This window comes from Enterobacter cloacae complex sp. P17RS, assembly GCF_014895885.1.
Lineage (GTDB): Bacteria > Pseudomonadota > Gammaproteobacteria > Enterobacterales > Enterobacteriaceae > Enterobacter > Enterobacter bugandensis.
In genome coordinates, this window is record NZ_JADBQK010000003.1 from 172,496 (window position 1) to 228,970 (window position 56,475).

General features: G+C 53.7%; 59 protein-coding genes and 1 other annotated feature (1 of these 60 running past the window's edge). Of the genes, 31 read left to right on the forward strand and 28 right to left on the reverse strand.

Translation table 11 applies throughout. The features are described 5' to 3' along the window. Positions 1 to 177: 177 nt before the first annotated feature. Positions 178 to 1,020 (reverse strand): formyltetrahydrofolate deformylase, encoded by an 843-nt coding sequence (gene purU, locus IM265_RS01765; protein WP_028013439.1) that lies wholly within the window; start codon positions 1,018 to 1,020, stop codon positions 178 to 180. A 46-nt stretch (positions 1,021 to 1,066) separates the two neighbouring features. After that, positions 1,067 to 1,525 (reverse strand): YchJ family protein, encoded by a 459-nt coding sequence (locus IM265_RS01770; RefSeq protein WP_041909602.1) that lies wholly within the window; start codon positions 1,523 to 1,525, stop codon positions 1,067 to 1,069. A gap of 114 nt (positions 1,526 to 1,639) precedes the next feature. On the opposite strand from IM265_RS01770, the gene rssA reads away from it, so the two are divergent. The 3 genes from rssA (at position 1,640) to galU (ending at position 4,756) form a co-directional block, all read left to right on the forward strand. After that, entirely contained in the window at positions 1,640 to 2,542 is a 903-nt protein-coding gene (gene rssA, locus IM265_RS01775; protein WP_193030804.1) for a patatin-like phospholipase RssA, read from the forward strand. Positions 2,543 to 2,633: 91 nt separating this feature from the next. Next, entirely contained in the window at positions 2,634 to 3,647 is a 1,014-nt protein-coding gene (gene rssB / locus IM265_RS01780; RefSeq protein ID WP_028013436.1) for a two-component system response regulator RssB, read from the forward strand. 200 nt (positions 3,648 to 3,847) lie between these two features. Beyond that, on the forward strand, positions 3,848 to 4,756 hold the full coding sequence (galU, locus tag IM265_RS01785) for a UTP--glucose-1-phosphate uridylyltransferase GalU (protein WP_028013435.1): 909 nt from the start codon (positions 3,848 to 3,850) through the stop codon (positions 4,754 to 4,756). Between the two features lie 198 nt (positions 4,757 to 4,954). Here the strand turns inward: galU and hns are convergent, their stop codons facing one another. Continuing rightward, the gene (gene hns, locus IM265_RS01790; protein ID WP_028013434.1) at positions 4,955 to 5,368 is read right to left on the reverse strand and encodes a histone-like nucleoid-structuring protein H-NS; all 414 of its coding nucleotides are present in this window, start codon (positions 5,366 to 5,368) and stop codon (positions 4,955 to 4,957) included. A gap of 548 nt (positions 5,369 to 5,916) precedes the next feature. Between hns and tdk the strand changes: the two genes are divergently transcribed. Then, positions 5,917 to 6,531 (forward strand): thymidine kinase, encoded by a 615-nt coding sequence (tdk, locus tag IM265_RS01795; RefSeq protein ID WP_028013433.1) that lies wholly within the window; start codon positions 5,917 to 5,919, stop codon positions 6,529 to 6,531. 66 nt (positions 6,532 to 6,597) lie between these two features. On the opposite strand, the gene adhE is transcribed toward tdk, so the two are convergent. Then, on the reverse strand, positions 6,598 to 9,276 hold the full coding sequence (gene adhE / locus IM265_RS01800) for a bifunctional acetaldehyde-CoA/alcohol dehydrogenase (protein WP_028013432.1): 2,679 nt from the start codon (positions 9,274 to 9,276) through the stop codon (positions 6,598 to 6,600). A gap of 478 nt (positions 9,277 to 9,754) precedes the next feature. Here adhE and IM265_RS01805 point away from each other — a divergent pair, with 478 nt between their 5' ends. From IM265_RS01805 to IM265_RS01835, 7 genes are all read left to right on the forward strand, one after another. Next, the gene (locus IM265_RS01805) at positions 9,755 to 10,402 is read left to right on the forward strand and encodes a YchE family NAAT transporter (RefSeq protein WP_047368710.1); all 648 of its coding nucleotides are present in this window, start codon (positions 9,755 to 9,757) and stop codon (positions 10,400 to 10,402) included. A 771-nt stretch (positions 10,403 to 11,173) separates the two neighbouring features. Beyond that, positions 11,174 to 12,805 carry an oligopeptide ABC transporter substrate-binding protein OppA gene (gene oppA / locus IM265_RS01810; protein WP_028013430.1) on the forward strand — a complete coding sequence of 544 codons (1,632 nt, stop codon included), beginning with the start codon at positions 11,174 to 11,176 and terminating at the stop codon, positions 12,803 to 12,805. Between the two features lie 83 nt (positions 12,806 to 12,888). Then, positions 12,889 to 13,809: an oligopeptide ABC transporter permease OppB gene (gene oppB / locus IM265_RS01815; protein WP_028013429.1), complete on the forward strand. Its 921-nt coding sequence runs from the start codon at positions 12,889 to 12,891 to the stop codon at positions 13,807 to 13,809. A 14-nt stretch (positions 13,810 to 13,823) separates the two neighbouring features. Next, complete coding sequence (gene oppC, locus IM265_RS01820; RefSeq protein WP_028013428.1) at positions 13,824 to 14,732, forward strand: oligopeptide ABC transporter permease OppC; 909 nt, start codon at positions 13,824 to 13,826, stop codon at positions 14,730 to 14,732. Positions 14,733 to 14,743: 11 nt separating this feature from the next. Further along, positions 14,744 to 15,757, forward strand: coding sequence for an ABC transporter ATP-binding protein (locus IM265_RS01825; RefSeq protein ID WP_028013427.1), 1,014 nt, complete (start codon positions 14,744 to 14,746; stop codon positions 15,755 to 15,757). After that, positions 15,754 to 16,758 carry a murein tripeptide/oligopeptide ABC transporter ATP-binding protein OppF gene (oppF, locus tag IM265_RS01830; protein WP_041909608.1) on the forward strand — a complete coding sequence of 335 codons (1,005 nt, stop codon included), beginning with the start codon at positions 15,754 to 15,756 and terminating at the stop codon, positions 16,756 to 16,758. The genes IM265_RS01825 and oppF overlap by 4 nt, the downstream gene beginning before the upstream one ends. A gap of 48 nt (positions 16,759 to 16,806) precedes the next feature. Then, positions 16,807 to 17,643 (forward strand): ion transporter, encoded by an 837-nt coding sequence (locus tag IM265_RS01835; RefSeq protein ID WP_193030802.1) that lies wholly within the window; start codon positions 16,807 to 16,809, stop codon positions 17,641 to 17,643. 31 nt (positions 17,644 to 17,674) lie between these two features. Here IM265_RS01835 and IM265_RS01840 read toward each other — a convergent pair whose 3' ends face one another. Both IM265_RS01840 and cls read right to left on the reverse strand, forming a co-directional pair. Then, positions 17,675 to 18,004 carry an HI1450 family dsDNA-mimic protein gene (locus IM265_RS01840; RefSeq protein ID WP_006810881.1) on the reverse strand — a complete coding sequence of 110 codons (330 nt, stop codon included), beginning with the start codon at positions 18,002 to 18,004 and terminating at the stop codon, positions 17,675 to 17,677. A 33-nt stretch (positions 18,005 to 18,037) separates the two neighbouring features. After that, positions 18,038 to 19,498, reverse strand: a complete 1,461-nt coding sequence (cls, locus tag IM265_RS01845; RefSeq protein WP_028013424.1) for a cardiolipin synthase — start codon at positions 19,496 to 19,498, stop codon at positions 18,038 to 18,040. A 144-nt stretch (positions 19,499 to 19,642) separates the two neighbouring features. Between cls and IM265_RS01850 the strand changes: the two genes are divergently transcribed. Then, entirely contained in the window at positions 19,643 to 19,816 is a 174-nt protein-coding gene (locus IM265_RS01850) for a YciY family protein (protein WP_086379783.1), read from the forward strand. A gap of 106 nt (positions 19,817 to 19,922) precedes the next feature. Beyond that, positions 19,923 to 20,558 carry a leucine efflux protein LeuE gene (gene leuE, locus IM265_RS01855; protein ID WP_028013423.1) on the forward strand — a complete coding sequence of 212 codons (636 nt, stop codon included), beginning with the start codon at positions 19,923 to 19,925 and terminating at the stop codon, positions 20,556 to 20,558. A gap of 34 nt (positions 20,559 to 20,592) precedes the next feature. Here the strand turns inward: leuE and IM265_RS01860 are convergent, their stop codons facing one another. Then, positions 20,593 to 20,889, reverse strand: a complete 297-nt coding sequence (locus IM265_RS01860; RefSeq protein ID WP_045260670.1) for a YciI family protein — start codon at positions 20,887 to 20,889, stop codon at positions 20,593 to 20,595. Between the two features lie 222 nt (positions 20,890 to 21,111). Between IM265_RS01860 and tonB the strand changes: the two genes are divergently transcribed. Beyond that, positions 21,112 to 21,834, forward strand: coding sequence for a TonB system transport protein TonB (gene tonB, locus IM265_RS01865; protein ID WP_028013421.1), 723 nt, complete (start codon positions 21,112 to 21,114; stop codon positions 21,832 to 21,834). A 37-nt stretch (positions 21,835 to 21,871) separates the two neighbouring features. Here tonB and yciA read toward each other — a convergent pair whose 3' ends face one another. The 4 genes from yciA to IM265_RS01885 all read right to left on the reverse strand — a co-directional run bounded on the left by yciA (position 21,872) and on the right by IM265_RS01885 (position 24,141). Continuing rightward, on the reverse strand, positions 21,872 to 22,267 hold the full coding sequence (yciA, locus tag IM265_RS01870; protein WP_059357685.1) for an acyl-CoA thioester hydrolase YciA: 396 nt from the start codon (positions 22,265 to 22,267) through the stop codon (positions 21,872 to 21,874). 104 nt (positions 22,268 to 22,371) lie between these two features. Continuing rightward, on the reverse strand, positions 22,372 to 22,911 hold the full coding sequence (locus IM265_RS01875; RefSeq protein WP_028013419.1) for a septation protein A: 540 nt from the start codon (positions 22,909 to 22,911) through the stop codon (positions 22,372 to 22,374). A gap of 56 nt (positions 22,912 to 22,967) precedes the next feature. Next, positions 22,968 to 23,711: a YciC family protein gene (locus tag IM265_RS01880; protein WP_045630546.1), complete on the reverse strand. Its 744-nt coding sequence runs from the start codon at positions 23,709 to 23,711 to the stop codon at positions 22,968 to 22,970. 25 nt (positions 23,712 to 23,736) lie between these two features. Continuing rightward, entirely contained in the window at positions 23,737 to 24,141 is a 405-nt protein-coding gene (locus tag IM265_RS01885; RefSeq protein ID WP_193030800.1) for a YkgJ family cysteine cluster protein, read from the reverse strand. 281 nt (positions 24,142 to 24,422) lie between these two features. On the opposite strand from IM265_RS01885, the gene ompW reads away from it, so the two are divergent. Together ompW and IM265_RS01895 are read left to right on the forward strand one after the other, a co-directional pair. Continuing rightward, entirely contained in the window at positions 24,423 to 25,055 is a 633-nt protein-coding gene (ompW, locus tag IM265_RS01890) for an outer membrane protein OmpW (protein WP_193030797.1), read from the forward strand. Positions 25,056 to 25,199: 144 nt separating this feature from the next. Further along, complete coding sequence (locus IM265_RS01895) at positions 25,200 to 25,409, forward strand: hypothetical protein (RefSeq protein WP_028013416.1); 210 nt, start codon at positions 25,200 to 25,202, stop codon at positions 25,407 to 25,409. 156 nt (positions 25,410 to 25,565) lie between these two features. On the opposite strand, the gene yedF is transcribed toward IM265_RS01895, so the two are convergent. From yedF to trpL, 8 genes are all read right to left on the reverse strand, one after another. Beyond that, positions 25,566 to 25,799, reverse strand: a complete 234-nt coding sequence (gene yedF / locus IM265_RS01900) for a sulfurtransferase-like selenium metabolism protein YedF (protein WP_003856774.1) — start codon at positions 25,797 to 25,799, stop codon at positions 25,566 to 25,568. Further along, complete coding sequence (gene yedE / locus IM265_RS01905) at positions 25,796 to 27,007, reverse strand: selenium metabolism membrane protein YedE/FdhT (RefSeq protein ID WP_193030795.1); 1,212 nt, start codon at positions 27,005 to 27,007, stop codon at positions 25,796 to 25,798. Before yedE ends, yedF begins: the two co-directional genes overlap by 4 nt. Before the next feature lie 180 nt (positions 27,008 to 27,187). Further along, complete coding sequence (trpA, locus tag IM265_RS01910; RefSeq protein ID WP_028013414.1) at positions 27,188 to 27,997, reverse strand: tryptophan synthase subunit alpha; 810 nt, start codon at positions 27,995 to 27,997, stop codon at positions 27,188 to 27,190. Next, the gene (trpB, locus tag IM265_RS01915; protein ID WP_193030793.1) at positions 27,997 to 29,190 is read right to left on the reverse strand and encodes a tryptophan synthase subunit beta; all 1,194 of its coding nucleotides are present in this window, start codon (positions 29,188 to 29,190) and stop codon (positions 27,997 to 27,999) included. The genes trpA and trpB overlap by 1 nt, the downstream gene beginning before the upstream one ends. Positions 29,191 to 29,200: 10 nt before the next feature. Further along, the gene (gene trpCF, locus IM265_RS01920; protein ID WP_063154378.1) at positions 29,201 to 30,559 is read right to left on the reverse strand and encodes a bifunctional indole-3-glycerol-phosphate synthase TrpC/phosphoribosylanthranilate isomerase TrpF; all 1,359 of its coding nucleotides are present in this window, start codon (positions 30,557 to 30,559) and stop codon (positions 29,201 to 29,203) included. Positions 30,560 to 30,562: 3 nt separating this feature from the next. After that, a complete protein-coding gene (gene trpD, locus IM265_RS01925) occupies positions 30,563 to 32,158 on the reverse strand; it encodes a bifunctional anthranilate synthase glutamate amidotransferase component TrpG/anthranilate phosphoribosyltransferase TrpD (protein ID WP_028013411.1) in 1,596 nt (531 codons plus the stop codon). Continuing rightward, a complete protein-coding gene (locus IM265_RS01930) occupies positions 32,158 to 33,720 on the reverse strand; it encodes an anthranilate synthase component 1 (RefSeq protein WP_049138277.1) in 1,563 nt (520 codons plus the stop codon). Before IM265_RS01930 ends, trpD begins: the two co-directional genes overlap by 1 nt. 25 nt (positions 33,721 to 33,745) lie before the next feature. Further along, positions 33,746 to 33,839 (reverse strand) — a sequence feature (Trp leader region). Further along, the gene (gene trpL / locus IM265_RS22175) at positions 33,816 to 33,860 is read right to left on the reverse strand and encodes a trp operon leader peptide (protein WP_106993556.1); all 45 of its coding nucleotides are present in this window, start codon (positions 33,858 to 33,860) and stop codon (positions 33,816 to 33,818) included. Its footprint overlaps the feature before it by 24 nt. Before the next feature lie 139 nt (positions 33,861 to 33,999). Here trpL and rnm point away from each other — a divergent pair, with 139 nt between their 5' ends. The 3 genes from rnm to rluB all read left to right on the forward strand — a co-directional run bounded on the left by rnm (position 34,000) and on the right by rluB (position 36,471). Further along, complete coding sequence (gene rnm / locus IM265_RS01940; protein WP_193030791.1) at positions 34,000 to 34,881, forward strand: RNase AM; 882 nt, start codon at positions 34,000 to 34,002, stop codon at positions 34,879 to 34,881. Further along, positions 34,878 to 35,498 (forward strand): L-threonylcarbamoyladenylate synthase, encoded by a 621-nt coding sequence (locus tag IM265_RS01945; protein ID WP_003856793.1) that lies wholly within the window; start codon positions 34,878 to 34,880, stop codon positions 35,496 to 35,498. Before rnm ends, IM265_RS01945 begins: the two co-directional genes overlap by 4 nt. Positions 35,499 to 35,595: 97 nt before the next feature. Then, positions 35,596 to 36,471, forward strand: a complete 876-nt coding sequence (rluB, locus tag IM265_RS01950) for a 23S rRNA pseudouridine(2605) synthase RluB (RefSeq protein ID WP_193030789.1) — start codon at positions 35,596 to 35,598, stop codon at positions 36,469 to 36,471. Between the two features lie 35 nt (positions 36,472 to 36,506). Here rluB and cobO read toward each other — a convergent pair whose 3' ends face one another. Further along, a complete protein-coding gene (gene cobO, locus IM265_RS01955) occupies positions 36,507 to 37,097 on the reverse strand; it encodes a cob(I)yrinic acid a,c-diamide adenosyltransferase (RefSeq protein WP_193030787.1) in 591 nt (196 codons plus the stop codon). Further along, positions 37,094 to 37,855, reverse strand: a complete 762-nt coding sequence (locus IM265_RS01960; RefSeq protein ID WP_028013406.1) for a YciK family oxidoreductase — start codon at positions 37,853 to 37,855, stop codon at positions 37,094 to 37,096. Before IM265_RS01960 ends, cobO begins: the two co-directional genes overlap by 4 nt. A gap of 251 nt (positions 37,856 to 38,106) precedes the next feature. Between IM265_RS01960 and sohB the strand changes: the two genes are divergently transcribed. Then, entirely contained in the window at positions 38,107 to 39,153 is a 1,047-nt protein-coding gene (gene sohB, locus IM265_RS01965) for a protease SohB (RefSeq protein WP_028013405.1), read from the forward strand. Between the two features lie 34 nt (positions 39,154 to 39,187). Here the strand turns inward: sohB and IM265_RS01970 are convergent, their stop codons facing one another. After that, entirely contained in the window at positions 39,188 to 39,439 is a 252-nt protein-coding gene (locus IM265_RS01970) for a YciN family protein (RefSeq protein WP_003856804.1), read from the reverse strand. A 399-nt stretch (positions 39,440 to 39,838) separates the two neighbouring features. Between IM265_RS01970 and topA the strand changes: the two genes are divergently transcribed. From topA to acnA, 6 genes are all read left to right on the forward strand, one after another. After that, complete coding sequence (topA, locus tag IM265_RS01975; protein WP_041909639.1) at positions 39,839 to 42,436, forward strand: type I DNA topoisomerase; 2,598 nt, start codon at positions 39,839 to 39,841, stop codon at positions 42,434 to 42,436. A 187-nt stretch (positions 42,437 to 42,623) separates the two neighbouring features. After that, positions 42,624 to 43,598, forward strand: coding sequence for an HTH-type transcriptional regulator CysB (gene cysB / locus IM265_RS01980; RefSeq protein ID WP_028013403.1), 975 nt, complete (start codon positions 42,624 to 42,626; stop codon positions 43,596 to 43,598). 338 nt (positions 43,599 to 43,936) lie between these two features. Then, positions 43,937 to 44,077 carry a YmiA family putative membrane protein gene (locus tag IM265_RS01985; protein WP_213743510.1) on the forward strand — a complete coding sequence of 47 codons (141 nt, stop codon included), beginning with the start codon at positions 43,937 to 43,939 and terminating at the stop codon, positions 44,075 to 44,077. Positions 44,078 to 44,079: 2 nt separating this feature from the next. Continuing rightward, positions 44,080 to 44,250 carry a hypothetical protein gene (locus IM265_RS01990; RefSeq protein WP_032644881.1) on the forward strand — a complete coding sequence of 57 codons (171 nt, stop codon included), beginning with the start codon at positions 44,080 to 44,082 and terminating at the stop codon, positions 44,248 to 44,250. A gap of 137 nt (positions 44,251 to 44,387) precedes the next feature. Beyond that, a complete protein-coding gene (ymiC, locus tag IM265_RS21935) occupies positions 44,388 to 44,486 on the forward strand; it encodes a small membrane protein YmiC (protein WP_032644994.1) in 99 nt (32 codons plus the stop codon). A 163-nt stretch (positions 44,487 to 44,649) separates the two neighbouring features. Next, positions 44,650 to 47,325: an aconitate hydratase AcnA gene (gene acnA / locus IM265_RS01995; RefSeq protein WP_193030785.1), complete on the forward strand. Its 2,676-nt coding sequence runs from the start codon at positions 44,650 to 44,652 to the stop codon at positions 47,323 to 47,325. Between the two features lie 37 nt (positions 47,326 to 47,362). Here acnA and ribA read toward each other — a convergent pair whose 3' ends face one another. Further along, positions 47,363 to 47,953 carry a GTP cyclohydrolase II gene (gene ribA / locus IM265_RS02000; RefSeq protein ID WP_028013401.1) on the reverse strand — a complete coding sequence of 197 codons (591 nt, stop codon included), beginning with the start codon at positions 47,951 to 47,953 and terminating at the stop codon, positions 47,363 to 47,365. Between the two features lie 197 nt (positions 47,954 to 48,150). Here ribA and pgpB point away from each other — a divergent pair, with 197 nt between their 5' ends. The 5 genes from pgpB to yciH all read left to right on the forward strand — a co-directional run bounded on the left by pgpB (position 48,151) and on the right by yciH (position 51,801). After that, positions 48,151 to 48,918 (forward strand): phosphatidylglycerophosphatase B, encoded by a 768-nt coding sequence (gene pgpB / locus IM265_RS02005; protein WP_028013400.1) that lies wholly within the window; start codon positions 48,151 to 48,153, stop codon positions 48,916 to 48,918. 148 nt (positions 48,919 to 49,066) lie between these two features. Beyond that, on the forward strand, positions 49,067 to 49,375 hold the full coding sequence (locus IM265_RS02010; RefSeq protein WP_028013399.1) for a LapA family protein: 309 nt from the start codon (positions 49,067 to 49,069) through the stop codon (positions 49,373 to 49,375). A gap of 6 nt (positions 49,376 to 49,381) precedes the next feature. Then, positions 49,382 to 50,551 (forward strand): lipopolysaccharide assembly protein LapB, encoded by a 1,170-nt coding sequence (lapB, locus tag IM265_RS02015; protein WP_193030783.1) that lies wholly within the window; start codon positions 49,382 to 49,384, stop codon positions 50,549 to 50,551. A gap of 186 nt (positions 50,552 to 50,737) precedes the next feature. Beyond that, the gene (pyrF, locus tag IM265_RS02020; RefSeq protein WP_193030781.1) at positions 50,738 to 51,478 is read left to right on the forward strand and encodes an orotidine-5'-phosphate decarboxylase; all 741 of its coding nucleotides are present in this window, start codon (positions 50,738 to 50,740) and stop codon (positions 51,476 to 51,478) included. Further along, entirely contained in the window at positions 51,475 to 51,801 is a 327-nt protein-coding gene (gene yciH / locus IM265_RS02025) for a stress response translation initiation inhibitor YciH (RefSeq protein WP_045630534.1), read from the forward strand. The genes pyrF and yciH overlap by 4 nt, the downstream gene beginning before the upstream one ends. A 104-nt stretch (positions 51,802 to 51,905) precedes the next feature. Here the strand turns inward: yciH and osmB are convergent, their stop codons facing one another. The 5 genes from osmB to IM265_RS02050 form a co-directional block, all read right to left on the reverse strand. Next, the gene (osmB, locus tag IM265_RS02030) at positions 51,906 to 52,124 is read right to left on the reverse strand and encodes an osmotically-inducible lipoprotein OsmB (RefSeq protein ID WP_008501216.1); all 219 of its coding nucleotides are present in this window, start codon (positions 52,122 to 52,124) and stop codon (positions 51,906 to 51,908) included. 261 nt (positions 52,125 to 52,385) lie between these two features. Then, positions 52,386 to 53,138, reverse strand: a complete 753-nt coding sequence (locus tag IM265_RS02035; protein ID WP_041909650.1) for a DNA-binding transcriptional regulator YciT — start codon at positions 53,136 to 53,138, stop codon at positions 52,386 to 52,388. 43 nt (positions 53,139 to 53,181) lie between these two features. Then, on the reverse strand, positions 53,182 to 53,364 hold the full coding sequence (locus IM265_RS02040) for a hypothetical protein (protein ID WP_041909652.1): 183 nt from the start codon (positions 53,362 to 53,364) through the stop codon (positions 53,182 to 53,184). A 118-nt stretch (positions 53,365 to 53,482) separates the two neighbouring features. Beyond that, positions 53,483 to 55,474: a cyclic di-GMP phosphodiesterase gene (gene pdeR / locus IM265_RS02045; RefSeq protein WP_028013393.1), complete on the reverse strand. Its 1,992-nt coding sequence runs from the start codon at positions 55,472 to 55,474 to the stop codon at positions 53,483 to 53,485. Positions 55,475 to 55,794: 320 nt separating this feature from the next. Beyond that, positions 55,795 to 56,475: the 3' portion of an exoribonuclease II gene (locus IM265_RS02050; protein WP_045260657.1), read on the reverse strand. The gene runs 1,254 nt beyond the window's last position; 681 of the gene's 1,935 nt are visible here — the last part of the coding sequence; its start codon lies beyond the right edge, outside the window; the stop codon is at positions 55,795 to 55,797.

Consider the following 56,475-nt stretch of genomic DNA (forward strand, 5'->3'; position numbering starts at 1 on the left):
GCCGCTCGGGAACCCCACCACGGGGTAATGCGTTTTTACTGGCCTGCTTCCTGCTGGAAGCGGGGCGCATCATATCAAATGAGACGCCCCTGTAAAGCATTCCTTTAGGGAAAAGAAGCTGTTTGCCTGCTTTTTATCCGTAAAGGCGCAAAGCTAATCAATTCATTTTCCGAAAGATTAAAGAATGATGGTTCTGTTACCGTAGACAAAGACACGCTGCGCCAGCACCTGATACAGGGCACGACTCAACACGTTCTTCTCAACGTCACGTCCGGCGCGCATCATATCTTCTGCGGTGTAGGTGTGATCCACGTGAATCACGTCCTGCATGATGATTGGACCTTCGTCCAGATTGTCATTCACGTAGTGCGCGGTTGCGCCGATAATCTTCACGCCGCGCTCGTACGCCTGGTGATAAGGCCGCGCGCCAATAAAGGCTGGCAGGAACGAGTGGTGAATGTTGATAATCTTGTTCGGGAAGCGGGCGACGAAGGAAGGCGTCAGCACGCGCATATATTTCGCCAGCACCACGTAGTCCGGGTTATGCGCTTCAATGGCAGCAGCCATCAGGTTGTCGTGCTCTTCACGGGTATGGCCTTCATGGCTCACCAGCTCAAACGGAATATCAAAACGCTCAACCAGCGTGCGCAGGGTTTCGTGGTTGCCGATAACAGCGGCAATTTCTACGTCCAGGCCGCCGTAGTTGGCCTTCATCAACAGATCGCCCAGGCAGTGAGCTTCTTTCGTCACCAGAATCACAATGCGACGACGGCCCGCAGGATTCAGCTCACGCACGGAACCGTCCGGCAGCGCGCTGTCCAGATCGGCCAGCAGGGTGGTGTCGTTGAAAATGCCTTCCAGTTCGGTACGCATGAAGAAGCGACCGGTACGGTGGTCAACGAACTCGTTGTTCTGCACGATATTCAGTTCATGCTTGTAGCAAATATTGGTGATTCGTGCGATCAGCCCTTTTTGATCGGGACAGATAGTGCGCAGAACTTTACGTTGTAATGATTGCATCGCCGGGAAATCCTGTTTGTATTTGCGAAGTCTGGGTTGTCAGGCGTTACTGCCCGCAACACTTTTTGAATTTTTTTCCTGAACCACAAGGGCAGGTATCGTTACGACCAAACTGTGGGCGCGTACCGTCAATATAATACCACTGCCCGCTTTCCTTTAAGAACCGGGAACGCTCGATAATGGCGCCAGGCCTGGCGTTCTCGGTAAAACGGGCAACAAAGCTGACAAAGCCTTCGTCGTGGTGGCTACCGGGTGAAGATTCAAACACGGTAAGCCCAAGCCAGTGGGTGTTGGCGAACCCGGCTTCGATCTCCTGTCGGAAATCGGCGGCGTGGCAGGACGGGTGCCATGTTTTTATCAGGTAGTCTGCGTCTTTGATCACAAAAGCAGTATACCGTGAACGCATGAGGTGTGACGGATCCGGTGCAACCTGATTGCCAGAAAGATATCGCTGGCAACATAGGCTATACTCCAGAGCGCTACCACAGGGGCAGAGTTGAGACACGATTCTCTTCCTGGAACAAAAAATAAGGGCGTAAAACGCCTCGGGTAGCACTATGTTAACTGAGCAGTTGCGTTGACGCTATGTCAGGAATCCAGGGGAAGTAAAACAGGGCTAATGAGAAAGGTTAAAATTGGACTGGCGCTGGGATCAGGTGCAGCCCGGGGATGGTCTCATATCGGCGTGATTAATGCCTTAAACAAGATGGGCGTTGACGTCGATATCGTAGCAGGATGTTCAATCGGATCGCTTGTCGGCTCCGCCTACGCGTGCGGCAGGCTTCCGGCTCTCGAAACCTGGGTGCGCTCCTTCAGCTATTGGGACGTGCTGCGTCTGATGGATCTCTCCTGGCAGCGCGGTGGGCTGTTGCGCGGTGAACGCGTCTTTAACCAGTTCCGCCGGGTGATGCCTCTCGAAGACTTTACTGACTGCCGGATGCCTTTCGGTGCCGTCGCAACCAATCTCAGCACAGGCCGTGAACTCTGGCTGACCGAAGGGGATATTCACCTTGCGGTGCGTGCTTCATGCAGTATTCCTGGGCTTATGGCGCCCGTGCCCCATAACGGTTACTGGCTTGTCGATGGTGGTGTCGTGAACCCGGTTCCCATCTCTCTGACGCGCGCCATGGGGGCGGACATCGTCATCGCCGTTGATTTGCAGCACGACGCTCATCTGATGCAGCAAGATCTTATGCCGGTCAATCTGCAGAGCGAAGATGCCGACGTCGAAAAGCTTGCCTGGCATGAACGCCTGCGCGGAAGAATTGGTCGCCTGGCCGCACGACGCTCGGTTGCCGCACCGACGGCCATGGAGATCATGACCACCTCAATTCAGGTTCTTGAGAATCGCCTTAAACGTAACCGTATGGCTGGCGATCCTCCGGATATTCTTATTCAGCCTTACTGTCCGCAAATCTCTACCCTTGATTTCCATCGGGCTGAGGCCGCCATCGCAGCGGGCTCGCTAGCCGTCGAAAAGAAAATAGACGAGTTGCTGCCGTTTGTGCGAACAGCACGTTAAGCACCTTTTTTTGACTACTTCAGCAAAATCTGACAGGCGATAGTGCCGATAGCATGCCACTATTTAGTAACTGTCAGCCAGGGGAGGAACCATGACGCAGCCATTGGCCGGAAAACACATTTTGATTGTTGAAGACGAGCCCGTTTTCCGATCGCTACTGGATTCGTGGTTATCCTCGCTGGGAGCAAACACTTTACTGGCTGAAGATGGTGTCGACGCGCTGGAAAAAATGACCGGTATTACGCCCGATCTGATGATTTGCGACATCGCGATGCCGCGAATGAATGGGCTGAAACTGGTTGAACATCTGCGCAACGAGGGGGACCAGATGCCCATTCTGGTGATCTCCGCGACAGAAAATATGGCGGATATTGCCAAAGCATTACGTCTTGGCGTTCAGGATATTTTGCTGAAACCCGTCAAAGATCTGAACCGGTTACGTGAGACGGTATTAGCGTGCCTTTATCCAAATATGTTTAATTCCCGCGTTGAGGAAGAGGAACGCCTTTTTCAGGACTGGGACGCGCTGGTGAGTAATCCGCCAGCGGCGGCGAAATTGTTGCAAGAACTTCAGCCTCCCGTTCAGCAAACTATTTCCCACTGCCGCGTAAACTATCGCCAGCTGGTGGCGGCCGATCAGCCTGGGCTGGTGCTGGATATTGCACCTCTGTCTGATTCCGACCTCGCATTTTATTCTCTGGACGTAACCCGTGCAGGGGATAATGGCGTATTAGCTGCATTGTTACTTCGCGCGCTCTTTAATGGATTATTGCAGGAACAGTTATCACATCAGGGACAACGGCTCCCTGAGTTAGGCAGTTTACTCAAACAGGTAAACCAGCTTTTTCGTCAGGCCAATTTACCCGGACAGTTCCCGCTGCTGGTTGGTTATTACCATAGCGGTTTAAAGAATCTTATCCTCGTTTCTGCAGGTCTCAACGCGTCACTGAATACCGGGGAACACCATATTCAGGTGAGTAACGGGGTGCCGCTTGGAACACTGGGAACGGCGTATCTAAATCAAATTAGCCATCGCTGTTCTTCCTGGCAGTGCCAAATTTGGGGTGCCGGGGGAAGGCTTCGCTTAATGTTGTCCACGGAATAAGCAATTGGATCTTAATTTTAAGATTGCTTTACCTGTGTTTTCTCGGGAGTGCTACTATCGCTGCCCAGATTCATGCGTATTTGTCCTAATTCATCGGCAACGCGTTCTTTTCAGACCCGGACTGCGGGGCGAGGCTGATATACTCAACGCGTTATTTATTGCATAAAAGTTCAAAACTTGAACAGCTCAGGAGAATTTGAATGGCTGCCCTAAATTCGAAAGTCAGAAAGGCCGTCATCCCGGTAGCGGGATTGGGGACCAGGATGTTACCAGCAACTAAGGCGATTCCTAAAGAGATGCTGCCTCTGGTTGATAAGCCATTAATCCAGTATGTCGTTAATGAGTGTATCGCGGCCGGCATTACTGAAATTGTGCTGGTTACGCATTCATCTAAAAACTCTATCGAAAACCACTTCGATACAAGTTTTGAACTCGAAGCCATGCTGGAAAAACGCGTTAAGCGTCAGCTGTTAGAAGAAGTTCAGTCTATTTGCCCTCCGCACGTCACCATTATGCAGGTTCGTCAGGGGCTGGCTAAAGGTCTGGGCCACGCGGTTATGTGTGCACACCCGGTTGTGGGTGATGAGCCCGTCGCGGTTATTCTGCCTGACGTGATTCTGGATGAATACGAATCCGATCTTTCCCAGGACAACCTGGCTGAGATGATCCACCGCTTTGACGAAACGGGCTGCAGCCAGATTATGGTTGAGCCAGTTGAAGACGTGACCGCTTACGGTGTGGTTGACTGCAAGGGCGTGAACCTCGAGCCAGGCGAAAGTGTGCCAATGGTTGGTGTCGTAGAGAAGCCTAAAGCCGACGTAGCGCCTTCTAATCTGGCAGTGGTGGGTCGCTATGTCCTGAGTGCTGAAATCTGGCCACTGCTGGCGAAAACGCCTCCAGGAGCAGGGGATGAAATCCAGCTGACGGATGCCATTGATATGCTGATCGAGAAAGAGACCGTTGAGGCTTACCACATGAAAGGTAAGAGCCATGACTGCGGTAATAAGCTCGGTTATATGCAGGCGTTCGTTGAATACGGCATTCGCCATAATACGCTGGGTGAAGAATTTAAAGGCTGGCTCAAAGAGAGCATGGGTATTAAGAAATAATCCAGGCGTAAATCTATGAAACCGGTGTGGCGCTGCCCACCGGTTTTTTTATGCCCATAAAACGCCATGATCAGCCTGTTTGTAAGCGAAACTAAATAGCCGAATAACGCTTTATGACGGAGTGTAAGAGGATGTTAGTGATAAATTGCGGGCAAAAAAAATCCCACCAGAGGCGGGATTTTTCTGAATTCGGCTTGATTAATCCTTGATCAGGAAGTCATCCAGCTGTTTACCTTGCTCATCCATAGCTTTCTTGATTACAGCAGGAGTACGGCCCTGGCCGGTCCAGGTTTTAGTTTCGCCGTTTTCATCTACATAGCTATATTTAGCAGGACGGGCAGCGCGTTTTGCTTTGGTACCGGTTTTTGCAGCAGCAATGCTGTTCAGCAATTCATTTGGATCGATACCATCAGCAATCAGCATTTCACGATATTGCTGCAGTTTACGCGTACGCTCTTCGATTTCAGCTGCAGCAGCGCTTTCTTCTTCGCGACGTTCATTAACTACAACTTCTAATTTTTCCAGCATTTCTTCGAGCGTTTCAAGGGTACATTCTCTTGCCTGCGCACGAAGAGTACGGATGTTGTTCAGAATTTTAAGTGCTTCGCTCATTGTAGTAATCTCAAACTTATAATGGGGGGTGGTTTGTTGACCTAATAATAGAGCCATAAATTCAGATGTGCAATAGCCAGGAATGTAAGGAATTCAAAAAATACTAAATAAAGCCGCTATTATTAATTACGCTAACTTAAATTTCCTCTTTGGCAGTCTCGCTTGTTATCACGATAACCTGCTTAACACCGCCGCTTGCATCTTTTTTTTGTGACATTTGCCGCAGGAATTATAGTTTCGGCGGATAAATATCAGCCTTTTGTATTAGTTCCAGGCGACGGTGTTAAGGCAGGAATAGTTAATAAATAGTGAATTTTAATGAACGCAGATTCCACTATAAAAAGAAGTGTTATGTTTGGTTAACCATATAACCTATTCACCAGCATGACCGTCATTACTCTCTGTTTTAGCGGATTATTTTTGCGAAAAGAGGGCGTTTTACACCTTTCAGCACGGCATCGTTTGTGCGGCGTGTCGCTGATGACCAGACAAAATATGGTACAATGAATCATCGGGAATATTACACATTGATTAGGGTTTTACGGCCAATGGCACAACTTTATTTCTACTATTCGGCAATGAATGCCGGGAAATCCACCGCACTGCTGCAATCCTCATACAATTACCAGGAACGAGGAATGCGTACCGTTGTTTATACCGCTGAAATCGACGATCGCTTCGGTGCAGGGAAGGTGAGTTCCAGAATAGGCCTCTCTTCGCCTGCCAGGCTGTTTAACCCGCAAACTGACCTGCTGGAGGATATCCGCGCTGCGCATGCGTCAGAGCCCATTCACTGCGTGCTGGTTGATGAGAGCCAGTTCCTGACACGTGAACAGGTGCACGCGCTCTCTGAAGTGGTTGATGAGCTCGATATCCCCGTTCTGTGCTACGGGCTGCGTACGGACTTCCGCGGGGAGCTGTTTGCCGGAAGCCAGTATTTGCTTGCCTGGTCAGATAAGCTGGTTGAACTGAAAACTATTTGTTTCTGCGGACGCAAGGCAAGCATGGTGCTTCGTCTCGACCAGGCTGGAAAACCTTATGCGGACGGTGAGCAGGTGGTGATTGGTGGCAATGAACGCTATGTGTCGGTCTGTCGTAAGCATTATAAGGAAGCGTTGTCCGTAGGCTCGCTGACGGCGATCCAGCACGACAACAGAAAATAATATCCGCTGTTATTCAGACATAAAAAAACCCGCCATACAGGCGGGTTTTTTTCATCAGACTGTCAGTTAAGCGCTTTTCTTCGCTTTCTTGTCAGCTTTAATGACCGGAGCTTCTGTTTTCACAGCAGCAACGTCACCTTCTTTGAACTCACGACCGTAGTAGGTATCCAGCAGAATCTGTTTCAGCTCGGAGATCAGTGGGTAGCGCGGGTTAGCACCAGTACACTGGTCATCGAAGGCATCTTCAGACAGCTTGTCTACGTGAGCGAGGAAGTCAGCTTCCTGAACGCCTGCTTCACGGATAGATTTAGGAATACCCAGTTCAGCTTTCAGGCTTTCCAGCCATGCCAGCAGTTTCTCAATCTTCGCAGCAGTACGGTCGCCCGGTGCGCTCAGACCAAGGTGGTCAGCGATTTCAGCATAACGACGGCGCGCTTGCGGACGGTCATACTGGCTGAACGCAGTCTGCTTGGTTGGGTTGTCGTTGGCGTTATAGCGGATAACGTTGCTGATCAACAGGGCGTTCGCCAGACCGTGAGGAATGTGGAACTGTGAACCCAGCTTGTGCGCCATAGAGTGGCAAACACCCAGGAAGGCGTTCGCAAACGCGATACCGGCGATGGTTGCTGCACTGTGGACACGTTCACGTGCTACAGGGTTTTTAGAACCTTCGTTGTAGGACGCTGGCAGGTTTTCTTTCAGCAGTTTCAGAGCCTGCAGAGCCTGACCGTCAGAGAACTCAGACGCCAGTACAGAAACGTAGGCTTCCAGCGCGTGAGTCACGGCATCCAGACCACCGAACGCACACAGAGACTTCGGCATTTCCATTACCAGGTTGGCATCAACGATAGCCATATCTGGCGTCAGCGCGTAGTCAGCCAGCGGGTATTTCTGACCTGTTGCGTCATCTGTTACTACCGCGAATGGCGTCACTTCTGAGCCGGTACCGGAAGTAGTGGTGACGGCGATCATTTTCGCTTTCACGCCCATTTTCGGGAACTTGTAGATACGTTTACGGATGTCCATAAAGCGCAGCGCCAGTTCTTCGAAGTGGGTTTCCGGATGTTCGTACATAACCCACATGATTTTCGCGGCGTCCATTGGGGAACCACCACCCAGTGCGATAATCACATCTGGTTTGAAGGAGTTCGCCAGTTCAGCACCCTTGCGTACAACGCTCAGGGTTGGGTCAGCTTCAACTTCGAAGAACACTTCAGTTTCGACGCCAGCTGCTTTCAGCACAGAGGTGATCTGGTCAGCGTAGCCGTTGTTGAACAGGAAACGGTCAGTCACGATGAGCGCACGTTTGTGGCCATCAGTAATCACTTCATCCAGCGCGATTGGCAGAGAGCCACGGCGGAAGTAGATAGATTTCGGAAGTTTGTGCCACAACATGTTTTCAGCTCGCTTAGCAACGGTTTTCTTGTTGATCAGGTGTTTTGGACCAACGTTTTCAGAGATGGAGTTACCACCCCAGGAACCACAACCCAGAGTCAGGGAAGGTGCGAGTTTGAAGTTATACAGGTCACCGATACCACCCTGAGAAGCAGGGGTGTTAATCAGGATACGGGCAGTTTTCATCATCTGACCGAAGTGGGCAACACGCTCTGGCTGGTTATCCTGGTCGGTGTACAGACATGAGGTATGACCGATACCGCCCATAGCAACCAGCTTCTCGGCTTTTTCTACCGCGTCTTCGAAATCTTTCGCACGGTACATAGCAAGCGTAGGAGACAGTTTTTCGTGAGCAAACGGCTCGCTTTCGTCGACAACTTTAACTTCACCGATCAGGATCTTGGTGGTCGCCGGAACGGTAAAGCCTGCGAGTTCAGCGATTTTATAGGCTGGCTGACCTACAATAGCAGCGTTCAGCGCGCCATTTTTCAGGATAATGTCCTGAACCGCTTTCAGCTCTTTGCCCTGCAGCAGGTAGCCGCCGTGGCTGGCGAAACGCTCGCGTACTGCGTCGTACACGGAATCAACAACAACTACAGACTGTTCAGATGCACAGATAACGCCGTTATCGAAGGTTTTAGACATCAGCACAGACGCAACAGCACGTTTGATGTCAGCGGTTTCATCGATAACAACGGGGGTGTTACCTGCGCCTACACCGATTGCTGGTTTACCGGAGCTGTATGCTGCTTTAACCATACCAGGACCACCGGTCGCCAGAATCAGGTTAATGTCCGGGTGATGCATCAGCGCGTTAGACAGTTCAACAGAAGGTTGGTCGATCCAGCCAATCAGATCTTTTGGTGCGCCCGCAGCAATTGCTGCCTGCAGAACGATGTCTGCTGCTTTATTTGTTGCGTCTTTCGCACGTGGATGTGGAGAGAAGATGATTGCGTTACGGGTCTTCAGGCTGATCAGCGATTTGAAGATAGCCGTTGAAGTAGGGTTAGTCGTTGGAACAATACCGCAAATGATGCCGATAGGTTCGGCGATGGTGATCGTCCCGAAGGTGTCGTCTTCAGACAGAACGCCACAGGTTTTCTCATCTTTATAGGCGTTGTAGATATACTCAGAAGCAAAGTGGTTTTTGATCACTTTATCTTCAACGATACCCATGCCAGATTCGGCAACGGCCATTTTAGCGAGAGGGATTCGAGCATCTGCAGCAGCCAGAGCGGCCGCGCGGAAGATTTTATCAACCTGTTCTTGGGTGAAATTGGCATATTCACGCTGGGCTTTTTTAACGCGCTCGACGAGGGCGTTCAGTTCAGCGATATTAGTAACAGCCATAATGCTCTCCTGATAATGTTTAAACTCTTTTAGTAAACCAGCGCTCGATACGTCAGACAGTATAGACAGTGCCAATACGACTTGCGTTACATAAAGTAAAACAAAGGGTTACTTTATGCTCCAGTACACTAATTTACTAAAAGAGCCTTACCTTAGCATCATCCCTTTTTGTCAGGTGACCTCCCTGGGGGCGTAATCAAGATTACTCACTTCTGAGTACGGAAATCATGATCTGCGTCAATTTTCCACCAAGCTGATACCTTTCAGCAGGGTTATTTAATGGATATATTTCCACTGTTAATTAATTAAGTAACTATTGGAAGTGACGCTATCATTGTCTCAACATATGTTTAACATTCTGAAATGCTAACGTTTTGGCACAGATTTCTGGTGAAGTATGCTAATAAAAAGCGTATCTTCAGCGCGATTTTTCCTAACAATGTAACTGTCCCGGGCATGCGCAAAAGCGGAGCAAAACGTGATCCAAACGCTCTTTGATTTTCCAACGTATTTCAAATTTTTTATTGGTCTGTTTGCCCTGGTCAACCCGGTGGGGATCATTCCTGTCTTCATTAGTATGACCAGTTACCAGACGGCGGCGGCCCGGAACAAAACCAATCTTACCGCTAACCTGTCTGTGGCAATCATTTTGCTCACCTCGCTTTTCCTGGGTGATGCCATTCTCCAGCTCTTTGGCATCTCGATTGACTCCTTCCGCATTGCGGGCGGGATCCTGGTGGTGACCATTGCCATGTCCATGATCAGCGGTAAGCTGGGTGAGGATAAGCAGAACAAGCAGGAAAAGTCAGAAACCGCCATCCGCGAAAGTATCGGCGTGGTTCCGTTGGCATTGCCCCTCATGGCCGGGCCGGGTGCCATCAGTTCAACCATTGTCTGGGGCACGCGTTACCATAGCCTCATGCATTTGATCGGTTTTTCTGTCGCGATTGCCGTTTTCGCACTCTGTTGCTGGGGCGTCTTCCGCATGGCGCCGTGGCTGGTACGCCTGCTGGGGCAGACCGGCATCAACGTTATTACGCGTATCATGGGGCTGCTGTTAATGGCGCTCGGGATCGAATTCATTGTCACGGGTATTAAAAGCATTTTCCCCGGCTTGTTACATTGATATTTCATACGAAAGAACGGCGCTTCGGCGCCGTTTTTTTTGTATCAATATCAGCAAATCATATAAATAAAGTTGAAAAGCTTACCTGTCATAATAAATTCTACTAATAATGTTCATCTCATATATTTCATAGAGTTATGAATTCATCTCAAGCCTGCCTGCACAGAAAATCTTCGAACGCACTGTTATTTTACTCACACGATAGTCTTGGGCTTGCTGCGGGATAACAGAAATGATATTAGTAATTTCAACATTTCGTTAGATGAATGTGCTAAATAATAATCAATTGTTAAATTTTCGTACAAAACTACGCGATGATAATGCAGCGACGCGCCAGAAGGGAAAATCTTCCATATTGTTTTGAATTTTAAGTATTTTTTAGGGTGCTCAACGTATGGGAGGGCTGGGCAGGACGATACGACCTGGGCCGTAAAAGAGAATTGCTTAACAAATTTGCAAAATGTATTGGCGCGTGTTTACGCCATTTGATACTTTCCGGCCTACTATTTTGCAGCATAAAACAAGTAGATGAGAATTATTTTCATATAATCCTCTTCTCAGATATCCAGCACAGGTCTCAAACAGGGGAGGCCTGGCAAGAATCGACGCAAGACGGCCATACGAGCGGTCAGTAATAAAAAAGTCGGTGATAGCAAGCAGTAAAAAAAGAACCTGACAGCAGCAAAAAAAACTCCTGCGCTGTACAGGCCCCAACAGGGGATTAGACAGCTGGCGAAAGCCAGTAATTATAATGAGTGGAGTACCAACACAATGTCCATCATCACAAAAAAAAATCTGGTAGCGGCGGGGATTTTAACTGCGCTAATCGCGGGAAACGCTGCAATGGCTGCGGACGTTCCTGCAGGTGTTCAACTGGCGGAAAAACAGACGCTGGTACGTAACAACGGTGCGGAAGTGCAGTCTCTCGATCCGCATAAAATTGAAGGCGTTCCTGAGTCAAACGTTAACCGCGACCTGTTCGAAGGTCTGCTGGTGACTGACGTAGACGGCCACCCGGCACCGGGTGTGGCAGAAAAGTGGGAAAATAAAGATTTCAAAGTCTGGACCTTCCATCTGCGTAAAGATGCCAAATGGTCCGACGGTACACCGGTTACCGCCGAAGATTTCGTGTACAGCTGGCAGCGCCTGGCGAATCCAAATACCGCCTCTCCGTATGCGAGCTATCTGCAGTATGGCCACATCGCCAATATCGATGACATCATCGCCGGTAAAAAGCCGGTCACCGACCTGGGCGTGAAGGCGATCGATGCTAATACCTTTGAAGTGACGTTGAGCGAACCTGTTCCGTACTTCTATAAGCTGCTGGTTCACCCATCCGTCTCGCCGGTTCCAAAATCCGCCGTGGAAAAATTTGGTGAAAAATGGACGCAGCCTGCCAATATCGTGACCAACGGCGCCTATAAGCTGAAAGACTGGGTGGTCAACGAACGTATGGTGCTGGAGCGTAACCCGCAGTACTGGGATAACGCGAAGACCGTGATTAATCAGGTCACCTACCTCCCAATCTCTTCCGAAGTGACCGACGTTAACCGCTACCGCAGCGGTGAAATCGACATGACCTATAACAACATGCCGATTGAACTGTTCCAGAAGCTGAAGAAAGAGATCCCGAAAGAAGTTCACGTCGATCCATATCTGTGCACCTATTATTACGAAATCAACAACCAGAAAGCACCGTTCACCGACGTGCGCGTTCGTACCGCGCTGAAGCTGGCACTGGATCGCGATATCATCGTGAACAAAGTGAAAAACCAGGGCGATCTGCCGGCGTACAGCTACACGCCTCCGTATACCGATGGGATGAAACTGGTTGAGCCTGAGTGGTTCAAATGGTCGCAGGAAAAACGTAACGAAGAAGCGAAAAAACTGCTGGCTGAAGCAGGATACACCGCAGACAAGCCGCTGACGTTCAACCTGCTGTATAACACATCAGATCTGCATAAAAAACTGGCGATTGCCGTCGCGTCTATCTGGAAGAAAAACCTGGGCGTGAACGTTAAGCTGGAAAACCAGGAGTGGAAAACCTTCCTCGATACGCGTCATCAGGGGACCTTCGACGTGGCGCGTGCGGGCTGGTGTGCGGACTATAACGAACCGACATCATTCCTGAACACCATGCTCAGCGACAGTTCAAACAACACGGCGCACTATAAGAGCCCGGCGTTTGACAAGATCATCGCTGAAACCCTGAAAGTGTCTGACGATGCGCAGCGCGCAGAGCTGTACGCGAAATCAGAAGAACAGCTCGATAAAGACTCTGCAATTGTACCGGTTTACTACTACGTTAACGCCCGTCTGGTGAAACCGTGGGTAGGGGGTTATACCGGTAAAGACCCGTTGGATAATATTTCCGTTAAGAATCTTTATATTATCAAGCATTAATGGCAATACGTGGGGCGAGCCTGGCTTGCCCCACTGTGTCTACTTTGTAACATTCATCAGGCACACGCCAGAAGGTACGGGCAATGTTGAAATTTATCCTGCGTCGCTGTCTAGAAGCGATACCAACGTTATTTATTCTAATTACGATTTCCTTCTTTATGATGCGTCTCGCGCCGGGAAGTCCATTTACCGGTGAACGTACGTTGCCGCCAGAAGTCATGGCCAACATCGAGGCGAAGTATCACTTAAACGATCCCATCACCACCCAATACTTCAACTATCTGAAGCAGCTGGCGCACGGTGATTTTGGACCGTCATTTAAATATAAAGACTATTCCGTTAACGATCTGGTGGCCTCCAGCTTCCCGGTCTCGGCAAAACTGGGTGCTGCAGCATTCATTCTGGCCGTCGTTCTCGGGGTCACCGCAGGCGTTATCGCCGCGCTCAGACAAAATACCAAATGGGATTATGCCGTAATGGGGGTGGCAATGACCGGGGTAGTCATACCCAGCTTCGTTGTCGCGCCATTGCTGGTGATGATATTTGCCATCACGCTGAAATGGCTGCCCGGGGGCGGCTGGAACGGCGGGGCATTGAAGTTCATGATTTTGCCGATGGTGGCATTATCGCTGGCCTACATCGCCAGTATCGCGCGTATTACCCGTGGTTCAATGATCGAAGTGCTGCACTCAAACTTCATCCGCACCGCGCGCGCGAAAGGGCTGCCGATGCGCCGGATCATCTTCCGCCACGCGCTCAAGCCGGCGCTGCTGCCTGTGCTCTCCTATATGGGACCGGCATTCGTCGGCATCATTACGGGTTCAATGGTTATCGAAACAATTTACGGCCTGCCGGGTATTGGTCAACTGTTCGTAAACGGAGCGCTTAACCGTGACTACTCGCTCGTTCTGAGCCTCACGATCCTCGTGGGCGCACTGACCATTCTCTTTAACGCCGTTGTCGATGTGCTGTATGCCGTTATCGACCCGAAAATTCGTTACTAACGCTGGAGCACGCCATGATGTTGAGTAAGAAAAACAGCGAGGCGCTGGAAAACTTCAGTGAAAAACTGGAAGTAGAAGGTCGTAGCCTCTGGCAGGACGCGCGCCGTCGCTTTATGCATAACCGTGCGGCGGTCGCCAGCCTGGTTGTGCTGGTGATCATCGCGCTGTTTGTCACCCTGGCGCCGATGCTGTCGCAATTTACCTATTTCGATACGGACTGGGGCATGATGTCCAGCGCGCCTGATATGGAGTCCGGCCACTATTTCGGTACCGATTCATCCGGCCGTGATTTGCTGGTGCGCGTGGCAATTGGTGGCCGTATTTCTCTGATGGTCGGTATCGCCGCCGCGCTGGTGGCGGTGATCGTGGGGACGCTTTACGGCGCGCTTTCCGGCTACCTGGGCGGCAAAGTAGACTCGGTGATGATGCGTCTCCTGGAAATCCTGAACTCCTTCCCGTTTATGTTCTTCGTGATTTTGCTGGTGACCTTCTTCGGCCAGAACATCCTGTTGATCTTCGTGGCCATCGGGATGGTTTCCTGGCTGGATATGGCGCGTATCGTGCGCGGCCAGACGCTGAGCCTCAAACGCAAAGAGTTTATCGAAGCGGCGCAGGTAGGGGGGGTATCAACCAGTAATATCGTGGTTCGTCATATCGTGCCTAACGTGCTGGGCGTGGTGGTGGTCTATGCCTCACTGCTGGTGCCAAGCATGATTCTGTTTGAATCCTTCCTCAGCTTCCTGGGGCTGGGCACGCAGGAGCCACTGAGCAGCTGGGGTGCGCTGCTGAGCGACGGCGCAAACTCGATGGAAGTTTCACCGTGGCTGCTGCTTTATCCGGCGGGTTTCCTGGTCGTTACCCTGTTTTGTTTTAACTTTATCGGCGATGGCCTGCGTGATGCCCTCGACCCGAAAGACCGTTAAGGAGCGCCGTCATGACAATTATTGAAACGGCCACCGCGCCACAGGCGCAGCAGCAGAGCAATCTTCTGCTGGATGTTAAAGACCTCCGCGTGACCTTTAAAACCCCGGACGGCGATGTTACTGCGGTCAACGATCTCAACTTTAACCTGAGCAAAGGGGAAACGCTGGGGATCGTGGGTGAATCCGGCTCCGGAAAATCCCAGACGGCATTTGCGTTAATGGGCCTGCTGGCCGCTAACGGCGTGATTGGCGGTTCGGCGAAATTCAACGGTCGCGAAATTCTTAACCTGCCGGAGCTCGAGCTGAACAAGCTTCGCGCCGAACAGATCTCAATGATTTTCCAGGATCCGATGACCTCCCTGAACCCGTATATGCGCGTCGGTGAGCAGCTGATGGAAGTCCTGATGCTGCACAAAGGTCTGGGCAAAGCGGAAGCTTTTGAGGAATCCGTTAAAATGCTGGATGCGGTAAAAATGCCGGAAGCGCGCAAGCGCATGCGCATGTTCCCGCACGAGTTCTCTGGCGGTATGCGTCAGCGCGTGATGATTGCCATGGCGCTGCTGTGCCGGCCAAAACTGCTGATTGCCGATGAACCGACTACCGCGCTGGACGTCACCGTGCAGGCGCAAATCATGACCCTGCTGAACGAGCTTAAGCGTGAGTTCAACACGGCGATTATCATGATCACCCACGATCTGGGCGTGGTTGCCGGTATCTGTGACAAAGTGCTGGTGATGTACGCCGGGCGCACCATGGAATACGGCAAAGCGCGCGACGTGTTCTATCAGCCAGCCCATCCGTACTCGATTGGCCTGCTGAACGCGGTGCCGCGTCTTGATGCGGAAGGGGAATCCCTGCTCACCATTCCGGGCAATCCACCAAACCTGCTGCGACTGCCGAAAGGCTGTCCGTTCCAGCCGCGCTGCCCGCACGCGATGGAAATCTGTAACAGCGCGCCGCCGCTGGAAGAATTTGCCCCAGGCCGTCTGCGCGCCTGCTTTAAGCCGCAGGAGGAGCTGGTATGAACGCAGTAGATGAAAAACGCAACGTGCTGCTCGAAATCGCCGACCTCAAGGTGCATTTCGACATCAAAGACGGTAAGCAGTGGTTCTGGCAGCCGCCGAAGACCCTGAAAGCGGTAGATGGCGTCACCTTGCGTCTGTATGAGGGGGAAACCCTGGGCGTGGTGGGCGAATCCGGCTGCGGTAAATCCACCTTTGCGCGTGCGATTATCGGTCTGGTGAAAGCTACCGGCGGCAAAGTAGCCTGGCTGGGTAAAGATCTGCTGGGCATGAAGCCTGACGAGTGGCGCGACGTGCGCAGCGATATCCAGATGATTTTCCAGGATCCGCTGGCGTCATTAAACCCGCGTATGACCATCGGTGAGATTATCGCCGAACCGCTGCGCACCTATCATCCAAAGATGCCGCGTCAGGAAGTCCGCGATCGCGTGAAGGCGATGATGCTGAAAGTCGGGCTGTTGCCTAACCTCATTAACCGTTACCCGCATGAATTTTCAGGCGGCCAGTGTCAGCGTATTGGCATTGCGCGTGCGCTTATCCTTGAGCCGAAACTGATTATTTGTGATGAACCGGTCTCCGCGCTGGACGTGTCGATTCAGGCGCAGGTGGTTAACCTGCTTCAGAAATTGCAGCGCGAAATGGGGCTGTCGCTGATCTTCATTGCGCACGACCTGGCGGTGGTAAAACACATCTCCGACCGCGTGCTGGTGATGTATCTGGGCCATGCCGTGGAACTGGGAACCTATGACGAGGTGTACCATAACCCGCTGCACCCTTATACCAAAGCGCTGATGTCGGCTGTGCCGATCCCCGATCCGGATCTGGAAAAGAATAAAACGATTCAGCTTCTGGAAGGGGAATTGCCGTCGCCGATCAATCCGCCGTCGGGCTGCGTGTTCCGCACGCGATGCCCAATGGCCGGGCCGGAATGCGCGAAAACGCGACCGGTGCTGGAGGGCAGTTTCCGACATGCGGTTTCCTGCCTGAAAGTAGACCCGCTATAATCGCAAGGGCTGACATGATGTCAGCCCTTATTTTTTTGCGAGGTTACCGTGTCGCGTTTATTCACTTCAGTCCGTCGGCGGCTCTATCATCTTTTATTCGATCCTGAAACGGTATCGGGACGCCGTTTTGAAGGTCTGTGTGCGCTGTTTGCGCTACTGAGCGTAGTGGTCATCTTTATTGAATCGGGTGTGGGGACGCAATATCACCTGACATTTGAGGAATGGCATGCGTTTGTCTGGCTGGAACTTATTATTACCCTGGTCTTTACCGCAGAGTATATTCTGCGTGTTGTTTGCTGGCCCAACCCGGCAAAGTACGTCTTTAGCTTCTGGGGCTTTATTGATTTAGCGACGATCCTGCCGCTCTATGTGATGTGGCTGTGGCCGGAGATCAGCCTCAACTATGTTTTCGCCTGGCGAGCGATGCGCGTTATTCGGGTCTTGCGTATTCTGAAGTTACTGCGCTTTATGCCGTCGCTGCGCGTATTCTGGAGCGCGATCGTCAGCGCACGCCATCAGCTTATTCTGTTCTATTCGTTCATTGCCATTGTGATGATTGTTTTTGGCGCGCTGATGTATTTGATTGAAGGGCCGAAATATGGCTTCACGACGCTCAACGCGTCCGTCTACTGGGCGATAGTGACCGTTACGACCGTGGGCTATGGTGATATCACGCCCCATACGCCGCTGGGGCGGATTGTGGCATCCGTGCTGATTCTGATTGGGTATTCGGTAATTGCCATTCCGACGGGGCTTATTACCACGCACATGAGCAGCGCGTTTCAGAACCATAAACAGCGGCGCAAATGTCCGAACTGCCACCAGGTCGATCATGAACACAGCGCGCGGTTTTGCAACCGCTGCGGAAGCGCGTTGCCGGATTAAATAAAAAAGGCTGCTATCGCAGCCTTTTTTATTATTCGCGCCAGAGTATGTGGCACAGCTTGTGGTCTTTCTCACGACACAGCAGGACGCGCGCAAAAATGTCGTTAATTTCACCGCCGTCTTCATCAGCCAGCCCAATAACCACTTCGGCAAAGAAGTCAGGGTTCAGGTCGAAATCTACATGTTCGGCCCAGTCCTCTGAAGGGTCGAACAATTCGGCACCGCCGCGCTCTTCGAACTGCAGATTAAAGAGGATCACGTCTGCGGGATCGAGGTTATCAACCGCCAGTTCGAGAAAAATGTCATAGGCCTGCTCGAGCGTTTCGTCTTCGGTCAGGCGATTGTTCAGATCCATTTCCATGATGACTACCTGTTTAACATCGTTGGGCACGTTTTACAGCAACGGACTAAAGAAGTAAAACAGTCGTTCAGCTATTCGCTGCCATAACGGACGTTTTACCCACAGCCTGGCATCCAGCAGCCGCGAGCGGGAGATATAGTCATCCTGAACCGCCGCCAGGTCACCGCCAAAGCCGGCGTCATCAATCACCAGGGTGATTTCAAAGTTTAGCCACAGGCTGCGCATATCAAGGTTAACCGTGCCCACCAGGCTTAATTCGCCGTCGACCAGCACGCTCTTAGTGTGCAGGAGCCCGCCTTCAAACTGGTAAATTTTCACCCCGGCGGCAAGCAGTTCGCTAAAGAAGGCACGGCTGGCCCAGCCCACCAGAAGGGAGTCATTTTTACGTGGCAGAATGATACTGACATCGACGCCGCGCTGCGCTGCGGTACAAATCGCGTGCAGCAGATCATCGCTGGGGACAAAGTAGGGCGTCGTCATGATCAGATATTCACGCGCGGAGTAGGTTGCCGTCAGCAGCGCCTGGTGAATCAAGTCCTCCGGGAAGCCTGGTCCGGAGGCGATAGTATGAATTGTATGACCGCTGGCCTCTTCAAACGGCATAATATTGCCATCCGGCGGTGGCGGCAGGATACGCTTGCCGGTCTCTATCTCCCAGTCGCAGGAGTAAACGATGCCCATCGAGGTGGCAATCGGCCCCTCCATTCGCGCCATCAGATCCACCCATTGCCCGACGCCGGAGTCCTGTTTAAAGAAGCGCGGGTCAACCATGTTCATACTGCCGGTGTAGGCAATATAGTTATCGATCATGACCATTTTACGGTGCTGGCGAAGGTCCATCCGGCGCAGAAACACGCGCAGGAGATTCACCTTCAGTGCCTCAACCACCTCGATACCGGCGTTACGCATCATGCCCGCCCAGGGGCTACGGAAAAATGCCACGCTGCCCGCGGAGTCCAGCATCAGACGGCAGTGGATCCCCCTGCGTGCGGCCGCCATCAAGGATTCAGCGACCTGGTCAGCCATGCCGCCGGGCTGCCAGATATAAAACACCATCTCAATATTATGGCGAGCCAGCTGAATATCGCGGATTAACGCCTGCATGACATCATCGGACGACGTCAGAAGCTGGAGCTGATTGCCCTTAACGCCGCCAATCCCCTGGCGGCGCTCGCAGAGCTTAAACAGCGAGGAGGCGACGCTGCTGTTCTCCTCGGCAAAGATATGCTTACAGGCTTTGAGATCGTTAAGCCACTTCGCGGTGGAAGGCCACATTGCGCGCGCCCGCTCGGCACGGCGCTTACCCAGATGAAGCTCACCGAAAGAGAGATAGGCAATAATTCCCACCAGTGGGAGGATATAAATGATCAGAAGCCAGGCCATGGCAGAGGGTACGGCTCTGCGCTTCATCAGGATGCGTAACGTCACACCCGCGATTAACAGCCAGTATCCCAGAATGACCAGCCAACTCACCACGGTGTAGAAGGTTGTCATAGATAAAAAAATCCTTTTGAAAGCGTATTGTTATGAGTGTACGCATCAGGATTCATCTGGCAAATAAAAACGCCAGGTAAAAGCGCTGGTTTGCTGCCGGGTTGGGTTTATAATGTCGGCTCTGTTTGAGAAAGAGTTGTAGACATGAAGCGCAGTAGAACAGAAGTAGGGCGCTGGCGTATGTTGCGACAGGTGAGTCGTCGCAAGGCTCGTTGGCTGGAAGCACAATCCCGCCGCAATATGCGTATCCACGCCATCAGAAAATGTGGATTGACCCGGCACCGCAATGCGTTGCTGTTCGCAGTCCAGGATATCTGAAACCCATGAGGGCACCGCAAGGTGCCCGCTGATTATATTGTGTCTTATTTTGCGAATATCGTTATTGCGGCGATATTCCGGTTATTTTTAGCAAAAGGAGGGAGAGGTGTTTGCGGAGTTTGGTGTACTGAATTTCTGGACGTATGTTGTTGGCGCATTTTTTATCGTGCTGGTTCCCGGGCCAAACACCCTGTTTGTGCTGAAAACGGGGATCGGTCACGGTGTGAAAAAAGGGTATCTTGCCGCGACCGGCGTGTTTATCGGTGATGCGGTATTGATGTTCCTGGCCTGGGCGGGTGTTGCGGCATTGATCCAGACGACCCCCGTGCTCTTTAATATCGTGCGCTATCTCGGGGCTTTCTATCTGCTGTGGTTGGGCGGAAAAATGCTCTGGTCGGTGATCACACGTCAGAATAATGCTCAAGAGAGCGGAACCGAGCCTGCCAGCACGATCATGAAACGCTCCCTCGTCCTGAGCCTGACCAATCCAAAAGCGATTCTGTTCTACGTTTCGTTCTTTGTGCAGTTTATCGACGTGAATGCGCAAAATACCGGGACCTCTTTCCTGATCCTCGCTACCACGCTTGAGCTGATTAGCTTTATGTACATGAGCTTCCTGATCTTCTCTGGGGCGTTTGTTACGCGTTATCTGAAAACCAAAAAGAAACTGGCAAAGCTGGGGAACGGGCTGATAGGGCTGCTGTTTGTCGGGTTTGCGGCGCGGTTAGCGTCACTGCATTAATGTGAAGAAAGGCTCCTGCGGGAGCCTTTTTACCTCAGAACACTTTCTTATATGGTCGCACCGTCACTTTTGCATACACACCCGCCGCAACGTATGGGTCTGCGTCAGCCCAGGCCTGCGCCGCTTCAAGAGACTCAAACTCAGCAATAACCGTGGAGCCAGAAAAACCGGCGGCTCCCGGGTCATTGCTGTCAACAGCAGGCATTGGACCCGCGGTCAGCAAACGGCCTTCGTCCTGGAGCAGCTGCAGGCGAGCCAGATGGGCAGGGCGAACAGAGAGACGTTTTTCGAGGGAATCAGCGACATCTTCAGAGTAAATCACGTAAAGCACGGTGAAGCTCCTTAAGCGTTATAAAGTGTCAGTTACGTTATGTGAAAGGGCAATTGACTGCAATGTAAAGATAAAAACAACGTTAATACCCCGATCTGGATGTCCTTTTTTTGACCACTCCTGTTCTTTAATTGCGCCAGAACAAAGTGTCTTATTGAATATGATTGCTATTTGCATTTAAAATCAGGGTCCGGTTTTTTAACGTTGATGATTATGACTTCGATGACCCTTGATTTACCTCGCCGCTTTCCCTGGCCGACGCTGTTGTCCGTCGTGATTCACGGTGCCGTCGTGGCGGGTTTGCTCTACACCTCGGTTCATCAGGTTATTGAAATGCCCGCACCCGCCCAGCCGATCTCGGTAACCATGGTCTCGCCAGCGGATCTCGAACCGCCGCAGGTTGCGCCACCACCGCCACAGCCGGTTGCTGAGCCTGAACCGGAACCCGAGCCTGTACCGGAGCCACCGAAGGAGGCACCGGTGGTGATCCACAAACCTGAACCGAAGCCAAAACCTAAGCCGAAGCCAAAGCCGGTGAAGAAGGTCGAGGAGCGTCCGAAACGTGAAGAACGCCCGGTTGAACCGCGCGCGACCCAGCCGGTCGAGAATGCAGCGCCTTCGCGTCCGGTCATGAATAACAGCGCACCGGCGGCGAAGCCGACGGTTGCCGCACCAGCGGGCCCACGTGCGTTGAGCCGTAATCAGCCTCAGTATCCGGCGCGGGCTCAGGCTTTACGCATTGAAGGCCGCGTACGGGTGAAATTTGACGTCACTGCGGATGGCCGAGTTGATAACGTGGAAATCCTGTCTGCTCAACCTTCTAATATGTTTGAGCGCGAAGTGAAGTCGGCGATGCGCAGATGGCGCTACGAACCCGGTAAACCGGGAAGCGGACTGATCGTGAATATTGTTTTCCGCCTGAACGGCGGGGCGCAGATGGAATAAGAAAAGCCTCCGAAAGGAGGCTTTTTTTGCCTGCCATTCAGGCTGGTGGAAGCTGACGAGGTTTACCGTCGCTATCGACAGCGACATAAATAAACAGCGCTTCAGTTGCTTTATAGCGCTGTCCAATCGGTTCAGAAGAGACTTTCTTCACCCAGACTTCAATGTTGATGGAGATGGATGTATTGCCGCGCTTTACGCAGCGGGCGTAACAGCAAACCACATCACCTACCGCAACCGGGCGCAGGAAGGTCATTCCATCCACCCGCACGGTTACCACGCGTCCGTGAGCAATCTCTTTTGCCAGAATTGCGCCGCCCATATCCATCTGCGACATCAGCCAGCCGCCAAAAATATCGCCATTGGCATTGGTGTCAGCGGGCATTGCCAGTGTGCGTAAAACCAGTTCGCCCTGAGGGGCGTTAGTTGTTGTCATTGTTTTAACTCATAACGGAAGACTTCAGGCGGGATGCTACTATGATTTCACAGCGGAGAGAATAGACCAGAACGCCTGTCGAACACGTTCTGGTCAGTCAGCAATCAGTGCTTGTCGTCCTGCGGCATGTGGCGATAGATATAAATGCCGCTTAGCAGGGTGAATATCAGCGTCAGGGCCGTCAGGCCGAAGACCTTAAAGTTGACCCAGATATTCTGTGGCAGCCAGAAAGCGATATAGATATTGGCAAGACCGCAAAGGATAAAGAACACGGCCCAGGCGATATTCAGGCGCGACCAGACCTCCTGAGGCAGCGTCAGCTCTTTGCCGAGCATGCGCTGGATCAGCGGCTTTTTCATCACCCACTGGCTGATGAGCAGCGCACCCGCAAACAGCGCGTAGATCACCGTCACTTTCCACTTGATAAATTCATCATTGTGGAAGAAGAGGGTTAGCCCACCGAATACGGCGACCAGGACGAACGTTACCAGCGCCATTTTCTCAACTTTACGGTAGCGCACCCAGCTGTAGATCAGCACAACCGCTGTCGCAATAATCAGCGCTGTGGTGGCAGCATAAATGTCATACAGTTTGTAAAACGCGAAAAAGACCACCAGCGGTAAAAAATCAAGAAACTGCTTCATTCTGTGATTCCATCTTCTTTGTTGAGCCGGGCCCTGTCATGCACCCGGCATCAGGGTTACTGACGAATTAACATATACAGGCGGAACAGATAGACAAGCAGCACCGCTGAAATCAGGTTGCTCAGTGTATTCGCGACCACCGCGCCAACGTTCGGGGTTAATACCGCAAAATTCGGAGCAAACAGAAGCAGGAGCGTTTTTGCCAGCAGCCAGGCAATGACTGCGGGAGCCACCAGACGCATATTAGCCCATGCGAGTCGGATGCTGCTGCGCATCGCGGTAAAAATTCCCATTTTATCCTGCACGACCATTACTGGGGCAAAAGCGAGCACAATAGCCAGTAACACGCCCGGCACCACAACCAGCATAATTCCCATCTGCACCAGCATGGTGGTTAAAAAGATCAGGATAAACAGCTTAGGTAAGACCGGCGCGCTGGCGCCAATCGCCCGCAAGGCGCTGACCCGGTGGCCCGCCGACACCAGTTGGATCATCAGCAAAACGCCGCCCGCCAGAATGGCGTTACCAATCAGGCCAGAAAACGTGGATGCGGCAGACGCCCGGAGCAGAATTTGTTGCTGCTCTGGCGTCATGTTTTGCACCAGTTCAAATAGCCCAACGCTTCCTGCAAGATGGTCGCCCTGGCTCAGGCTGGCAATCTGTTCTTCACTCGGTGAGAACGCATGACCGAGCACCACAGTGATGAAGGCGCAAAGCAACGCGATCAGTAAAAAGGTAATGAACTGATTGCGGAAAAAATTTCCCGTGTCACGGTAGACAGACTTCGCCGTGATAGACATGCACTCTCCTTGCGTATTGCAGGTGTTAATTAGCCGGCAATTGTACACCGGATGAACCTGCTGTGGCAGCATCAAGGCTTGTATGGAAAAGCATATCTTTGTAAAGCGGCGGTAATCCAAAGCGCGCGCGGGCGCGATTACAGGCTTCGTTGACCTGCCCATCTTCCCCCGACATGGCAAATTCCCGGCACGGGCTGGGGCGATCCTCATAGATTGCGCACCGGGTCGAAACCCCGGGCTCCCCTTGTAAGGCCGCGCAGCGGGCCTGCTTTTGATTGGTGCCGCGCATGCAGCGCAGAAAGGGGGTTAACGGCTCCGTAAGATGAACCGGAACGGTACCGCCGCCATCGCTGGCTTCAGCCCAGTAGAAAGAGACTCGAAAATACGCACAACAGGCTCCGCACGTCATGCACGGGTTAACTTCACTCATGGCACACCTGCAAAAAAGAACGCATCAAATCAACTTGTGAGAGCGATAAATTATCCAGCCGAGAGAGGAAGAGCAAGAGGGGGAAAAGAGAAAATTTTGTAACTGTGAAATGCCAAAAATTGACATAGAAACAACTTATTGCTTTTCAAAGCGCCACAAAAAATTAACCCAGATCAATGAATGTTAACTTACTGGTTTTAATGTGATCTGTGGCAGATCACTTATTACTCTTTTGTGAGTATATTCTCATCCGCGATTAAAACCACAACGATGGAGCGGATATGAAAAAATTAGCGGTGGCAGCCCTTGTATTAAGCAGTCTCTCTGGCGGCGCGTATGCGCATGAAGCAGGCGAATTCTTTATTCGTGCCGGTTCGGCTACGGTTCGCCCAACTGAAGGATCGGATAACGTGCTGGGTATGGGCGGTTTTAACGTCAGTAACAACACCCAGTTAGGTTTAACATTCACCTGGATGGCGATGGATAACGTTGGGGTTGAGCTTCTGGCGGCAACGCCGTTCCGTCACCGTGTCGGTCTTGGTGCGACCGGTGATATCGCCACGGTTCACCATTTACCGCCAACGCTGATGGCGCAATGGTACTTTGGCGATGCCAGTAGCAAGGTGCGTCCATATATTGGCGCGGGTGTGAACTACACCACCTTCTTCGATGAGAAATTCAACGATACCGGCAAAGAAGCAGGACTCTCCGATCTCAGCCTGAAAGACTCGTGGGGTATGGCTGGGCAGGTTGGTCTGGACTATCTGATTAACCGCGACTGGCTGATCAACGCCTCGGTCTGGTATATGGATATTGATACGGACGTACGCTTCAAGGCGGGCGGCGAGCAGCAAAGCATCAATACGCGTCTGGATCCGTGGGTGTTCATGTTCTCTGCGGGTTATCGTTTCTGATCCCCGTCAAACTGGCCACAGGGTGGCCAGTTTGCTTTGCTCGCTTCAAAACGACGGATAAACCGGCCGCTCGTCAAGCTTTACGCAGTGCCTCAGGATCTTTTCCCCATCATATAAATAGCTGAAAGCGTCGCTGGACAGGGAATGGAAGAGAATATCACCGTTGGCAAACGGGATAATTTCGGTATCACCCACACGTTTATGACCCGCGCCGGTTTCAAAATGACCGCGCCATCGTTCCTGAGTATGGTCATAGACGTGCAGAATAACGTCGACAAGTCCTCTTTCCGGGCAATTAAGGCGCAGGAAGGTCGAAGAAAAATTCAGGGACAGCGCGTGGAAGGGAATCAATAAGGCGAAAACCAGTAAAGCTCGTAAATACATCAAACCGCGAAAACCTCCTTCAAAAGGGAAATGAGATTTTACTTAAGTCAAAAATCGCGTTTTTGCCGTGGATCAACATGGCTTATAATTCAATACGATAAAGGCCCCTTGCGAGGCCCTTAGCGATCATTTTTGAATCAGATAGCGAATGGTTGGGCCATCCTGCTGGATATCCAGCACCGTATAACCGTGGTTTTTAGCATCCAGCGGTATGTTGTTGATGGACTGCGGGCAGTCGCTGACCACTTCCAGTATTTCCCCTTTTTTAAGCTGCGGCAGGGCTTCAAGCGTAGCAACCGCCGGATAAGGACAGGGCTCACCAACCATATCCAGACGATAATCAGGCACGATCTCCTTCATGCTGTATTCTCCTGCGTTTCTGTTTTAACGCTCGCACGGCGGAAGAAACGTTTCTCCTGTGCGACGACCAGTAAAAAAGCAACCAACAGCAGGGCGTAGGTAACGAGCAGGCCGCCGAGAGGCCCGAAGGTGTTGAGCAGGTTGACCTTGTCCCAGTTGGTGGCCAGGAAGGGAGACACGTCATCCCAGCAGTACGCCAGGATCGTCGAGCCAATCACATTTCCCAGACCCACCCACCAGTAGTGCACCTGTCCCTCAACCGCGCGGTACATCCAGCCGGTTTCACACCCGCCAGCCAGCACAATCCCGAAGCCAAACAGCAGACCGCCAATCACCGCGTTCGGGCCAGCCCACATGATCTTCGGTTCAACACCGAGCTGAACATAGCTGAAAATGCCGATAGCGCTCACCGCCATACCGGCAATGATTGCCTTCGCCATCATCGTCCTTCCGGTGATCCACATATCGCGAAACGCAGAGGTAAAGCAGATCTGCGCGCGTTCGATCAGCAGGCCAAAGCCGACGCCGAACAACATCGCCAGGCCAAGCTTCGGCTGATTCATCGCCGTGCAAATGGCCCATGCGATCATAGCAAAAAAGACCAGCATACCCAGGCGGAAACGGCGCTTTGCCTGCTCCGGTTTTTGGGTGAGCGGGGACGCCGCGCTGACTTTTGTCATTTTCACCGGAATGCGGAACAGCGGCAAAAGGGTGAATTTTGCTCCGAAGTAAGAGCCAATCGCCGTGGCTACGGCAAAAAACCAGGCATGAAGGGAGAACTGCGGAATCCCCGTAAAGAACGCGGCCAGATTACAGCCCATCGCCAGGCGGGCACCAAACCCGGCAATCATACCCCCGACTACCGCCTGCATGATGCGAACGCGGCTTTTGGGCATGCGCAGCTTAACGTTGTTTGCCCACAGCGCCGCAGCGAAACAGCCGCCGAACATGCCGATAATCATCATTCCGTCGATGCGGGTAAGCGGGGTGCCGTCCAGGTGAATAAGTTTGAAGTATCCCCACTCTTCGGTGTGCACGCCTGCGAGCTGCAGCAGTTGCCCACCCCAGCGGGTGAATTCACCGGTGACTGCCCAGAAGGTGCCGGTAATGCCGAAATAATAAGTAGAGAGAATGCCTGTCGCGATGACGGCCGGAACAGGTGACCAGAACTTAACCAGGTAAGTCTGTTTGAAGGATTGCCATGACATGAATAAGCCTCTGAACTCAGAAGGATTAGTGCTAAAAAGAGTTCAGATCATACGCTTACGCGAAAGTTTGAAAAGCTATTCACACCGAAAATATCGACGGGATCAATTTTGATGTAATCCTTTGGAGAGGATGGAGAAGGAGGAGTAACCGTCTGGCAGGGTTGCCAGACGGTGGAGGGATTATGCTTTACGCGTCGCTGCTTTCATTGCGGTCACGAACGCTTTCAATTCGCTCAGCATCTGCTCGGGCTTGTCCACGTTCTTCTCGATGATCTTCACAATCGCGGAGCCGGAGATGGCACCCGCCGCCTTCGCCTCAATTGCCGCGGTGACCTGATCCGGAGAGGAGATCCCGAAGCCCTGCAGCGGCGGCGCGGCATGGTACTCGGCCAGCTTTTCCACCAGATGATGCAGCGGCAGTGCAGCTTTATTTTCGGCGCCGGTCACGCCCGCGCGCGAAAGCAGATAGGTATATCCGCGTCCGTAAGAGGCTATCTGGCGCAGCAGTTCATCGTCCGCGTTAGGCGGGCAGATGAAAATAGGGGCGACATTGTGACGCATCGCAGCCTGGCGGAACGGCGCGGACTCTTCCACGGGCACGTCTGCTACCAGGACCGAGTCGACACCCACGCGCGCGCATTCTGCATAGAACTCGTCAACACCACGGTTGAACACCAGGTTGGCGTACATCAGCAGACCAATCGGAATGGTCGGGTGCTTCTGGCGGATCGCCGCCAGCATTTCAAAGCATTGGGTTGGGGTCACGCCTGCCGCAAAGGCGCGCAGGGTGGCGTTCTGGATGGTCGGGCCATCCGCCAGCGGATCGGAGAACGGAATACCCAGCTCCAGCGCGTCGGCGCCGGCTTCAATCAGGGCGTCGATAATCTTCAGAGACTGCTCAGGGCCGGGGTCGCCCAGCGTAACGAAGGGGACGAACGCGCCTTCCTGGCGGGATTTCAGTTCAGCAAATACGTTATCGTAGCGTTCCATCAGATTTCCCCTCGTGCTTTCAAAATATCGTGAACGGTGAAGATATCTTTGTCACCGCGACCGGAAAGGTTCACCACCAGCAGTTGCTCTTTTTCCGGGTTCTCTTTCATCATTTTCAGCGCGTGCGCCAGCGCGTGAGAAGACTCCAGCGCCGGGATGATCCCTTCGCTGCGGCACAGCGTTTTGAAGGCTTCCAGCGCTTCGTCATCGGTAATGGAGACATAGTCCGCGCGCCCCGTGCTGTTCAGGAACGCGTGCTGTGGCCCAACGGACGGGAAGTCCAGTCCGGCAGAAATTGAGTAAGACTCTTCAATCTGCCCTTCATCGGTCTGCATCATCGGGGCTTTCATGCCGAAGTAGATCCCCACGCGGCCATGCTTCAGCGGCGCGCCGTGCTCGCCGGTTTCAATCCCATGACCGGCAGGCTCGACGCCAATCAGCCCTACGCGGATTTCGTCGATAAAATCGGCAAACATGCCGATGGCGTTAGACCCGCCGCCGACGCAGGCAATGACTGCATCCGGCAGGCGACCCTCTTTTTCAAGGATCTGCGCTTTGGTCTCTTCACCAATCATGCGCTGGAATTCGCGCACGATGGTCGGGAACGGGTGAGGACCTGCCGCGGTGCCGAGCATATAGTGCGCGGTTTCATAGCTGCCGGACCAGTCGCGCAGCGCTTCGTTACAGGCATCTTTCAGCGTCGCAGAACCGCTGTGCACCGGGATCACTTCCGCACCCATCAGGCGCATACGGAACACGTTCGGCGACTGACGCTCAACGTCTTTAGCACCCATATAGATGCGGCACTTCAGGCCGAGCAGGGCGCTGGCGAGCGCAGAAGCCACGCCGTGCTGGCCCGCGCCGGTTTCGGCGATGATTTCGGTTTTACCCATACGCTTCGCGAGCAGCGCCTGGCCCAGCACCTGGTTAGTTTTATGCGCGCCGCCGTGCAGCAGATCTTCACGCTTAAGATACAGCGTGGTTTTGGTGCCTTCGGTCAGGTTGCGGCATTTGGTCAGCGCGGTTGGACGCCCGGCGTAGTTTTTCAGCAGGTCGGTAAACTCCGCCTGAAACGCAGGATCTTTCTGCGCGCTCACGAACGCTTCTTCCAGCTGGCGCAGCGCGGGCATCAGGATTTGCGGAACGTACATCCCGCCGAATTCACCAAAATACGGGTTAAGTAATGTCGTCATCTTCTCTTCCTTAATATGCACGCAGAGTTTTAAACACCGAGGCCAGCTTGCTGGCATCTTTGATACCCGGTTGCGACTCTACGCCTGAATTGAAATCGAGGCCTGCGCAGCCGGTTTTCGCGGCTTCCACACAGTTATCTGGGCTTAGTCCGCCCGCCAGCAGGACGTTGTCCAGCTTTTCGCCGTTCAGCAGCGACCAGTCAAAACGTTGTCCGGTGCCGCCCTGGCCGTTGTCGAGCACGTATTTGTCAACGTGGTGAAGATTACGTGCGGGCAGGGTGGCGCCCACGCTTTGTGCTTTCCAGATTTGAACCTGCGGTGCCAGCGCGTCGCGCAGGGCATTGATATACGCCTGATCTTCATCGCCATGAAGCTGAACGGCACTCAGGGATAACGCGTCGGCTTTTGCCACAACGTCCGCGACATCCGCATTGCGGAACACGCCAACATAGCTCAGCGGGGCCGCCGCGATTACCTTGCGGGCCTGTTCCTCATTGACTGCACGAGGAGAGGTGTCGACGAAGATTAAACCGCCATAGATTGCTCCAGCCTCATACGCGGCCAGCGCATCCTGTTCGCGGGTTAGGCCGCAGACTTTGTTTTCACCCAGCAGCACGCGACGCACCGCCGCATTGAGGTCGTCATGTTCCATCATGGCGGAGCCAATCAGGAAACCGTTGGCGAAGTGGCTCAGCTCGCGCACCTGGGCGTAGCTGTTAATGCCGGACTCGCTGATCACCGTGACGCCCGCACCCAGACGTGGCGCCAGCTGGCGGGTGCGGTTCAGGTCAATCGACAAGTCGCGAAGATCGCGGTTGTTGATGCCGACCACTTTGGCTTCCAGCGCGATGGCGCGCTCGAGCTCTTCTTCGTTACTCACTTCGGTCAGCACGCCCATGTTCAGGCTGTGCGCCACGGCAGCAAGCTGGCGATACTGTTCGTCATCCAGTACCGAGAGCATCAGCAGGCAGGCATCGGCCTGGTAGAAACGCGCCAGCCAGATCTGATACGGGTCGATAATAAAGTCTTTGCACAGGATCGGCTGCGGTGCGATGCCGCTGACGATCGGCAGAAAATCGAAGCTGCCCTGGAAATATTTCTCATCCGTCAGCACGGAGATTGCCGACGCATGATGCTTATAAATACCGGCGATACGCGCCGGGTCGAAATCGTCACGAATAACGCCTTTTGAGGGAGAGGCCTTTTTGCACTCCAGAATAAAGGCGGTACGTGCACCCTGCAGGGCGTCATAGAAACGACGGCTGCTTGGGACGACGTCATTCTGGAAACTGGCAAGCGGCTGCTCTGCTTTGCGTGCTTCCACCCAGATGGCCTTATCGGCAACGATTTTCGCTAAAACGGTCTGCATTCTTTACCCTCTTGCCGCAAGTGCGGTAACGCGATCGTAAGCTGCACCGGAGCGCAGTACATCCAGAACTTTTTGAGCATTGGCCTTCAGGTCTTCCTCACCGTGCAAACGCATCAGCATGGCGACGTTGGCAGCCACGGCGGCCTCATGAGCGGCCTCACCTTTACCTTGTAGTAAGCGCGTCAGAATGTCACGGTTTTCTTCCGGCGTACCGCCTGCCAGCGCTTCCTGATGGTACGGCGTTAAGCCGAAATCAGACGCCTCAAGCTGATAGCTGAGTACTTCACCATCGTTAAGCTCGGCCACCAGCGTCGGCGCATGCAGCGAAACTTCATCCATTCCGCCGCTGTGCACCACGGCGGCGCGTTTGTAACCCAGCACGCGCAGCGTCTCGGCAATCGGCAGGACCAGCTCAGGGCTGTAAACGCCAATTAATGCCAGCGGCGGATGGGCCGGGTTGATCAGCGGGCCGAGCACGTTAAACAGCGTCCGGGTTTTAAGCTGCTGGCGAACCGGCATCGCGTGGCGGAAACCGGTGTGATATTTCGGCGCAAACAGGAAGCAAACGCCCAAATCGTCCAGCGCTTCACGCGAACGCTCGGCATTCATCTCCAGATTGATGCCAAACGCGGCCAGCAGATCGGACGAGCCTGAACGGCTGGAGACGCTGCGGTTACCGTGCTTGGCCACCTTCAGGCCGCAGGCCGCCGCCACAAAGGCGCTGGCGGTCGAAATATTGATGCTGTTGCTGCCGTCGCCACCGGTCCCGACGATATCCGCAAACTGATAGTCCGGACGCGGGAACGGGGCGGCATTTTCCAGCAGCGCGGTGGCCGCACCGGCGATCTCCTGCGGGCTTTCGCCGCGCACTTTCATGCTCACCAGCGCAGCGGCCAGCTGCTCAGGCTTCAGCTCGCCGCGCACCACGGCAGAAAAAAGCTGGTGGCTCTCCTGCTGGCTCAGGGTCTGGGCCTGATACAGTTTTTCCAGAATCGGCTGCAGGGTGTTGGTCTGCTCCAGCTTCTGTAACGCCCAGTCAAGGGTCTGCTCCAGCAGGCGGGCGCCATTGGAGGTCAAAATAGATTCCGGGTGGAACTGCATCCCGCAGACGCGATCCGCATCGTGGCGTACCGCCATCACCATCCCTTCAAACGAAGCGTTGATGGTCAGCCCGGCCGGAATGTTGCTGCCGACCAGCGAATGATAGCGCGCGACCGGGAGCGGATTCGGCAGCCCGGCAAACATTGCCTGGCCGTCATGTTCAATGCTGGAGGCTTTACCGTGCAGGATCTCGCCCGCCTGGCCGACGTAACCGCCGTAGGCTTCCACGATTGCCTGGTGACCAAGGCAGATACCGATAATCGGCAGCTTGCCGCGCATGCGGGTCAGCAGTTCGGGCATACAGCCCGCTTCGCTCGGCGCGCCCGGCCCCGGGGAGAGCATCAGCACCGGGTTTTGCATGGTCGCCAGACGGTCAATCAGGGTCTGAGCCGGAACGTGGTTGCGGTAGATAACGACGTTGTGACCATTCGCACGCAGCTGATCTGCCAGGTTATAGGTAAAGGAGTCGATGTTATCGAGCAGCAGAATGTCAGCCATCAGAAAATCTCCTGTGCGTGGTGTGCGGTAGCGATGGCGCGCAATACCGCGCGTGCTTTACTGCGGGTTTCGTCAGCTTCAGACTGCGGAACAGAGTCAAGAACAATCCCGGCGCCGGCTTGAACGGTGGCAATACCGTCTTCGACGTAGGCGGAGCGGATCACGATGCAGGTATCAAGGTCGCCGTGGGCGGTGAAGTAACCTACCGCGCCGCCGTAACTCCCGCGACGACGCCCTTCCGCTTCGGCGATAAGCTGCATGGCGCGCACCTTCGGTGCGCCGCTCAGGGTGCCCATATTCATGCAGGCACGGTAGGCGTGCAGCACGTCGAGGTCGCTGCGCAGTTCACCCACCACGCGGGAGACCAGGTGCATCACGAAGGAGTAACGGTCAACTTTGGTCAGGTCTGCCACGTAGCGGCTGCCCGGGGTGCAAATGCGCGCCAGGTCGTTACGCGCCAGGTCAACCAGCATCAGGTGTTCGGAGAGCTCCTTGTGGTCGGTTCGCATTTCCAGTTCGATGCGGCTGTCCAGATCGCGGTCCAGCGAGCCATCGGCACGACGGCCACGCGGACGGGTGCCTGCAATCGGGTAGATCTCAATCTGGCGGCTGGTGGCGTCGTACTTCAGCGAGCTTTCCGGCGAGGCGCCGAACAGCGTGAAATCATTGTCCTGCATAAAGAACATATATGGGCTCGGGTTGCTCTTCTTCAGCACGTCGTAAGCCGCCAGCGGTGACGGGCAGGGCAGCGAGAAACGGCGGGACGGCACAACCTGGAAAATCTCCCCGGCGCGAATAGCCTTTTGCATCTGGCGAACCACGGCCCCGTATTGATCGTCGGTCTGGTTAACGTCGCATGTCATTTTTTCCACGTGCTGTACCGGCAGTGCAGGCGGCGCTTCCGTCATCTGCTGCTGGAGCTGAGCGATGCGATGCTCAAGGCGGTTTTTCTCAGACGCAGACGGCGTGAACAGGCTTGCCTGGATGCGGGTATATTTTTTCTGATGGTCGATCACCAGCAGGGTTTCGGCCAGGTAGAAACAGTAGTCCGGACAGCGGTTGCCCTGCTCGGTTTCCGGCAAATCTTCAAAACCGGCGACCAGGTCGTAAGCAAACAGCCCGCCGAAGAACATTGCTTCGCGCTCATCTTCCGGCACGGTGACAAGATTTTGCAGCAGGCGGAAGGCATCGAACACGGACAGCGAGCAGAGGCGCGCGTCTTCGTCCAGCAGCTGGCTTACCGGCGGGAAATGCAGAATTCGCAGGTCCGGGTGACGTTCATTGTCGATGCCCGCGGGCAGAGCCGCATCCAGCAGCGGCAGCAGCGATGCGCCATTATCAGAGAGCGCCTTAATGGTGACGGTGTCACCTAACGCGGTAATGCGCAGCGCGCTGTCGACCAGCAGCAGGCTTTTCAGATCGTCCTTGCTGTCGATATCCGCAGACTCCAGCAGCAGCGTCGCCGGACGCGCGCCGCACACCTGATGAAACAGCGCGGTCGGGTTGTGGCGATAGACCGCCTCGCAGGTCAACAGTTCGAGATGAGGTTTGGCTGTTTGCATGTTGTGATTCTCATTTATTCTGTTCAAAAAAAAGCCCGCTGGGTAGCGGGCGGGTATCTGTTTGCATTTCGCAGATGCGTGACACTGCCCGAAGATCAGGAAGTGCGCCACCAACCGTGCAGAGTGAAATGTGCTGTCATTTTCAGATACCTTTCTCGTGTGAACTTGCGTACTAGTTAACTAGTTCGATGACGTATTGTCAACCCTTGATTTCAGAATTTCACGTTAAGTCGGTATCATGGCGTTTTCGGATGTCTCCAACCTGTTATGGGAAGTGCTTTGAGCGATACCACCTACGCGATTATTTATGATTTACACAGCCATACTCAGGCCTCTGATGGCCTGCTGACACCCGAAGCCCTGGTTCATCGCGCGGTTGAAATGCGTGTCGGCACGCTGGCGATAACCGATCACGATACCACCGACGCCATTCCGGCAGCGCACGCCGAGATTGCCCGCAGCGGGCTGGCGCTGAATCTGGTGCCCGGCGTCGAGATCTCGACCGTCTGGGAAAACCATGAGATTCATATCGTTGGCCTCAACATTGATATAGAACATCCGGCACTTCTTGCCTTTTTGCAAGAACAAAAAACGCGCCGCAACCATCGCGCGGAGATGATCGGCGAGCGTCTGGAGAAGGCGCATATTCCGGGCGCGCTGGAAGGTGCGCAAAAGCTGGCGAACGGCGGGGCGGTCACCCGCGGTCATTTCGCCCGCTTTCTGGTTGAAGCGGGCAAAGCGACGACCATGGCGGATGTCTTTAAAAAGTATCTGGCGCGCGGGAAAACCGGATACGTTCCGCCACAGTGGTGTACAATAAAACAAGCTATTGATGTCATTCATCATTCTGGCGGTAAGGCCGTGCTGGCCCATCCGGGACGGTATAATCTTTCTGCTAAATGGCTGAAACGGCTGCTGGCGCACTTTGCCGAATGCGGTGGCGAGGCGATGGAAGTCGCCCAGTGTCAGCAGGCGCCCAACGAGCGCGCGCAGCTCGCGGCTTACGCCCGCCAGTTTGGCCTGCTAGGGTCACAGGGCTCTGATTTCCACCAGCCCTGCGCGTGGATCGAGCTGGGACGCAAGCTCTGGCTACCCGCTGGCGTTGAGCCAGTCTGGCAGCTCTGGGAGCAGCCGCAGCAAATTGAAGAGAGGGAAGTATGAGTCAGTTTTTCTATATCCATCCGGACAATCCGCAGCCACGTCTGATTAACCAGGCCGTGGAGATCGTCCGCAAAGGCGGCGTGATAGTCTACCCGACCGATTCCGGCTACGCGCTGGGCTGTAAAATTGAAGATAAAGGAGCGATGGAACGCATTTGCCGTATTCGTCAGCTGCCGGACGGCCATAACTTTACCCTGATGTGCCGCGATCTCTCTGAGCTGTCGACCTATGCGTATGTCGACAACGTGGCGTTTCGCCTGATTAAGAACAATACGCCGGGCAACTACACGTTCATCCTGAAAGGGACGAAGGAGGTGCCGCGTCGCCTGCTGCAGGAAAAGCGTAAGACTATCGGCATGCGCGTGCCGTCGAACCCGATTGCCCAGGCGCTGCTGGAAACCCTCGGCGAGCCGATGCTCTCCACCTCGCTGATGCTGCCGGGCAGCGAGTTTACCGAGTCCGATCCGGAGGAGATAAAAGATCGTCTGGAGAAGGTGGTGGAGCTGATTATTCACGGCGGTTATCTCGGCCAGCAGCCGACCACCGTGGTGGATCTCACCGAAGATGCGCCAGAAGTCATTCGTGAAGGCGTGGGCGATGTTAAGCCTTTCTTGTAAGGGTGTAAGCAGATATACTACGCGGCCATCAAAGCAGGGCGTTGCCCTGTTTTTGACCTGATTCGACGCCTGTGAAGGCGACACCTGAGGAAGCTCAATGAGCGAGAAGTTACAGAAAGTGCTGGCGCGCGCCGGCCACGGTTCGCGCCGTGAAATCGAAGCCATTATTGAAGCGGGCCGCGTGAGTGTGGACGGTAAAATCGCCACGCTGGGTGACCGCGTAGAAATCGTACCGGGGCTCAAGATCCGCATTGACGGTCATCTTATCTCCGTGAAAGAGTCCGCGGAACAGATCTGCCGCGTGCTGCCGTATTACAAGCCGGAAGGCGAGCTGTGTACGCGCAACGACCCGGAAGGTCGTCCAACGGTGTTTGACCGTCTGCCAAAACTGCGCGGCGCCCGCTGGATTGCGGTGGGTCGTCTGGACGTGAACACCTGCGGTCTGCTGCTGTTCACCACTGATGGTGAACTGGCAAACCGTCTGATGCACCCAAGCCGTGAAGTTGAGCGTGAATACGCCGTTCGCGTCTTCGGCCAGGTCGATGAAAATAAACTGCGCGATCTGTCGCGTGGCGTACAGCTGGAAGACGGCCCTGCGGCGTTCAAAACCATCAAATTTACCGGTGGTGAAGGGATTAACCAGTGGTACAACGTGACCCTGACCGAAGGCCGTAACCGCGAGGTGCGTCGTCTGTGGGAAGCGGTAGGCGTGCAGGTTAGCCGCCTGATCCGCGTTCGCTACGGCGACATTCTGCTGCCGAAAGGTCTGCCACGCGGTGGTTATACCGAGCTGGATCTTACCCAGACTAACTACCTGCGCGAGCTGGTTGGCCTGACGCCGGAAACCAATTCTAAAGTGGCGGTGGAGAAAGATCGTCGTCGTATGAAGGCGAATCAGATCCGTCGTGCGGTGAAACGCCACAGCCAGGTGAACAGCAATCGTCGCTCTGGCAGCCGGAATAACAACGGTTAATCGAAAAAGCCCGGTGAACTCACCGGGCTTTTTCTTTAGTAATCGATGCCAATTTGTGCTTTGATGCCTGCATCAAACGCATGCTTGACCGGACGCAGCTCGCTGACGGTATCTGCCAGCTCCAGAATCTCACGATGACACCCGCGACCTGTAACGATAACCGTCTGGTGCGCAGGGCGGTTCTTCAGTGCATCCAGCACCTCCTCCAGCGGCAGGTAGTCGTAGGCGACCATATAGGTGATCTCATCCAGTAGCACCATATTCAGCGAGGGATCGGCCAGCATTCTTTTAGCGTGCTCCCAGACGGCCAGACAGGCTGCGGTATCGGTTTCCCGGTTCTGCGTATCCCACGTAAACCCGGTCGCCATCACCTGAAACTCAACGCCGTGAGGCTCAAGCAAATTACGTTCGCCGTTGGGCCATTCCCCTTTGATAAACTGGATGACCCCCACTTTTTGCCCGTGGCCGACGGCGCGCGTAGCGGTGCCAAACGCGGCAGTAGTTTTGCCTTTGCCGTTGCCGGTAAAAACGATGACGATCCCACGCTCCTCCTGAGCTGCCGCGACGCGCGCGTCAACCTGTTCCTTCAGACGCTGCTGTCGCTGCTGATGACGTTCTTCACTCATTGCGAAATTCCCGGTTTGCGGCCCGGCTGGGCATCAAAGGTCATTCCGGTTTTGCGGCGGCTGTCGTCGCCCATCAGCCAGAGATAGAGCGGCATAATGTCTGCCGGGGTTTTCAGCTTCAGCGGATCTTCCGTCGGGAACGCGCTGGCGCGCATGCTGGTGCGCGTACCCCCCGGATTAATGCAGTTTACGCGCAGATGGCGGCTCTGATACTCATCCGCCAGCACCTGCATCATGCCCTCGGTCGCGAATTTTGAGACAGCATAAGCCCCCCAGTTTGCGCGTCCCTCGCGGCCTACGCTGGAAGAGGTGAAGACCAGAGATCCAGACTCGGATTTGAGTAATAAAGGAAGCAAGGCCTGCGTGAGGAAAAAAGTACCATTAACGTTAACCTGCATCACCTGCTGCCAGATTTCAGGATCCTGTTCATCCATTGGACGCACTTCACCTAACAAACCGGCGTTGTGCAGTACGCCGTCAAGACGTGGGTAGTGGGTACTGATACGGTGAGCAAGCTCCTGGCAGAGCGCTGGGGTGCATGTCAGCAAATCGAGCGTGTACCAGGGGGCAGGTGTCCCGCCTGCGGCCTCAATTTCCTGAGCGACCCCTTTGAGCTTTTCTTCGTTACGCCCAATCAGAATAACGCTTGCGCCATATTCAGCGTACGTCAGGGCCGCTTCGCGACCAATACCATCGCTGGCGCCGGTGACAAGAATGATTCGGTTCTGCAGCAGGTTTTTTTGCGGTTGATAATGCACGGTGACTCCTCAGGCGCACGGGGTCTCAATCACGCCTTCATAATGACTTTTCGGCTTTATGCCCGAATTAGCGTGAGAATTCAATCAGTCTACAGGACGCATTGCTGCAAAATTAACAATTTGCAAATATTTAAACCGCAGCGCGGGGATTCCTGAAGACGGCTCGCAGAGGTAATGTCACGGGCGAGACGCAGGGGCAGGGCTGTTGTACACTGCCGTGAAAGATTCGTGGTTAAATCAAGGTGGAACGCGTGGAATTACTTTCTCAATATGGGTTGTTTTTGGCCAAAATCGCGACGGTGGTGATTGCCATTGCCGTGGTTGCCGTTCTGATTGTCAACCTGACGCAGCGCAAGCGTCAGCGTGGGGAGTTACGCATCACCCGCCTGAGCGAGCAGTATAAAGAGATGCAGGAAGATATGTCCCTCTCGCTGCTCGATAGCCATCAGCAGAAGCTCTGGCTGAAAGCCCAGAAGAAAAAACACAAGCAGGAAGCCAAAGCCGCGAAGGCGAAGGCAAAGCTCGCGACGCCGCAGGGCGACGCAAAACCCCGCGTCTATGTGCTCGATTTTAAAGGCAGCATGGATGCGCATGAAGTCGCTTCGCTGCGCGAAGAGGTGACTGCGGTTCTGGCCGTGGCAACGCCGCAGGATCAGGTGGTGGTGCGTCTTGAGAGCCCGGGCGGGGTGGTACACGGTTACGGGCTGGCCGCTTCACAGCTGCAGCGTCTGCGCGAGAAGCAGATCCCACTTACCGTGGCGGTAGATAAAGTCGCGGCGAGCGGCGGCTATATGATGGCCTGCGTGGCGGACAAAATCGTTGCGGCGCCATTTTCCATCATAGGTTCCATTGGCGTGGTCGCTCAGATCCCTAACTTTAACCGCTTCCTGAAAAATAAAGAGATTGATATCGAACTTCACACGGCGGGTCAGTACAAACGCACCCTGACGCTGCTGGGGGAAAACACGGAAGAGGGGCGCCAAAAATTCCGTGAAGATCTGAATGAAACTCACCATCTCTTTAAAGACTTCGTACATCGCATGCGCCCAACGCTGGATATTGAACAGGTGGCGACCGGTGAGCACTGGTACGGCATCCAGGCGCAGGAAAAAGGGCTTGTGGATGAAGTAGGTACCAGTGATGACCTGCTGCTCAACCTGATGGAAGGCCGGGAACTGGTAGGCGTGCGCTTTACACAGCGCAAACGGTTGATGGACCGCTTTACCAACAGTGCGGCGGAAAGCGCGGACCGCCTGCTGCTTCGCTGGCTACAGCGCGGACAAAAACCGCTGCTGTAAACAAAAACGCGAGGCATATGCCTCGCGTTTTGCATTAATCGACCAGGTGATATTTCTCTGAAAGCGTATGCGCCAGGTATTTAAACATATTAAACACGGCAGTGCTTTTCGGGGTCGGTAACCCCTGCTCGTCAAGGAAGTATTCGCCGCTGAAAACCAGCACGCCATTACGTTGCTCAACGCCGGTGGCTTCAATGCCTGCCAGCGTATCTTCATGGTCACGAATAAGCTTGTTTGCTTCGATAAGCAGAGAGGCTCGGTCAATGGGTTGGGTCGTATTCTGCATAATCCACTCCTTAAACAGTGACAATAGTCTACGCCGGGGGCGCTTTGGGGGCAAATTTTCCCTGTAATGTGAGGGGATAAGATGCAGAGGGCAGGTTGGCGGGATTTGCTTTTGCATGCTAATAAAGTTGCGTAACGAATTTTATCAGGTAGAGTGTGCGCTTTCGTCATTCTGGCAACAGAATTGCTTGACATTCGACCGGGAATTCGTCACGAATTATACGAGATGTGAGAAAAATACCCGAAAACTCAATGACCTGGATGTCGCCATTCTGACGTTCGGTAAGACATAGGGGTTGATATCCCCTGACGCAGTCGCAATATCATTGGCTCGTCGTCAGCGGAAGGGAAATCAACGTGCGGCGTATTCCTGGAAGAATTAAATTAGGTAAAGGTGAATATGGGTAAAGCTCTCGTCATCGTTGAGTCCCCGGCAAAAGCCAAAACGATCAATAAGTATCTGGGTAATGACTACGTGGTTAAGTCCAGCGTTGGTCACATCCGCGATTTGCCGACCAGTGGCTCAGCCAGCAAAAAGAGCGCAGACTCTACCTCCACCAAAGGGGCTAAAAAGCCTAAAAAGGATGAACGTAGCGCGCTTGTCAACCGCATGGGTGTTAACCCATGGCACAACTGGGATGCACAATATGAAGTGCTGCCCGGGAAAGAAAAAGTCGTTAACGAGCTGAAGCAGCTGGCTGAAAAAGCAGACCACATCTATCTCGCAACCGACCTTGACCGCGAAGGGGAAGCCATTGCGTGGCACCTGCGGGAAGTGATCGGCGGGGATGACAAACGCTACAGCCGCGTAGTGTTTAACGAAATTACAAAGAATGCGATTCGTCAGGCGTTTGAGAAGCCGGGCGAGCTGAATATCGACCGTGTGAACGCCCAGCAGGCGCGTCGCTTTATGGACCGCGTTGTGGGCTACATGGTTTCTCCCCTGCTGTGGAAAAAGATTGCCCGCGGCCTGTCTGCAGGACGCGTGCAGTCTGTAGCCGTGCGTCTTGTCGTTGAGCGTGAACGCGAAATTAAAGCCTTCGTGCCGGAAGAGTTCTGGGAAGTTGACGCCAATGTCACCACCCCGGGCGGTGATGCGCTGCCGCTGCAGGTAAGCCATCACAACGATAAGCCTTTCCGTCCTGAAAACCGCGATCAGACCATGGCCGCCGTGGCGCTGCTGGAAAAAGCGCGCTACCAGGTACTGGAACGCGAAGATAAGCCGACCAGCAGCAAGCCTGGCGCGCCGTTTATCACGTCCACACTGCAACAGGCGGCGAGCACCCGTCTGGGTTACGGCGTGAAGAAAACCATGATGATGGCCCAGCGCTTGTATGAAGCGGGTTACATCACCTACATGCGTACTGACTCCACCAACCTGAGCCAGGACGCGGTGAACATGGTGCGCGGCTACATCAGCGACAACTTCGGTAAAAAATACCTGCCGGAAAGCGCCAACCAGTTCGCCAGCAAAGAGAATTCTCAGGAAGCGCACGAAGCGATTCGTCCTTCTGATGTCTCTGTTTTAGCCGAGTCGCTGAAGGATATGGAAGCCGACGCCCAGAAGCTGTATCAGCTGATCTGGCGTCAGTTTGTCGCGTGTCAGATGACGCCAGCGAAATATGATTCCACTACGCTGACCGTTGGCGCGGGCGACTTCCGCCTCAAGGCACGCGGTCGTATTCTGCGTTTCGACGGCTGGACGAAAGTGATGCCTGCACTGCGTAAAGGTGATGAAGACCGTACGCTGCCTGCGGTAAACAAAGGCGACGAGTTGTCGCTTGTCGACCTGGTTCCGGCCCAGCACTTCACCAAGCCGCCTGCGCGCTTTAGTGAAGCGTCGTTGGTTAAAGAGCTGGAAAAACGCGGGATTGGCCGTCCGTCAACTTACGCCTCAATCATCTCGACCATTCAGGACCGCGGTTACGTTCGCGTAGAGAACCGCCGTTTCTATGCCGAAAAAATGGGTGAGATTGTCACTGACCGTCTGGAAGCTAACTTCCGCGAATTGATGAACTACGACTTCACCGCGCAGATGGAAGACAGCCTCGACGAAGTGGCCAGTCACAAGGCGGAGTGGAAGAAGGTTCTCGATAGCTTCTTCAGCGACTTTACCAACCAGCTTGAGAAAGCGGAGAAAGATCCTGAAGAGGGCGGCATGCTGCCTAACCAGATGGTTCTGACCAGCATCGACTGCCCGACCTGCGGCCGCAAGATGGGGATCCGTACTGCGACAACGGGCGTGTTCCTTGGCTGTTCAGGCTATGCGCTGCCACCAAAAGAGCGCTGCAAAACAACCATCAACCTGGTGCCGGAGAACGAAGTTCTCAACGTGCTGGAAGGTGATGATGCGGAAACCAACGCCCTGCGCGCGAAACGCCGCTGCAAAAAATGCGGCACGGCAATGGACAGCTATCTGATCGATCCTAAACGTAAGCTGCACGTGTGCGGTAACAACCCAACGTGCGACGGGTATGAGATCGAAGAGGGTGAGTTCCGCATTAAAGGCTATGACGGCCCGATTGTGGAGTGCGAGAAGTGTGGCTCTGAAATGCACCTGAAAATGGGGCGTTTCGGTAAGTACATGGCCTGCACCAACGACGAGTGTAAGAACACGCGCAAAATTCTGCGCAATGGTGAGGTTGCTCCGCCGAAGGAAGATCCGGTTCCGCTGCCAGAATTGCCGTGTGAAAAATCCGACGCGTACTTCGTGCTGCGTGATGGTGCCGCAGGTGTCTTCCTGGCCGCCAACACCTTCCCGAAATCGCGTGAAACGCGCGCCCCGCTGGTGGAAGAGCTGCATCGCTTCCGCGATCGTCTGCCTGAGAAGCTGCGTTATCTGGCCGATGCGCCACAGCAGGATCCTGAAGGCAATAAGACGGTGGTCCGTTTTAGCCGTAAAACGAAGCAGCAGTACGTTGCGGCAGAGAAAGAGGGTAAAGCGACTGGATGGTCCGCCTTCTTTGTCGATGGCAAATGGGTTGAAGGCAAGAAATAATCTTTCTTAACCGTAGCTTACCCGTGAAAGGGCCGGACTTCCGGCCCTTTTTTATTACCTTATTATTATTTTTTGTTCCGTACTATACAGTCAGGCTATAAGTGATATAGTGGTTATAGTTAACCCTTTTTTTATTATCAAATCGTCTTAAGCGATTGACCGCGTGCGCTAAATCGGATGGTCTGGCATGAAATTACAACAGCTTCGTTATATCGTTGAGGTGGTGAATCACAACCTTAATGTCTCTTCCACCGCCGAGGGGCTATATACCTCGCAACCGGGCATCAGCAAGCAGGTTCGCATGCTGGAGGATGAATTAGGTATTCAGATTTTCGCCCGCAGTGGTAAGCACCTTACCCAGGTGACGCCAGCGGGGCAGGAAATCATCCGTATTGCGCGGGAAGTCCTTTCCAAAGTCGATGCGATTAAGTCTGTGGCGGGGGAACATACCTGGCCGGATAAAGGCTCGCTGTATATTGCCACGACGCACACCCAGGCGCGCTATGCGCTACCGGGCGTTATCAAGGGCTTTATCGAGCGTTATCCGCGCGTCTCCCTGCATATGCACCAGGGATCGCCGACGCAAATTGCGGAGGCGGTGTCGAAGGGCAATGCAGATTTTGCCATCGCGACGGAAGCGCTCCATCTCTATGACGATCTGGTCATGCTGCCGTGCTATCACTGGAACCGCTCCATTGTGGTGACCCCGGATCATCCGCTGGCGGGCAAAGGGTCGGTGTCTATCGAAGAGCTGGCGCAATATCCTCTGGTCACTTACACGTTTGGCTTCACCGGACGATCTGAGCTTGATACCGCCTTCAACCGGGCCGGGTTAACGCCGCGGATAGTCTTTACCGCCACCGATGCCGACGTCATAAAGACCTATGTACGGCTTGGCCTGGGGGTAGGGGTGATCGCCAGCATGGCGGTCGACCCGGTGTCAGACCCTGACCTGGTGCGTCTTGATGCGCATGATATTTTCAGCCACAGCACGACAAAAATTGGCTTCCGCCGCAGTACCTTCCTGCGAAGCTATATGTATGATTTTATTCAGCGCTTTGCACCGCATTTAACGCGTGACGTGGTGGATACCGCCGTGGCATTACGATCAAATGAAGATATCGAAGAGATGTTTAAAGATATCAAACTCCCCGAAAAATAATCACACCCGGTATCTTTCCCTGAGGGAAAGATACCGAAATATCGGCTTAAAGCTAAATTAGAATTATCATCATCTGCACTTCCCCTGCCATATATTGTCATTATCCTTTTAATTTGTGTGGTTTTAATGTCGTGAATTGGCGACAAAAATAGAAACTAATTAACGGCTACGCAAATTTTTCTTTTCAAATATTTATTTCTGGTCAAAAGATTGAATATTTCATGCCTCTTGATGCGTAAATTCACTGGCTTTTCGGCTAAAGTTTCTTTAGGATTTATCTCAACAGATGATTAATTGTACCAATTGTTTGGTCCTAAATGATAAGCGATATCGATTGTATGAGGTTAGCAATGCCTTCAGGAAGTGAAGAACCGCAAAGGGATCCTGCGCTCAAGCGTAAAGCCTGGCTGGCGGTCTTTCTCGTTTCCGCCCTGTTCTGGGTGATGGTTGCTCTCCTGGCCTGGAAATATTGGGGTTGAATATGGCAGTGACGGTACGTACAGAAACGGCAAAGCGGATGTGTCAGCATCATGACACTGTTCACAAGGGACGCAAAGCGCCTGCAACAGCAGTGCCAGCATCCTGGAAACTGACGCCGCAGCAGCAGGCTTTTATTGATGTGTTCGCGGAAGACGAACCCAAAAAACAATAATTTAGTTTATTGCGTAATGATGCAGTTAGTCTGAATAATGACTATGCGCCTTTGTACTCTTTAATAAATACACATCAGCAATATAGCACGAGGACCTGCCTCGGAATGTTTAATAAATAATGCCTGGTGTCCCTATGATGAATAACATGATGTCTCAAAAATACTGGTCATGGATCGGCGTTTTTACCCTGTCGATTCTGTTCTGGAGTCAGCTCATCTGGCTGGCCGTCCACTAAATCATAAAACCTCGCTGCGGCGGGGTTTTTTGTTTTACCCTCCTCTGGACCATTCCTAAATTTATCAATTTGGGTTGTTATCAAAACGTTACGACATCTTTGTGTTATCTTTAATTACGGCCCTGATGATTGTCAGGACATCTCTGTAATTAAGGAGGAGCTTATGTCGTTAACCCTACGCGAAGCCAGTAAGGACACGTTACAGGCAGAAAATAAAACCTGGCACTACTATAGCCTGCCGCTGGCTGCCAGAACGCTTGGGGACATTTCGCGTTTACCCAAGTCCTTGAAAGTTTTGCTGGAAAATCTCTTGCGCTGGCAGGACGGTGACTCCGTGACCCTTGACGATATTCAGGCGCTGGCAGGGTGGCTTAAGAATGCCCATGCCGACAGAGAAATTGCCTACCGCCCGGCAAGGGTCCTGATGCAGGACTTCACCGGCGTTCCTGCCGTGGTGGATCTCGCCGCCATGCGTGAGGCGGTTAAACGCCTCGGCGGCGATACGGCTAAAGTGAACCCGCTTTCACCCGTCGACCTCGTGATTGACCACTCCGTAACCGTTGACCACTTCGGTGATGACGATGCCTTTGGCGAGAACGTGCGTCTCGAGATGGAGCGAAATCACGAGCGTTATGTCTTCCTGAAGTGGGGTCAGCAGGCGTTCAGCCGCTTTAGCGTGGTTCCACCCGGCACCGGTATTTGTCACCAGGTTAACCTTGAATATCTCGGTAAAGCCGTGTGGAGTGAATTGCAGGACAAAGAGTGGGTGGCTTATCCGGACACGCTGGTGGGTACAGATTCCCACACCACCATGATTAACGGCCTCGGCGTGCTGGGCTGGGGTGTCGGCGGTATCGAAGCGGAAGCCGCCATGCTCGGTCAGCCGGTCTCCATGCTTATCCCTGATGTTGTGGGCTTTAAGCTCACCGGGAAGCTGTCTGAAGGCATTACCGCCACCGATCTGGTGCTCACCGTTACCCAGATGCTGCGTAAGCATGGTGTGGTGGGAAAATTTGTTGAATTTTACGGTGACGGGCTGGATTCGCTGCCGCTGGCTGACCGCGCGACCATCGCCAACATGGCGCCAGAATATGGCGCAACCTGCGGATTTTTCCCCATTGATGACGTCACGCTGGAGTACATGCGCCTGAGCGGACGCAGCGAAGAGCAGGTGGCGCTGGTGGAGGCGTACACCAAAGCGCAGGGCATGTGGCGCAATCCGGGGGATGAGCCGGTATTTACCAGCACGCTTGCGCTTGACATGGGAAGCGTTGAGGCGAGCCTCGCCGGTCCGAAACGTCCGCAGGATCGCGTAACGTTAAGCGACGTGCCAAAAGCGTTTGCCGCAAGCAACGAGCTGGAAGTTAACGTGGCGAAGAAGGACCATCACCCAATCGACTATGTTCTGAACGGACATCAGTATCAGCTCCCGGACGGCGCGGTTGTCATAGCCGCCATTACCTCCTGCACCAACACCTCAAACCCCAGCGTATTAATGGCTGCCGGCTTGCTGGCTAAAAAAGCGGTTGAGCTGGGGCTGAAACCACAGCCCTGGGTAAAAGCCTCCCTGGCACCGGGCTCCAAAGTGGTCTCGGATTACCTGGCGCAGGCCAGGCTAACGCCTTATCTTGATGAGCTGGGCTTTAACCTCGTGGGCTATGGCTGTACCACCTGCATCGGTAACTCTGGCCCGCTGCCTGAACCTATTGAAACGGCGATCAAGCAGGGCGATCTGACGGTTGGCGCAGTCCTTTCCGGTAACCGTAACTTTGAAGGACGTATTCATCCGCTGGTGAAAACCAACTGGCTCGCTTCGCCGCCGCTGGTGGTGGCCTACGCGCTCGCCGGGAACATGAATATCAACCTGGCTACCGATCCTATTGGTCACGACCGCAAGAATGAGCCGGTCTATCTGAAAGATATCTGGCCATCCTCACGTGAAATTGCGATGGCCGTTGAAAAGGTCTCCACCGAGATGTTCCGCAAAGAGTATGCGGAAGTGTTTGAAGGCACGCCGGAATGGAAAGCCATCAACGTTGTGGGCTCGGACACCTATGACTGGCAGGACGATTCCACCTATATCCGCCTGTCGCCGTTCTTTGATGAAATGCTGGCCGAGCCTGCACCGCTTCAGGATATTCACGGGGCGCGCATACTGGCGATGCTGGGGGATTCCGTCACCACTGACCATATCTCTCCGGCGGGGAGCATCAAAGCCGACAGCCCGGCGGGCCGTTATCTGCAAAGCCGGGGCGTGGAGCGCCGCGATTTTAACTCCTACGGATCGCGCCGCGGTAACCATGAAGTAATGATGCGCGGGACGTTTGCCAACATCCGCATTCGTAACGAAATGGTTCCGGGCGTGGAAGGGGGGATGACGCGCCATCTTCCGGGGACGGAAGTCGTGTCGATTTATGACGCAGCCGTCAAATATCAGCAGGAAGGTACGCCGCTGGCGGTGATCGCCGGGAAAGAGTACGGTTCCGGCTCCAGTCGTGACTGGGCGGCGAAAGGTCCGCGACTGCTTGGCGTTCGCGTGGTCATCGCCGAGTCGTTTGAACGTATTCACCGCTCGAACCTGATTGGCATGGGGATCCTCCCGCTTGAGTTCCCGCAGGGCGTCACGCGCAAAACGCTGGGCCTGACGGGGGAAGAGCAGATTGATATTAGCGGCCTGCAAAACCTGCAGCCGGGCAAAACGGTGCCGGTGAAGCTTACGCGAGCAGACGGGAAAAGCGAGGTACTGGAATGCCGGTGTCGTATTGATACTGCAACCGAACTGACCTACTACCAGAACGACGGCATTTTACATTATGTGATTCGTAAAATGCTGGATTGATAAAAAAAGCCCGGCATTTGAGCCGGGCTTTTTACTTTCACTCTTTCAGAAGATGGCCCATTTTAGCCGCCTTGGTATCGAGATAGTGGGCATTTTTCGGGTTGCGGCCGACAATCAGCGGTACGCGCTCGACGATGTTGATCCCGGCTTCGGTGAGGATTTCCACCTTTTTGGGATTATTGGTCAGCAGGCGAACCTCGTCCACGCCCAGCAGCTTGAACATATCGGCGCAGAGGGTGAAATCACGTTCATCGGCGGCAAAACCGAGCTGGTGGTTGGCTTCCACCGTATCGTAGCCCTGGTCCTGCAGCGCATAAGCGCGGATTTTATTCAGCAGACCAATGTTACGACCTTCCTGACGGTGATAGAGCAGCACGCCGCGGCCTTCTTCGGCAATATGGGTAAGGGCAGCTTCGAGCTGGAAACCGCAATCACAGCGCAGGCTGAACAACGCGTCGCCGGTCAGACACTCCGAATGGACACGGGACAGCACCGGCGTCTGCCCTGAAATGTCGCCGTAGACCAGCGCGACATGATCCTGTCCGGTTGCCAGTTCTTCAAACCCCACCATCAGGAAATCGCCCCATGGGGTTGGCAGTTTGGCTTCTGCCACACGTTTAAGCTGCATGTGATTCTCCAGAGTAGGCTGACACGTTTCGTGCCTTGCGCCTGTTTTGCTTTCTGTATTTGTCCATTTTGCCACAAGCTCAGCACGTTCGCCTAATGGGCGCCATGCTATATGAACGTTAAACGCACGATCCGACATATCCACCCATCGAATGAATTTCAGTTATGATTGTGAGGCTTAGCGAAAAAGGAGAAGACATGCTTTCAATCGCCAGACGTACGGCAGCAGGCGCGGCCATTTTACTGATTATGCCTTTGGCCGTGTGGGTCTCCGGCTGGATGTGGCAGCCGGGGCAGAATGCCACGTGGCTGAAAACGTTATACTGGGTAACGGAGACGGTCACGCAGCCGTGGGGAATTATTACCCACGTTATCCTCTGCGGCTGGTTCTTGTGGTGCCTGCGCTTTCGACTTCGCGCGGCGTTGATGCTCTTTGCTATCCTCGGTGGCGCGATCGTTATTGGACAGGGCGTGAAGTCCTGGGTGAAGGATCACGTTCAGGAGCCAAGACCTTTTGTCGTCTGGCTGGAAAAAGCGCACCATGTTCCGGTGGATGAGTTCTACAATTTAAAGCGTAAAGATCGCGGCGCGCTGGTGAAAGAACAGCTTTCAGAACAGGAAGATATTCCAAAGTTCCTGCGTAAGCACTGGCAAAAAGAGACGGGATTCGCGTTTCCTTCCGGCCATACGATGTTTGCAGCCAGTTGGGCGTTGCTGGGCGTTGGGCTGCTTTGGCCTCGACGTCGCACCATGACCATCGCGATTTTACTGGTTTGGGCGACAGGGGTGATGGGCAGCCGCTTGCTGCTGGGAATGCACTGGCCGCGGGATCTGGTGGTCGCTACGCTGATCTCCTGGATGCTGGTGACGCTGGCAACCTGGCTTGCAGAACGGTTCTGCGGCCCGCTCACGCCACCACCTGAAGAGAAAGAAGAGATCGCCGAAAGGGAGCAAAGCGACGCCTGACGGTTGATATTGTGCATTTTGCCCATAAATCCATGACGTGCGCGTTACTTTTTCCGTTTCGCGCCCGTCGCTAAAATGGTAGTTTATAAGGCTGATTGCGGTGAGTTGAACACACTTTATTCGCTTGAACCACATAACGGGAAGTAATGTGAAATATTTACTCATTTTCTTACTGGTATTGGCGATTTTTGTCATTTCAGTCACATTGGGTGCACAAAACGATCAACAGGTGACGTTTAACTATCTGCTGGCGCAGGGTGAGTATCGGGTCTCCAGCCTGCTGGCGGTCTTATTTGCTGCAGGCTTTGCCATCGGCTGGCTGGTTTGCGGTCTTTTCTGGTTGAAAGTTCGTGTTTCTCTTGCGCGCGCTGAACGTAAAATTAAACGACTTGAACAGCACATTGCGCCTGCGTCCGACATGCCGGAAAGTTCAGGTGTGCCGGTCGTGAAGGAATAATCGACTATGCTGGAGTTGTTGTTTCTGCTTTTGCCTGTAGCCGCAGCCTATGGCTGGTATATGGGCCGCAGAAGTGCGCAACAAACGAAACAGGATGAGGCTAACCGACTCTCCCGCGACTACGTTGCGGGGGTGAACTTCCTCCTGAGCAATCAGCAGGACAAAGCGGTAGACCTGTTCCTCGATATGCTGAAAGAGGATACGGGGACCGTCGAAGCCCACCTCACTCTCGGTAACCTTTTCCGCTCGCGCGGCGAGGTTGACCGCGCTATCCGTATCCACCAGACCCTGATGGAAAGCGCCTCCCTGACCTACGAACAACGTCTCCTGGCGGTACAACAGCTGGGCCGAGACTATATGGCCGCGGGGCTGTACGATCGCGCTGAAGATATGTTCACACAACTGGTGGATGAAACGGATTTCCGTATCGGCGCGTTGCAGCAGTTACTGCAGATTTACCAGGCCACCAGCGACTGGCAGAAAGCCATTGATACGGCCGAGCGTCTGGTGAAGCTGGGCAAAGACAAGCAGCGCGTTGAAATTGCGCATTTCTACTGCGAGCTTGCCCTTCAGCTGATGGGCAACGACGACATGGACAAAGCCATGGCGTTGCTCAAGAAAGGCGCCGCCGCAGACCGCAATAGCGCGCGTATCTCTATCATGATGGGGCGCGTTTTTATGGCCAGCGGCGACTACGCTAAAGCCGTTGAAAGCCTGATGCGGGTGATTGACCAGGACAAAGAGCTGGTCAGCGAAACGCTTGAAATGCTGCAAACCTGCTATCAGCAGCTGGACAAGCAGGAAGAGTGGGTGGCATTTCTGCGCCGTTGCGTGGAAGAGAATACCGGCGCGACCGCTGAGCTGATGCTCTCTGACGTGGTTGAGCAGTATGAGGGGAGCGACACCGCACAGGTTTATATTACCCGTCAGCTGCAGCGTCATCCCACGATGCGCGTATTCCACAAGCTGATGGACTACCATCTGAACGATGCGGAAGAAGGGCGCGCGAAAGAGAGCCTGATGGTGCTGCGCGACATGGTTGGCGAGCAGGTGCGCAGCAAGCCGCGCTACCGTTGCCAGAAGTGTGGTTTTACCGCCTACACGCTCTACTGGCATTGTCCGTCCTGCCGGGCCTGGTCCACCATCAAGCCAATTCGCGGCCTGGATGGGCAGTAATTTTTTTAAAAGCCTTCATTTTAGTTACAACATACTGATGGCTTTTACTGCTTTTTCAACACCGTGCGGCTTGCTGGCCTGGCAGGGGCATAAATGGATTCTGTCAATTTACGGCGACGGCAGGTAGAATGCAGGCCGTTTATCTGTTCCGCGCCGCTGCGCGCCCATAGACGAAAAGGGCTGGTCATGACGTCTGTTACTTCCTCCACTTCCCGCGTTATTACGGATTCTCCTGTTGTTGTTGCGCTTGATTACAATAAGCGTGACGCAGCGCTGGCCTTTGTCGACGGTATCGATCCTCGCGATTGTCGTCTGAAAGTTGGTAAAGAGATGTTCACGCTGTTTGGACCGCAAATCGTCCGCGATCTGCAGCAGCGCGGTTTCGATGTCTTCCTCGATCTCAAATTCCATGATATCCCGAACACCACGGCGCACGCGGTTGCCGCCGCTGCGGAACTGGGTGTATGGATGGTCAACGTCCACGCGTCGGGCGGGGCGAGAATGATGACAGCCGCTCGCGAAGCACTCCTGCCGTTCGGCAACGATGCGCCATTACTGATTGCGGTTACCGTGCTGACCAGCATGGACGACAGCGACTTGCGCGACCTTGGTGTGACGTTGTCACCTGCCGGGCACGCCGAGCGACTCGCGCATCTGACGCAGAGTTGTGGTCTCGATGGCGTCGTTTGCTCCGCGCAGGAAGCGGTACGCTTTAAGTCAGAGTTGGGCAAAGATTTTAAACTGGTCACGCCAGGCATTCGTCCTGCTGGCAGCGACGTGGGCGATCAGCGACGCATTATGACGCCTGAGCAGGCGTTGGCAGCAGGCGTTGACTACATGGTTATCGGCCGGCCGGTGACGCAGTCTGCGAACCCGGCAGAGACGCTTAAGGCTATCAACGCATCACTGAAAAAGGGGGCGCAATGACGGATTCCAACAGTCGGCTGGTCTACTCGACGGAAAGCGGGCGCATAGACGAACCGAAAACGAAAGCAGAACGTCCGAAAGGTGACGGTATTGTTCGTATCCAGCGTCAGACCAGCGGGCGAAAAGGAAAGGGGGTCTGCCTGATCTCCGGGATTGATCTGGATGATGCGGAGCTGAACAAGCTGGCAGCAGAGTTGAAGAAAAAATGTGGCTGCGGCGGCGCCGTGAAGGACGGCATTATCGAAATTCAGGGTGATAAACGCGATTTAATTAAATCGCTCCTTGAAGCCAAAGGCATGAAAGTTAAACTGGCAGGCGGCTAAAATAAATAAGCCACGGCAAATGCCGTGGCTCGTGTTATATACGTGCGTTAGTCAGACCTGAAATGCGAGGCTAAATCGCCTTAACGGGAAGGCTGATAGAATAATTATTTGCCAACCTGGTGACCGATAATACCACCGACAGCAGCGCCGCCTAATGTACCCAGCGTACTACCATCCGTTAATACTGCACCACCGAGCGCACCAGCACCGGCGCCAATTGCGGTGTTACGGTCACGTTTAGACCAGTTAGAGCACGCGCTCAGGGACATTGCTACAGTGATTGCCAGAACAGCGGCGGCTAATTTTTTGCTGGTTAAGGTCATAATACTTTCTCCTGAATTATCGATTCACGGAAAGATGTACACATTAAGTATAGTCAAAATGAATACTCAATTCTTTTTTCCGTGAAAGCTGGTCGCGCAGGCGTTACGTAATCACGCAGGTGATAGTCACTTCCTGTTATATCGCTAACATTAATTTTACGACTTTACGGCAGGTTAAACAGGTAAAAACTCTTAAAGGATGGATAGGAATCCTCTCAGACGAAGGGGGCATATGCGCCCGGAATACGGGCGCAAATGGACTCAGGCGGGCGTTTTTATAATATCGACAATGAGACCGTCATCTTCCAGTTTATTACGATGTTCGTCGCTTAACCTTTCATCGGTAATTACGCGGCTAAAGCGTGAGGCTGGACCCATGGTGTAAGGATGGACGGCGCCAAATTTAGAGCTGTCGGTCAGCACAATGGCTTCACACTCTTTTTCCAGAACGGCATTCACAACGTCAGATCGCATCATATCCCGTCCGGTGAAGCCTGTCTCCGGCTGCCAGCCGTCAATACCGATAAACGCCTTACTGAAATGAACCTGCTGGACATACTGCCGGGTTAGCGGGCCTACCATGCTCTCACTTTTTTTCTGGTAAATGCCGCCCAGCAAAATCACCTCACAGCGCGTCTCTTTGAGCAAATGGGCGATATAGCTACTGACGGTGATGATGGTAACGTCTTTTTGTTCGGCGAGCGTACGTGCCAGAAGAGCGTTGCTGCTGCCGTTTTCAATAAAGACCGTCTCGCCAGGGTTTACCAGCGATGCGGCAAATTCTGCCAGTTCTCGTTTAAGCGCGTAGTTATTCATCATGCGCGTCTCAACGTCGTCGCTGTCCAGCGGCACGGCATAGCCATGCGCACGGCGCAGGTAGCTCTGTTTTTCCAGCAGATTAAGATCCTGACGGATGGTGACTTCTGAAACGCCGGTGGTTTTAGCCAGCTCAACGACGCTTACGCGCCCCTGATCGATGACCATCTGCAAAATGAGTTGTTGTCGGGAATTCATAGCATCCAATTAATAAAGCGAAACGAGGTCTGAGACAGTGGGTTTAGACTTCCCACGGCGCTTTAGGCTGTCGGTTTTCGGGGGCATTGTCAGCGCCATCCTGAGCGAGAAGTTCAGACTTCAGGATCTCGAGATTACGGATTGCAGAGTGATAATCACCCGCCACCAGGATATCCAGCACGGTATCAATACGTTGTGCTACAGCTTGTGGATCAATAGTAGACATCATCTCTCCCCAGGAGCGAAAAGTTAATAATTTCAATGATGCAGAAAATAGGTTCAAAAGAGAAGGGAAAAAACGCCATAACGAAATTACCTATACGAAAGTGAACCTCTGTATGACGTTAACGTTGTTGTCGCGCTTGATATCGTTTTAGCCAGCGCTCGAATGCGGCAGCGGGCATCGGCTTAGCGAAAAGAAAACCCTGCCGTTCGTTGACGCCGTTTTTGGTCAGAAAGGCATCTTCTTTTGCGTTTTCCACCCCTTCGGCAATCACCTGCAGGTTTAACGCCTGCGCCACTGCGACAATGGCGCGTACCAAAGACTGGGAGACAGAGTGCTTATGAATATCTCTGACAAAAGCCTGATCGAGTTTAATGGCATCAATAGGAAAACGCGCCAGCTGGGAAAGGGAAGAGTAGCCGGTACCGAAATCGTCCAGATGAATTTGTGCCCCGAGCCGACTGAATTGCTGGATCACCGAGAGCGCCAGCTCTTCGTTTTCGATAAGACAGCTTTCGGTTAACTCAACGTCGATAGGGCAGTACTCAAAATGCAGATCCTTAAGCGCCTGCTTTAGCTCGCTGAAAATCGTCTGGTCGGCCAACTGACGTGCAGAGACGTTCACGGCCACGCGCAGGTTAATTCCCTTGTCACGCCATTTTGCCACCTGGCGAACCACATCAAGCATCACCCAGCGACCCAGCGGCACAATCAAACCGGACTCCTCGGCATAAGAGATAAATTCCAGAGGGGGGATCAGCCCGCGCTCGGGCGACTGCCAGCGGACCAGCGCTTCAAGGCTTCTGACTTCGCCGCGCCAGGTCATTTTCGGCTGGTAGTGGATCAGGAGCTGATCGTTATCCAGCGCTTTACGCAGGTTGGTGTCCAGCCACAGGTACTCAAACACGCGCTGGTTCATCTCGGGGGAGAAGACGCAGAATTTGCCACGGCCATTCTCCTTGGCGGTGTACATGGCGATGTCGGCATTGCGAATCACGCTTTCCCGATCGTTCCCGTGCTGCGGCGCGAGGGCGATCCCCAGGGAGCAACCGGTGTAAACCTCAATCAGACCGATTCGGAACGGCTGGCGCAGGCGGGTCAGAATACGCGACGCCATCGCTTCCAGCGAGCCCTGAGAGGTATTGGTGGCCATAACGATAAACTCATCGCCGCCGAGCCGCGCTAAAACCTGCCCTTCATCCAGACAACTCAGAAGGGCAAGTGCAACCGCCTGCAGGAGCTGATCGCCGAACATATGCCCGTAGGCATCGTTAACCTTTTTGAAGTTATCGAGGTCGAGGTACACCACGCCAACCTGCGTATCGCCGCGGCTATTGATGGCGTCTGAAATCAGCTCATGGATCGCATTGCGGTTGGGCAGGCCGGTGATGGTATCGGTATTGGCCAGCACGCGCAGGCGCTCCTGTGCCCTTCGTTCTTCGGTAATGTCGGTCCCGGAGCAGATAAGGAAAATTTCATTTTTACCGCTGCCGCTGTGAACGAATTTATTTCTGAACAGAAACAAGCGTTGCCCTTTTCGCGTTTTAATCCAGCGTTCGACTTCGTAGGAGCTGCCGTTGCGAAAGAAACCCGCAATGTTGCGCTTCGAGGCTGCCGCTTCGCTGCGGCTCATGAACAGTTCAAACACGTTCTGACCAATGACTTCATGTTCTTTCAGACCGGTATACTCTTCGCTCAGGCGGTTAAAGCGCTGGATATTGCCGTTTTGATCGAGAATGACAATGACGGAATTCGCTTCAGAAACAACCTGTTCCGCAAAGGAGAGTCCCTGAGCCAGATCGCGTGCCACGGAGGGCGTATCGTTCCAGGCGGAAGCCGTTCCGGCCCACTCGTTTCGGGTGATTTTGCGTCCGACAAGATGGACGGGAACTTGCTCGCCGTAAAGAGAGAGGTTCAGGGAAATGCTGGTGGTCATTACCGTTAGCTGACGGATCTGTGCGGCCTGTTCATCATCCAGTACGATCTCCTGAGTCACGTCAGCATTTTCGCTGGCGGCAAGGTGCAGAGCGTTGCTGTCAGCCGACAATCGCCACCACGGGCTGTGAGTACCCATGTAACGAAACAGCAAATTTTGCTCAAGTTCGTCGATCATGATTTCTCCCGCCGCGACGCATTAGCGAACAAATTATTCATTAGTCGTCGACTTTTCCGTTGAAAATAGCGGCAAAGCCGCAGTGAAAGTATTGTTTTTCTGAGCTTTTTTATAATAAAACGCATCAGGCATATAAAAATGCTGAGCGTATAAAATCCACGTGCCCGAACAGGGCAGCACTCTTTAACTGTAGATAATTATGGCTGTTTTGGGCGGGCTGGGGCCGAAAAAGTAAGAAAAATGATGCTTTTGCGAGGGGAAAGACAGGGAGAAAATTGTCGGCCTTTCTGAACGGAAATGACCGACAATTGAGCAGGTTATCAGGCGACAGGGCGCGCAATAATACTGCGGGTTTCCATGCGAACTTCAGCGATAGTTACATCAATCACGTCAGTGACTTTGTAAACCGTCTCGCCTTTAATTTGCACGGTGCCGCTTTCCTGACTGCAGACCAGTTCGTCACGAACGGCGTGCAGGAACGGGGCAGGGATAAAGGCGACCGCACCGTTATCCACCAGACGTACGCGCATTCCCCCGCGGCTGATATCAATAATTTCTGCCGCGAAGCGGGTATCGGTACCGGCTTTATCCTGCAGGAAGCGCGCGTATAGCCAGTCTCCAACGTCACGTTCCGCCATGCGGTTCAGACGGCGACGCTCGGCCATCTGTAGGGTCGTGTCGTCCTGAGGACGGGCAATGGTTTCGCCCTTAATAATCGCTTTCAGCAGGCGGTGGTTAACCATATCGCCATACTTACGGATCGGGGAGGTCCAGGTGGCGTAGGCTTCCAGACCGAGGCCAAAGTGCGGGCCTGGCTCGGTGCTGATTTCCGCGAAGGACTGGAAGCGGCGAATACGGCTATCCAGGAAACCGGACGGCTGAGCGTCCAGCTCGCGGCGAAGCTTGCAGAAGCCCGGCAGTGTCAGCACTTCTTCCGGATCAACATGCACATCGTGATTCTTCAGCAGGGCCGCGAGCGCTTCGGTATTGGCCGGATCGAA

Bases quoted from the DNA above. Each gene is read 5' to 3' on its own strand.
- purU (WP_028013439.1), bottom strand. From the start codon at position 1,020: ATGCAATCATTACAACGTAAAGTTCTGCGCACTATCTGTCCCGATCAA.
- rssA (WP_193030804.1), top strand. From the start codon at position 1,640: ATGAGAAAGGTTAAAATTGGACTGGCGCTGGGATCAGGTGCAGCCCGG.
- rssB (WP_028013436.1), top strand. From the start codon at position 2,634: ATGACGCAGCCATTGGCCGGAAAACACATTTTGATTGTTGAAGACGAG.
- galU (WP_028013435.1), top strand. From the start codon at position 3,848: ATGGCTGCCCTAAATTCGAAAGTCAGAAAGGCCGTCATCCCGGTAGCG.
- hns (WP_028013434.1), bottom strand. From the start codon at position 5,368: ATGAGCGAAGCACTTAAAATTCTGAACAACATCCGTACTCTTCGTGCG.
- tdk (WP_028013433.1), top strand. From the start codon at position 5,917: ATGGCACAACTTTATTTCTACTATTCGGCAATGAATGCCGGGAAATCC.
- adhE (WP_028013432.1), bottom strand. From the start codon at position 9,276: ATGGCTGTTACTAATATCGCTGAACTGAACGCCCTCGTCGAGCGCGTT.
- oppA (WP_028013430.1), top strand. From the start codon at position 11,174: ATGTCCATCATCACAAAAAAAAATCTGGTAGCGGCGGGGATTTTAACT.
- oppB (WP_028013429.1), top strand. From the start codon at position 12,889: ATGTTGAAATTTATCCTGCGTCGCTGTCTAGAAGCGATACCAACGTTA.
- oppC (WP_028013428.1), top strand. From the start codon at position 13,824: ATGATGTTGAGTAAGAAAAACAGCGAGGCGCTGGAAAACTTCAGTGAA.
- IM265_RS01825 (WP_028013427.1), top strand. From the start codon at position 14,744: ATGACAATTATTGAAACGGCCACCGCGCCACAGGCGCAGCAGCAGAGC.
- oppF (WP_041909608.1), top strand. From the start codon at position 15,754: ATGAACGCAGTAGATGAAAAACGCAACGTGCTGCTCGAAATCGCCGAC.
- IM265_RS01840 (WP_006810881.1), bottom strand. From the start codon at position 18,004: ATGGAAATGGATCTGAACAATCGCCTGACCGAAGACGAAACGCTCGAG.
- cls (WP_028013424.1), bottom strand. From the start codon at position 19,498: ATGACAACCTTCTACACCGTGGTGAGTTGGCTGGTCATTCTGGGATAC.
- IM265_RS01850 (WP_086379783.1), top strand. From the start codon at position 19,643: ATGAAGCGCAGTAGAACAGAAGTAGGGCGCTGGCGTATGTTGCGACAG.
- tonB (WP_028013421.1), top strand. From the start codon at position 21,112: ATGACCCTTGATTTACCTCGCCGCTTTCCCTGGCCGACGCTGTTGTCC.
- yciA (WP_059357685.1), bottom strand. From the start codon at position 22,267: ATGACAACAACTAACGCCCCTCAGGGCGAACTGGTTTTACGCACACTG.
- IM265_RS01875 (WP_028013419.1), bottom strand. From the start codon at position 22,911: ATGAAGCAGTTTCTTGATTTTTTACCGCTGGTGGTCTTTTTCGCGTTT.
- IM265_RS01880 (WP_045630546.1), bottom strand. From the start codon at position 23,711: ATGTCTATCACGGCGAAGTCTGTCTACCGTGACACGGGAAATTTTTTC.
- IM265_RS01885 (WP_193030800.1), bottom strand. From the start codon at position 24,141: ATGAGTGAAGTTAACCCGTGCATGACGTGCGGAGCCTGTTGTGCGTAT.
- ompW (WP_193030797.1), top strand. From the start codon at position 24,423: ATGAAAAAATTAGCGGTGGCAGCCCTTGTATTAAGCAGTCTCTCTGGC.
- IM265_RS01895 (WP_028013416.1), top strand. From the start codon at position 25,200: ATGGAAGAGAATATCACCGTTGGCAAACGGGATAATTTCGGTATCACC.
- yedF (WP_003856774.1), bottom strand. From the start codon at position 25,799: ATGAAGGAGATCGTGCCTGATTATCGTCTGGATATGGTTGGTGAGCCC.
- yedE (WP_193030795.1), bottom strand. From the start codon at position 27,007: ATGTCATGGCAATCCTTCAAACAGACTTACCTGGTTAAGTTCTGGTCA.
- trpA (WP_028013414.1), bottom strand. From the start codon at position 27,997: ATGGAACGCTACGATAACGTATTTGCTGAACTGAAATCCCGCCAGGAA.
- trpB (WP_193030793.1), bottom strand. From the start codon at position 29,190: ATGACGACATTACTTAACCCGTATTTTGGTGAATTCGGCGGGATGTAC.
- trpCF (WP_063154378.1), bottom strand. From the start codon at position 30,559: ATGCAGACCGTTTTAGCGAAAATCGTTGCCGATAAGGCCATCTGGGTG.
- trpD (WP_028013411.1), bottom strand. From the start codon at position 32,158: ATGGCTGACATTCTGCTGCTCGATAACATCGACTCCTTTACCTATAAC.
- IM265_RS01930 (WP_049138277.1), bottom strand. From the start codon at position 33,720: ATGCAAACAGCCAAACCTCATCTCGAACTGTTGACCTGCGAGGCGGTC.
- IM265_RS01945 (WP_003856793.1), top strand. From the start codon at position 34,878: ATGAGTCAGTTTTTCTATATCCATCCGGACAATCCGCAGCCACGTCTG.
- rluB (WP_193030789.1), top strand. From the start codon at position 35,596: ATGAGCGAGAAGTTACAGAAAGTGCTGGCGCGCGCCGGCCACGGTTCG.
- cobO (WP_193030787.1), bottom strand. From the start codon at position 37,097: ATGAGTGAAGAACGTCATCAGCAGCGACAGCAGCGTCTGAAGGAACAG.
- IM265_RS01970 (WP_003856804.1), bottom strand. From the start codon at position 39,439: ATGCAGAATACGACCCAACCCATTGACCGAGCCTCTCTGCTTATCGAA.
- topA (WP_041909639.1), top strand. From the start codon at position 39,839: ATGGGTAAAGCTCTCGTCATCGTTGAGTCCCCGGCAAAAGCCAAAACG.
- cysB (WP_028013403.1), top strand. From the start codon at position 42,624: ATGAAATTACAACAGCTTCGTTATATCGTTGAGGTGGTGAATCACAAC.
- IM265_RS01985 (WP_213743510.1), top strand. From the start codon at position 43,937: ATGAGGTTAGCAATGCCTTCAGGAAGTGAAGAACCGCAAAGGGATCCT.
- IM265_RS01990 (WP_032644881.1), top strand. From the start codon at position 44,080: ATGGCAGTGACGGTACGTACAGAAACGGCAAAGCGGATGTGTCAGCAT.
- ymiC (WP_032644994.1), top strand. From the start codon at position 44,388: ATGAATAACATGATGTCTCAAAAATACTGGTCATGGATCGGCGTTTTT.
- acnA (WP_193030785.1), top strand. From the start codon at position 44,650: ATGTCGTTAACCCTACGCGAAGCCAGTAAGGACACGTTACAGGCAGAA.
- ribA (WP_028013401.1), bottom strand. From the start codon at position 47,953: ATGCAGCTTAAACGTGTGGCAGAAGCCAAACTGCCAACCCCATGGGGC.
- pgpB (WP_028013400.1), top strand. From the start codon at position 48,151: ATGCTTTCAATCGCCAGACGTACGGCAGCAGGCGCGGCCATTTTACTG.
- lapB (WP_193030783.1), top strand. From the start codon at position 49,382: ATGCTGGAGTTGTTGTTTCTGCTTTTGCCTGTAGCCGCAGCCTATGGC.
- pyrF (WP_193030781.1), top strand. From the start codon at position 50,738: ATGACGTCTGTTACTTCCTCCACTTCCCGCGTTATTACGGATTCTCCT.
- yciH (WP_045630534.1), top strand. From the start codon at position 51,475: ATGACGGATTCCAACAGTCGGCTGGTCTACTCGACGGAAAGCGGGCGC.
- osmB (WP_008501216.1), bottom strand. From the start codon at position 52,124: ATGACCTTAACCAGCAAAAAATTAGCCGCCGCTGTTCTGGCAATCACT.
- IM265_RS02035 (WP_041909650.1), bottom strand. From the start codon at position 53,138: ATGAATTCCCGACAACAACTCATTTTGCAGATGGTCATCGATCAGGGG.
- IM265_RS02040 (WP_041909652.1), bottom strand. From the start codon at position 53,364: ATGTCTACTATTGATCCACAAGCTGTAGCACAACGTATTGATACCGTG.
- pdeR (WP_028013393.1), bottom strand. From the start codon at position 55,474: ATGATCGACGAACTTGAGCAAAATTTGCTGTTTCGTTACATGGGTACT.